Genomic DNA, 50,823 nt, shown 5'->3' on the forward strand with positions numbered 1-50,823 from the left:
CGCGACAGGGTCGACGCGCTACGGCCAAGCAGCCGGGCTATGGAACGAATACTTACGCCGTCGGCGATTTCAAGCTGCAACACGGCTCGCTCTTCCGAGCTCAGATGACTGTAATGCTTTCCCATGCCTGCACCCTACGCGATTGTCGAGTGTTGCACTTGGAAGTTGAGTCTAAGCAGGTGGCGCGGTAGCCGGAAAGATCACGGGATACACGAAGCATGGCTTGAATCAGGCGATCTCCCGCGATGGGGGGAGGGGAGTCTCTGCAAAGGCAATACTTTCGGCGGTGAGAGAGCCCGTGAAGGTTGCCGAACAGGCCGGAGGCAAGACTGCGTATACCGGAAATAATGCAAAAGTAGTACTAAACAGCGAAGGGAAGGTCATAACAGTCATTCCAAGGAACAACGAGGGGTTGAGAAACCCAAAGGTGAAATGAAATGAAAGGCCCCACCTCATCCCGCCTGCATCCGCTCTTGGCGGAGATAGCAACAAAGCACGGCTTTCGGCTGCCTGAAGATGGCTTCAAATATCTTGCAGAGCAAGACTGTGAATCGCTGATCGATGCATTGCTGCAAGAGCTTTCGGAGACTGGCCTGGACTCTGACGATGAGCCCAATCAACGGGGCATGGAGATCGAGGCGATCATCGATCTCGTACGGTCGACTGCAGAACAACTTCGCGCGTCCGTGGATCACAAGTCCACTGAGTGGAAACAATGAATAAGGTGAAAAGGGGACAGAGGGAGTTAAACCGCGCACAAGGCATCGAACACAATGTTCGACACGGTGGCCACGCTGCCCGGCCGCACCGCAGTACCCGAGCGTGAATGTTGGCGCAGCAGTAGATCGCGCATCTTGCGGACTGACGCCCGAGGCCCACCTTGCCCGGCGTGCCTTCGCTGCGGTGCAACCCGATTAGGAATTGTCCGAAAACGGGCAGTTCGTGCCGCAGTTCAACGCAGTGACGTTTTCACCCATCTACGGTAAGGGCTCATCCCCACCCGAGGCACCGTTGATGGCCTGGCACACGAGCACTTCCGTCCTGACGGTCGTCGACCCCAGCAACAGTTGGTGGACGGCGATCTACGAACCCGGTGCCACAGCACCGGTCTGCGGCATCTACCGTTGCCAGGGCTGCAAGTGCGAGATCACCCGCAACCAGGGCGAGACCTTCCCACCGCACTCGCACCACCCGCACCTGCCGGGGCAAAGCCGCATCTGCTGGATACTGAACGTGCGTACCAACGCCCCGGTCACCTGATACAAAAAAAGGGGACGGAGGGGATTAAGTCGTTTGTGCACAGACGACTTAATCCCCTCCGTCCCCTTTTATTGTCAGCGGCGGCTGATGGTGAAGGCGGTGCCGTCCACGCCCAGGTCCCAGCCCTTGCCGGTGCCGGACAGGGCCAGCGAGACGTCACCCTTGGTCATCACCTGTGCGTTGCTGGACTTCACCGCACCTGCGTGTGCGCCCACCGAGGCATAGGTGCCCAGCAGCTCGTTGATGCCCACCGCGCCGGTGAAGCTGCCGCGGCCATTGGTGATCTTCGACTTGCCCACGGTCAGGCCGCCGCCTTTCAGTTCGATACGCACCGGCATGCTGGCGCCGTTGCTGCACTGGAGGGTGCCGCTGCCCGAGGCGGTCTTGTAGATCAGCGACCAGCCAGACAGGTTGTAGCGAAGATGGCAGTCAAGGTTGCCACCGGCATGCGCGGCCGGGGCCAGGGAGGCTGCGGCCAGTGCCAGCAGCAGGGCGAGGGGCTTGTTCATCGGCAGGACTTCCACTTCAGGTCGGACTGGCGGCGAATCTAGCAGCGCGCGCGTGCACGGTGGATGCAGGCGCGCGCGGGGGTGTGGCAAGCGTTCAGCCGCCACACCCGGCCCGATGTCAGCCCTGGTCGTGCAGGTGGAAGGCATCGGCATCGAGCATCGCCGGGAAGCGCGCACGGTGCGTCGCCAGCGCCTCGGCCGAAATGGTGGTGGTGACCACCTGTTCGCGCTCGCGGATCTCCACCTGCGGCTGGCCGAGGAAATCGATCACCGCGCTGTCGCCGGCATAGTGCAGCTGGTTTCCATCCACGCCGATACGGTTGACCGCCGCCACGAAGCACAGGTTCTCGATGGCCCGTGCGCGCAGCAGGGTCTTCCACGCGTAGGCGCGCGCCGAGGGCCAGTTGGCCACGAAGATCTGCAGGTCGAAATCCATCTGCCCTGCCCGCTCGACGTCGTAGCGGTTACGGCAGAACACCGGAAAACGCAGGTCGTAGCAGACCTGCGGATTGATCCGCCAGCCCTCCCATTCCACGCTCAGGCGGTCGCGGCCAGCGGCATAGCGCTCGTGCTCGCCGCCATACCGGAACAGGTGGCGCTTGTCGTAGTACTGCAGCGCGCCGTCCGGCGTGGCAAACAGCAGGCGGTTGTAGACGCCCTCGCCATCGCGCAGCTGCACGCTGCCGATCACCGCCGCGTCCAATGCCTTCGCCTGTTCGCGCACCCACGCGACGGTCGGCCCGTCCATGCCTTCGGCCTGGGCGATGGCATCGTTGGAAAAGCCGCTGGTGAAGGTCTCCGGCAGGATCACCAGGTCGGTGCTGCCGGCCAGCGGCGCCAGCAGCGCGCCGTAGTAATCACGGTTGCCGGCCGGGTCGTGCCAGCGAGTGTCGCCCTGGACGAGGGAAATACGCAGGTCCTGCATGGTCGTCATGTCCTCAGAGCAGCCGCAGGCGTTCGATCGCCGCGTCCAGGGTAGCTTCGTTCTTGGCGAAGCACAGCCGCACCAGACGCTGGCCGACCGGCGCGGTTTCGTAGAACGGCGACAGCGGGATGGCGGTGACGCCCTTCTCGAGGGTCAGCCACTTCACGAATTCATGGTCGGGTAGATCGCTGATGGCCGAGTAGTCAACCAGCTGGAAGTAACCACCGGGCACCGGCAGCGGCTTCAGGCGGGTGCCGGCCAGCTGTTCGCGGAAGCGGTCGCGCTTGGCCTGGTAGAACGCGCCCAGCTCCAGGTGGTGCTCCGGCTCGTCGCGGATCATCGCGGCGAACCCGTACTGCGCCGGGCCAAAGCTGGTGAAGGTGTTGTACTGGTGCACCTTGCGGAACTCGGCGGTCAGCAGCGGCGGCGCCACCGCGTAGCCGATCTTCCAGCCGGTGCAGTGGTAGGTCTTGCCGAAGCTGGAAATGACGAAGGTGCGCTCGCGCAGTTCCGGGTAGCGCAGCGCCGATTCGTGGCGGCGGCCGTCGTAGATGATGTGCTCGTACACTTCATCGGAAATCAGGTAGATCTGCGTGCCACGCAGCAGGTCGGCCAGCGCCTGCATGTCGGCCTCGTCCAGCATCGCACCGGACGGGTTGTGCGGCGTGTTGACCATCAGCATGCGGGTGCGCGGGGTGACCGCCGCACGCACGCGGTCCCAGTCCACGGCAAAGGTCTGCGGGTCCAGCGGCACGTGCACGGCAACGGCGCCGGCCAGCTCGATGGCCGGTTCATAGCAGTCATAAGCCGGGTCCAGCACGATCACTTCCTCGCCGGCACGTACCACGGCGTGGATGGCGTTGAAGATGGCCTCGGTGGCACCGCTGGTGACGGTGATCTCGGTGTCCGGGTCGATGGTCGCGCCGTACAGGTCCAGCGACTTCTGTGCGATGGCCTGGCGCAGCGGTGCCACACCGGTCATCGGCGGGTACTGGTTCAGGCCGGCGGCCATCGCCCTGGTGGTTTCGTCGATCAGGCGCTGCGGCGCGGAGAAATCCGGGAAACCCTGCCCCAGGTTGACCGCGCCGTGTTCGGCGGCGAGCTGGGACATCACGGTGAAGATCGTGGTACCGACCTTGGGCAGCTTGGTGGTGGGGTGCATCGGCCTGGGGAATGGGGAGACAGACCCGTGAGTTTACGCAATCCCTGCTGCGGTAGTGCCGGCCGCTGGCCGGCAGCCTCGGCCATACAACTGCCGCCGGGGGAAATGCCGGCCAGCGACCGGCGCTACCAGGGGCATTCATCGCTACAATTGCTGCCGCACTCCGGCACGAAGACCCTCGCCCCTTGAACACCCCAGCATTGCTGGCCGCCAGCGGCCTGAGCTTCTCCCGCAATGACGAGCCCGTGTTCGGCCCGCTGGACTTCCACCTGGACGCCGGCGAGGCACTGCTGGTGCAGGGCGGCAACGGAGCCGGCAAGACCACCCTGCTGCGCGTACTGGCGGGGCTGGCCCGGCCGGGTACCGGCCAGGTGCGGATCGATGGCAAGCAGGCCAGCAACGCCGAACGCACGCGCTACGTCGCCTACCTCAGCCACCTGCCGGCGCTGAAGCCGGACCTGGATACGCTGGAGAACCTGCATTTCCTGTGCGGGCTGCATGGCCGCCGGGCCAAGCAGATGCCCGGCAGCGCGCTGGCCATCGTCGGCCTGGCCGGTTACGAGGACACCTTGGTGCGGCACCTGTCAGCCGGACAGAAAAGGCGCCTGGCGCTGGCCCGCATCTGGCTGTCACCGGCACCGCTGTGGCTGCTCGACGAACCCTATGCCAACCTCGACCTGGATGGCATCACTCTGGTCAACCGGATGATTTCAGCCCACCTGCGCGGCGGTGGCGCCGCCCTGGTCACCACCCACGGCGCCTACGCCGCACCGCCGGTACGTACGCGCCTGCTGGAACTGCGTGCGCCCGGGCAGCAGCCCACCGCCACGCCGGGAGGTGCGGCATGATCGCGCCGGGTACCGAACCGGGCCTGTGGCAGACCGCGCGCGCGCTGCTCTCGCGCGACCTGCGCCTGCTCTGGCGCCGACGTGGCGATGCGCTGCAGCCGGTGCTGTTCGCCCTGCTGGTGGTGGTGCTGTTCGCGCTGGCCCAGGGCCGTGACCCGCAGCCGCTGGCCGCCACCGCCGGCGCCGTGCTGTGGCTGGCGGTCCTGCTGGCCGGACAGCTGGCGCTGGATTCGCTGTTCCGTTCCGATGCCGAGGATGGATCGCTGGAACAATGGCTGCTGGCCCCGGTGCCGCTGGCCTGGCTGGTGCTGGTGCGCGTGCTGCTGCACTGGGCCACCACCGCGCTGCCACTGATCGTGGTCAGCCCGCTGCTGGCCGAAATGCTGCATCTGCCGCATGACCAACGACCGATGTTGCTGGCATCGTTGCTGCTGGGAACACCGGTGCTGAGCCTGATCGGTGGCGTGGTCGCCGCGCTGACCGTGGGCATCCGGCGCTCTGGTATTCTCGTGGCGTTGCTGTCGTTGCCGCTGTACGTACCGGTGCTGGTGTTCGGTGCGGGCAGCCTGGCGGCGGCCAGCCGCGGGCAGGATCCGGTCGCTGCGCTGCTGATGCTGGGCGCGGGACTGGTGGTCGCCTTGCTGCTGGCTCCGCTGGCGACCGCTGCGGCCATCCGTATTTCCCTGAGTTGAACGGGCAGAGAGCCAATCCACCCCTGCTGGATAGCCGTCACGCATGAATCCGATCGTCCGCTGGTTCCATCAACTCGGTTCGCCGCCCACGTTCGATCGTTTCGCTGCCCGCTGGTCGCGTGTGTTCTACATCGCCGCACTTCCGGTGCTGCTGGTAGGCCTGTGGCAGGCGCTGCTGGTGGTGCCGCCCGAAGCACGCCAGTTGGACAGCTTCCGCATCCTCTACATCCACGTGCCCAGTGCCTGGATGAGCCTGTTCGTGTTCGCGCTGATGGCCCTGTACGCCGCCATCGCACTGATCTGGCGCATCAAGATCTGCGAGATCCTGGCCATGGCCTGCGCGCCGATGGGCGCCGGCTTCACGCTCATCACCCTGCTCACCGGCAGCATCTGGGGCAAAGGCACCTGGGGCACCTGGTGGGACTGGGACCCGCGCATGACCAGTGAACTGGTCCTGCTGTTCCTGTACCTGGGGGTCATCGGCCTGTACCACGCCATCGAGGACCGCCGCAGCGCCGCGCGCGCCGCCGGCCTGCTGGCCATCGTCGGCGTCAGCCTGCTGCCGGTCATCCGCTATTCGGTGGACTGGTGGGGCGGCCTGCACCAGCGCCAGTCGATCAGCGTGTTCGGTGAATCGGCGATCAGCAGCGCGATGATCGCGCCGCTGTGGTGGATGGTGATCGGCACCAAGTTCTGGTTCGCCGGTTCGGTGCTGGCCAAGGCACGCGCCGACAACCTCGACCGCGAGGCCGGCAAGGCCTGGGTCGGCCAGCGCGTGGAGGACACACCGCAATGACCCACCTGCCATTCGTGATCGGCGCCTATGCCGTGTTCGTGCTGGTGCTGCTGGCCGATGCCATCGGTTCGTGGCTGCGCCTGCGCACCGCGCGCCGCCAGGCACAGTCGCGCCAGCAACGGCAGCACGTCCGGCATACCGCGCAGCAGGCCGCCGCGCCGCTGTCGGCGGAGCTGGAACGATGACCCCCGTGCAGCGCCGCCGCATGGTCTGGGTGCTGCTGGCGCTGCTGGCCTCGGGCCTTGCCACCGCGCTGGTGGCGATGGCACTGGAACGCAACATCGCCTACCTCTACACGCCATCGGAAGTGCTGCGCGGCGACGTCGATGCGCAGACCCGCTTCCGCCTCGGCGGCATGGTGGTCAAGGGCTCGTTCAACCGCCCGATCGGCTCACTCGATGCGCGCTTCGAGGTCACCGACGGCGATGCGCAGCTGGCCGTGCTGACCTCGCGCATCCTGCCGGACATGTTCGCCGAAGGCACCGCCGTGGTTGCCAGCGGCCGCCTGCAGGACGGCGTGTTCGTGGCCGATGAAGTGCTGGCCAAGCACGATGAGAAATACGTGCCCAAGGAAGTGGCCGACAAGATGGGCGATGCCCATCGCAGGCACGACGTGCCGGTCCCGGCCACCGAGGTGCGCTGAGTGCTCCCAGGCGCGTTGCCAGAGCTGGGCCAGATCCTGCTGCTGTGTGCGTTGCTGGCGGCGCTGCTGCAGGCCGGACTGCCGCTGGCCGGCGCGCAGCGCGGCAATGTGGCGTGGATGGCGGTGGCCCGACCGGCCGCCTTCGCCCAGCTGCTGCTGGTAGCCGGCGCGTTCGCGGTGCTGACCGCCGCCTTCGTGCAGCAGGACTTTTCGGTGCGCTACGTGGCCGAGAACTCCAATTCACTGCTGCCGATGATCTACCGCTATTCGGCGGTCTGGGGCGCGCACGAAGGCTCGCTGCTGATGTGGGCGCTGGTGCTGGCGCTGTGGACCGGCGCGGTGGCGCTGTTCTCGCGGCACCTGCCGGCACCCGTGCAGGCGCGCGTGCTGGCGGTGATGGGCGTGGTCAGCGTCGGCTTCCTGGCCTTCCTCATCTTCACCTCCAACCCGTTCCTGCGCCTGAACCCGGCGCCGCTGGAAGGCCGCGATCTCAACCCGCTGCTGCAGGACCCTGGCCTCATCATCCACCCGCCGATGCTGTACCTGGGCTACGTGGGTTTTGCGGTGCCATTCGCCTTCGCCGTGGCCGCGCTGCTGGAGGGCCGCGTGGACGCGCGCTGGCTGCGCTGGACACGGCCGTGGACCAACGTGGCCTGGGGCTTTCTGACCCTGGGCATCGCGCTGGGCAGCTGGTGGGCCTATTACGAGCTGGGCTGGGGCGGCTGGTGGTTCTGGGACCCGGTGGAAAATGCCAGCTTCATGCCGTGGCTGGTCGGCGCGGCGCTCATCCATTCGCAGGCCGTCACTGAAAAACGCGGCACCTTCGGCAGCTGGACCCTGCTGCTGGCCATCGCCGCCTTCGCGCTGTCCCTGCTGGGTACCTTCCTGGTGCGCTCGGGCGTGCTGACCAGCGTGCATTCGTTCGCCGCCGATCCTTCGCGCGGCCTGTTCATCCTGGTGTTCCTGTCGCTGCTGGTGGGCGGCAGCCTGCTGCTGTACGTGCTGCGCGCCAGCGGCCTGAGCGTGGATGCAGACGATCCGCGCCGCGGCTTCACCGCCACCTCACGCGAAACGCTGCTGCTGGCCAACAACCTGCTGCTGGCCACCGCCTGCGCGATGGTGCTGCTGGGCACCCTGTATCCGCTGCTGGCCGACGCCCTGTCGCTGGGCAAGATATCAGTCGGGCCGCCCTACTTCGGCAGCCTGTTCCTGCTGCTGATGGCACCCATGGTGCTGCTGCTGCCGTTCGGCCCGTTGGTGAAATGGCAGCGCGACCAGCCCTCGCGGGCCTTCGCGCTGCTGGTGCCCTGGCTGGGACTGGCCGTGCTGCTCGGTGCGCTGGCCTGGTGGCAGGCCCCGCAGAACGGCTGGAAGGCCGGCCTCGGCGTGGCTGCAGCGGCCTGGGTCGGGCTGGGCACCGCGCGCTTTGTCTGGCAGCGGCTGCGTGGCAATGGCCGTTTCACTGCCGAGATGCTGGGCATGATCGTTGCCCACACCGGCATTGCCGTGTTCCTGGCAGGTGCATTGCTGGTGGAAGCGCTGAACGTGCAGCGCGAAGTGGCGCTGGCACCGGGCCAGCAGGTGGTGGTCGGCCGTCACCAAGTGCGCTTTGAAGGCGTGGACCACCGCGAAGGCCCCAACTTCACCGCTGATCGCGGCCATCTGCGGGTGTTCCGCAACGGCCGCGAACTGGCCCTGCTGCATCCGGAAAAGCGCCAGTACGCCAGCGGTGGCCAGGTGATGACCGAAGCCGGCATCGATGCACGCCTCAGTGGCGATGTCTACGTGGCATTGGGCGAGCCACTGGGCAACAATGCGTGGGCGGTACGGGTGCACATCAAGCCCTTCGTGCGCTGGATCTGGCTGGGTGCGCTGCTGATGGCCCTGGGCGGATTCATCACCGCCGCTGATCGCCGTTTCCGTCGTCCGTAGGAGTTTGCATGTCCGAGTCCCCCGCCCCGCGCCCGTCCCGCCCGCTGCCGCCGGTAGCCATCGTGATCGGCGTGCTGTTCTTCTTCGGCCTGCTTGGGCTGATGGTCTACGGGGTGATGAAATCGGGCGACCCGCAGCGCGATGTGCTGCCCTCGGCCCTGATCGACAAGCCGGCACCGGCCTTCGCCCTGCCGGTACTGCATGACCCCGGCATGACCGTGCGCAGCGAAGAGCTGCGCGGTGCGCCGTACCTGTTGAATGTCTGGGGCAGCTGGTGCGCGGCCTGCCGCGAGGAACACCCGGTGCTGACCCGCTTCGCCGAAAGCAAGCGCGTGCGCGTGATCGGCTACAACTGGAAGGACGAGCCGACCGACGCGCTGCACTGGCTGGAAACGCTGGGCAACCCGTTCATGGTGGTGCTGAGCGATGTCGAGGGCCGCACGGCCATCGACTGGGGCGTGACCGCTGCGCCGGAAACCTTCCTGGTCGACGGTAGCGGCATCGTGCGCTGGAAGTACAGCGGTGCGATGACCCAGAAGGTGATCGACGAGAAATTGATTCCCGCGTTGCAGAAGATCGAGAAGGCCCAGGGCAATGCCGATACCGGCCTGCACGGCAATCCGTAAGCCGCTGCACTGGCTGCTGCTGGCCCTGCTGCTGGCGGCGGCACTGCCGTCGCCTGCCCAGCAGCCGCTGCACGACCCGCGTCCGCTCGCCTTCCGCGACGCGGCCGAAGAAGCACGCTTCCACGACCTGGCCGCGCAGCTGCGCTGCGTGCAGTGCCAGAACCAATCGCTTGCCGATTCCAACGCGCAGATCGCCCAGGACCTGCGCCGCGAGGTGCTGCAGCTGATGCAGCAGGGCCTTGATGATGCGCAGATCAAGCAGTTCCTGGTCGCCCGCTATGGCGAATTCGTGCTCTACCAGCCACCGCTGCAGCCGGGCACCTGGCTGCTGTGGGGCGGCCCGCTGCTGCTGCTCGGCGCCGGTGGGGTGGTGGTGCTGGCGGTTGTGCGCCGCCGTGGCCGCAACGTCGCGCCTGCACGTGCCGGCAGCACCGACGAAGGAGATGGCTGGTGAGCAGCATTCTGCCCGTGCTGGCCGGTCTGGTCGCCGCACTGATGGCGGCACTGGTGCTGTGGCCGCTGCGCCGGCAGGGCCCGCGCGGCTTCGTGCTGGGCGTGCTGGCACTGGGCGTGGTCGGTGTATGCCTGTACCTGCTGGTGGGCGACCCGCGCGCGGCACAGGTGCAACCCACGCCGTCGGTCGCCACCCTGCGTGATGGGGTGAAAGCGTTGCAGCAGGCATTGCAGCGTGATCCGCAGCGCGCCGATGGCTGGGCGCTGCTGGGCCGCTCGCAGGCCGAACTGGGCGATGCACGCGCCGCCGCCGATGCCTTCGCCCGCGCTGCCGCGCTGGCGCCGGAGGATGCTGGCGTGCTGGTGGAAGCCGCACAGGCGCGTGCGCAGGCCGATGCCAGCAAACAGTTCGATGACACCGCGATGGACTGGCTGCAGCAGGCCCGCCGCCTGGCACCGGAGGCAGAACGGGCCAGCTGGCTGTTGGGCATCGCCCTGCGCCAGCGCGGCCGCAATGCAGAAGCCGCCGACGTCTGGAGCGCCCTGTTGCCGCGTCTGGAACCCGGTGCGGCGCAGGCGCTGCAGGCGCAGATCGCCATCGCCCGCGAGGCAGCTGGCCAGGCGGCAGACGCACCGGCAGCGGAAGCGCCCGCCCTGCTGCAGGTCCGCGTGCAGCTGCCCGACGCGGTGAAGCACGGCGACTGGCCGGCGACCACCCAGGTTTTTGTACTGGCCCGTGCCGTGGGCGGCCCACCGATGCCGGTGGCCGCACGCAGACTGCCACTGGCCGGTTTCCCGGCCACCGTCGGTCTGGGCGACGGCGACAGCCCGATGCCAACCGCACCGCTGTCAGCGCACACGGAGGTGGAGGTGCTGGCGCGCATTTCGCGCAGTGGCAGCGCCAACCGCAGCGAAGGCGATCTGCAGAGCGAGGTGGTGCGGGTGACCCTGCCGCACGACGGCGTGGTGAAACTGCGGTTCCCGTAACCTGCACCCGGTAGTGCCGGCCCCGCTAGAATGCCCGCATGACTGAATTCATCCCGCCCGGCACCCGCTTCCATGCCCTGCCCTCGCCGTTTCCGTTCAAGCGCGGTGGCGCCCTGCACGGTGCGCGCGTGGCGTATGAGACCTGGGGGACATTGGCCGCCGATGGCCGCAATGCCATCCTGATCGTCACCGGCCTGTCGCCGGACGCACACGCTGCTGCCAACGCCGGCAACCCTGCCGCCGGCTGGTGGGAAGCGATGGTCGGCGCAGGCAAACCCATCGACACCGATCGCTGGTTCGTCGTCTGCGTCAATTCACTGGGCAGCTGCAAGGGCTCCACCGGCCCGGCGTCGCTGAACCCGACCACGGGCGAACCGTATCGGCTCGACTTCCCGGAGCTGTCAGTGGAGGACGGCGCACGCGCCGCCATCGACGTGGTGCATGCCCTGGGCATCGAGCAACTGGCGTGCGTGATCGGCAATTCGATGGGCGGCATGACCGCGCTGGCGGTGCTGATGCTGCAGCCAGGCATCGCCCGCAGCCATATCAACATCTCCGGCAGCGCGCAGGCATTGCCGTTCTCCATCGCCATCCGCTCACTGCAGCGCGAAGCCATCCGCCTGGACCCGCAATGGAATGGCGGCCGCTACAGCGAAACCGCGTACCCGGAATCGGGCATGCGCATGGCGCGCAAGCTGGGCGTGATCACCTACCGCTCCGCACTGGAATGGGATGGCCGTTTCGGCCGCGTGCGGCTGGATTCGGACCAGACCGACGATGATCCGTTCGGCCTGGAATTCCAGGTGGAGAGCTATCTTGAAGGCCATGCACGCCGCTTCGTGCGCTTCTTCGATCCGAACTGCTATCTGTACCTGAGCCGTTCGATGGACTGGTTCGACCTGGCCGAGTATGCCGACGGCGACGTGCTGGCCGGGCTGGCGAAAATCCGCATCGAAAAGGCGCTGGCCATCGGTGCCAACACCGATATCCTGTTCCCGGTGCAGCAGCAGCAACAGGTGGCCGACGGGCTGCGTGCCGGCGGTGCCGATGCACAGTTCATCGGCCTGGATTCGCCGCAGGGCCACGACGCGTTTCTCGTCGATTTCGAGCGCTTCGGCCCGGCCGTGCGCGGCTTCCTCGACGCGCTGTAGGTGGCCTGGCGGCACAACCTGGCGCTGGCCACGTGTGGCGCGCTCATCGCGTTGACGATCAGTGCCGTGCTGCCGCTGTGGCTGGGGGCCTGGTGCCTGCTGGCCAGCGCGGTGTCATTCGGGCTGTACGGGCATGACAAGCGCGCGGCACAGCGCAAGCAGTGGCGCATTCCCGAACGCACGCTGCAGCTGCTGGCCTTCGCCGGTGGCTGGCCGGGCGCGCTGCTGGGCCAGGCGCTGTTCCGGCACAAGCACCGCAAAGCGGAATTCCAGTGGGTGTTCTGGTTGTGCGTGGTGGCCAATGTGGCGTCGATCGCGGTGATGCTGCGCGAGTTTTCGCGCTAACCGTTCGAACGACGCGGATGCGTGATTGCCGGCCAGCGGCCGGCACTACCACGGCGATCACGCAAACGGCCGCCGGGCATGGCCCGACGCTACCGCTCAGGCGCGTCACACCGGTGCATGGACAGTAGATCCACGCCATGCCTGGATGGGCCAGGCCACGGCCGACACCACCGCGACTACGTTTCCCGGACCAATACCCCATCGCGCAGGCGGTACCGGACATCCACCACGCCCTCCGGCAGCGTGTCGTGGGTAATCATCAACAGACTGCGCCCGTCCAGCAGACCGGCCAGGTCCTGCAGCAACGCGTGTGCGGTATCCACATCCAGGCCTTCGGTCGGCTCGTCCAGCAGCAGGATCGGCGCATTGCGCAGCAGCGCGCGGGCCAGCGCCAGGCGTCGTGCCTGCCCGGCAGACATCGTCGCGCCGTTCTCCCCTACCCAGGCCTGCAGGCCGCCGTTGCGCTCGGCCCACTCGCCCAGGCGCACGCGCCGCAGTACCGCCCACAGGGCGTCATCACCCGCTTCAGGATCACCCAGCCGCAGGTTGTCGGCCACCGTGCCGGCAAACACCGGCGCATTCTGCGGCAGCCATGCCAGCTGCTGATGCCACTCTGCCTGGGCGAAGTCGCGCAGGTCGCGACCACCGTAGCTCACGCGGCCCTGCTGCGGGTCCCACAGGCGCAGCAGCAGACTCGACAAAGTGGTCTTGCCGCTGCCGCTGTCACCGCCGATGGCGATGCGCTCGCCCGGCGCCAGGCGCAGCTGCAGACCCCCCAGCAGCGGCCGCGCCGCGCCCGGCCAACGGAAATGCACGTCTTCCCACGCCACCGTTGCAACCGACGGCACCGGCTGAGGCTGCACCGGGTCCTGCACCGTCGGCGCCTGCTCCACGATGGCCTGCAGTCGATCGGCAGCAATGCGGCCGGACTGCAACGACTGCCAAGCCAGGCCCATGCCCGCCCACAGTTCGATCATCGCCACGGTGAGGAACACCAGGCCGGCGGCCATTTCCGCAGGAATGCGCTGCTGCTCGGCCGCGTGCAGGGCCAGCGCCAGCATCGCCACCAGGCCCAGCCCGGCCACCAGGCCATGCAGGGTCGAGGCCGCGATCAACCGCCAGCGCCGGCGCCGATCCCGCGAAGCAAGCTGCTTGGCCGCCACCCGCACCTTCAATTGCCAGGCGGCATCGGCATGCAGCGCCGCCAAATCGCCCGCGCCCTCCAGGCCTTCAAACGCGGCGGTGCGCAGCCCGGCGCGATGTGCGGCGCGGTCGGCCTCTTCATCGTCATGCCCGCGCACGCCCAGCCACGGCACGCCAAAGCCGATCAACAGCGCCAGCACGGCCAGCAGCACCGCTGCCGAGGGCAGGATCAGCGCCGCCGACCCTACCGCCACCAGCGACAACGCGCCCAGCGCCAGCAGCGGCCCGATGGCGCGCACCAGCAGGCCATCGACCTCGCCGATATCGCCCAGCAGGCGGGCCAGCAGCTCACCGGTGCGCGTGGCCCCCAGCCGCGCCGGGGCCAGCGGCAGCGCACGGCGGAAGAACCACACGCGCAGGTCACGGGCGATGCGCAGCGTGGCGTCGTGGCCGATCAGCTTTTCGAAGTAGCGCGACACGATGCGCGCCATGGTCAGCCCACGGATGCCGGCCGAGGGCGAGAAGAAATTGAAGCCCTGCGCCAGCCCGGCGGCACCGGCCAGCGCCGCGGCGGTCAGGAAGCCGCCGGACAGGCCAAGCAGCGCGGTACCGGCCAGCATCGTGACCCACAGCAGCAGCACGGTCAGCAGCAGGCGCGGACGGTGGCGAACGAACACCGCGCGCAACGAATCGGGCGAACGGCTCATGCGCCCACCGCCTGTGCCGTATCCACCAGCCGCCCTTCGGGCAGCAGCAGGCAGCGGTCGGCCCAGGCGATCACCGCCGGGCTGTGGGTGGCCACCACCACGCTGCGGCCGCGCGCATACGCGGCCAGGCTGCGCAGCAGCGCCGCTTCGGTATCGGCATCGAGGAAAGCGGTGGGCTCGTCCAGCAGCAGTATCTGCGGGTCACGCAGCAGCAGCCGGGCCAGGCCGATGCGCCGGGCTTCACCGCCGGACAGACCAAAACCGCGCTCGCCGATCATCGTATCGAGCCCTTCCGGCAGGCGCTGGGCGAACTGCAGTACCTGCGCCGCCTCGGCCACCGCGCGCAGGCGCGCATCGCTGGCAGCAGGGTCGGCCAGCCGCAGGTTGTCGGCAATCGAGCCATGGAACAGGTACGGACGCTGGCTGGCATAAGCCACGTCCAGCCCGGGGCGCAGCTGCACACGCCCGGCACGCGGCGGCAGCCAGCCCGCCAACGCTTCCAGCAGCGTGCTCTTGCCCGAACCGCTGGGGCCCACCAGGGCCAGCCGCTGGCCTGGCTCCAGCTGCACATCCACGCCCTGCAGCACGTCGTGCACGGCACCCATCGGGCGCAGCACCAGACCGTGCGCCTGCAGCGGCGGCAACGCGACCTCGGCCGGCTCCACCGCCAGCGCTGCCACCGGTGCGTCCACCATCGCCGGTTCCTCCGGCAGCGCCAGCAGCAGGCGCTCCACTTCGGCCGCCGCGGCCAGCGCATTGGCGCGGTCGTGGTAATGCGCAGCCAGCCGCCGCAGCGGAGCGTAGAACTCCGGGGCAAGCAGCAGGCAGAACAACCCCGCCCCCAGCGTCGGCACCGTCGCATGCAGCGACATCAGGCCCAGGTAGCTCAGCCCCAGGTACAGCGCGACCATAGCTACGCTCACCGAGGCGAAGAATTCCAGCACGGTGGACGACAGGAACGCGATGCGCAGCACTTTCATCGTACGCACGCGCACGCCTTCGGCGGCCGCTTCAATGCCGGCCAGTTCGGCCTCGCCGCGCCCGTACAGCCGCAGCAGGCCCAGGCCCTTGATGCGGTCGGCGAAATGCCCGCTCATGCGCGCCAGTTCCCCCAGCTGCGCGCGCCCGGCCGCTTCGGCACCCCAGCCCACCAGCATCATGAAGAACGGCACCAGCGGCGCGGTGAACAGCAGGATCAACGCCACCACCCAGTCGACCCAGGCCACCGCGGCCAGGATCAGCAGCGGCACCACCACCACTTCGGTACGCACCGGCAGGAAGCCGCTGTAATAGCTCTCGATCGCATCCCCGTGATGCAACATCAGCTCGCCCAGTTCACCGGTGCGGCGCTGCCGCAGCCACAGCGGGCCGTGGCCCAGCAGGCGGGCGAACACGCGCTCGCGCAGGGCCAGCCGCGCGGCATCGGCCACATCGCCTGCAGCAGCCTGGGTGGCGCTGCCCAGCAGCGTGCGCAGTACCAGCACCACCGCCAGCGCGGCCAGCACCGGCAGGCCGCTGGCCAGGGATGCACGCTCCACCAGCACCGTCTGTACCAGCCACGCGATGGCCGCCGCCTGCCCGATCAGCAGGGCCCCGGACATGCTGATGCACAGCGCCGCCAGGCGCTGCCGGCCCCGCGCTGAATGGGCCAGGCCGGCCAGCCACGCGGTGCGGGCGCGCCGCTGCAGGTTCGATTCTTCCTCCGCGGTACGCGGTCCGGCAGCAGTCGGTTCGGCAGGGCTCAAAGTCTTCACAGGCAGCGGAGGATGCTGGGCATTGTAGGCGCAGGCACGAGCGCCCCGCGGCCAACGGTCGCATGGGTCACGAGGATGGCATACGATCCTCTTTGGTTCCCATTCATACATTGATCTGGATCAAGGCTGTTTGAAGCAGTCGGTCACATCATTCACCCATAGACCACCCTTCCCGCCACCCGCAACGGCACTATCCACACGAGGTAGCCAGGCCATGATTGATCAGACAGTCGTAGAACTGTCGCGGCTGCAATTCGCTCTGACCGCGATGTACCACTTCCTATTCGTCCCACTCACGCTCGGCCTGTCCTTCCTGGTGGCCATCATGGAGAGCGTGTACGTCATGACCCGCAAACAGGTCTGGCGGCAGATGACCCTGTTCTGGGGCGCGCTGTTCGGCATCAACTTCGCCCTCGGCGTGGCCACCGGTCTGGTGATGGAATTCCAGTTCGGCATGAACTGGTCGTACTACAGCCACTACGTGGGCGATATCTTCGGTGCGCCGCTGGCCATCGAGGGCCTGATGGCCTTCTTCCTTGAAGCGACCTTCATCGGCCTGTTCTTCTTCGGCTGGAAGCGCCTGAGCCCGGTCAAGCACCTCACCGTCACGTGGCTGATGGCGCTGGGCACCAACCTGTCGGCGGTGTGGATCCTGATCGCCAACGGCTGGATGCAGAACCCGACCGGTGCGGTGTTCAACCCGGACACGATGCGCATGGAGGTGGTTGACTTCGCCGCCGTGCTGCTGAACCCGGTGGCGCAGGCCAAGTTCGTGCACACCGTCAGTGCCGGCTACGTGACCGGTGCCATCTTCGTGATGTCCATCAGCGCCCTGTACCTGCTGCGCAACAAGCACCGGGACATAGCCCGCCGCTCGTTCGCGGTGGCCGCGGCTTTCGGCCTGCTGTCCTCGCTGTCGGTGGTGGTGCTGGGTGACGAGAGCGGTTACGCCGCCAGCGAGCACCAGAAGATGAAGCTGGCTGCGATCGAAGCGATGTGGGAAACCGAGCGTGCACCGGCTGACTTCACCGCCTTCGGCATTCCCAACCAGAACACCCAGCAGAACGACTACTCGATCAAGATCCCGTACCTGATGGGCCTGATTGCCACCCGTTCGCTCAACCAGCCCATTCCGGGCATCCTGGAGCTGGTGGAGCGCGCCGAGCATCGCATCCGTGGCGGCCAGATCGCCTATGGCGCGCTGGAGCGCATCAAGAAGGACAAGACCGATCTGCAGGCGCGCGAGATGTTCGACCGCCACTGGCAGGATCTGGGCCATGGCCTGTTGCTCAAGCGCTACCGCGAGGACATCCTCAACGCCACCCCGGAAGAAATCTCCAAGGCGGCCATGGATACCGTGCCGCGCGTGGCACCGCTGTTCTGGACCTTCCGCGTCATGGCCGGCCTGGGCTTCTACCTGATCGCTTTCTTCGCCCTGGCGTTCTATTTCTCCTGCCGCAACAACTTCCAGGACAAGCGCTGGTTCCTGAAGCTGGCGGTGTGGAGCCTGCCGGTGCCGTGGATCGCGATCGAATGCGGCTGGTTCGTCGCCGAGTACGGCCGCCAGCCGTGGGCGGTGGATGGCGTGCTGCCCACCTTCTACGCGGCATCGGGCCTGGCCCTGCATGAAATCCTGACCACGCTGGCCATCTTCACCGCAACGTACACGGTGCTGCTGGTCATCGAGATCAAGCTGATGCTGAAGGCCGTGCGCACCGGACCGGATGACATCCTGCCCACGCTGCAGGCCGACATCCGCCCCGTTTCCCCCACTGCAGCCGCTGCCGGCCAGGCCTGAGGCAGGAGAATCCAGATGGAATTCATTGCACTTGATTACACCACGCTCCGCGTGATCTGGTGGCTGCTGCTCGGCATCCTGCTGGTCGGCTGGGCGGTGATGGACGGCTTCGACCTGGGCGTCGGCACCCTGCTGCCGTTCGTGGCGAAGACCGATGAGGAACGCCGGCTGGTGATCAACACCGTCGGCCCGGTCTGGGAAGGCAACCAGGTCTGGCTGGTGCTGGGTGGCGGCGCGATCTTCGCCGCGTGGCCGCCGCTGTATGCGGTCAGTTTCTCCGGCTTCTACCTGGCCGTGTTTGCGATGCTGTTCGGCCTGATCCTGCGCCCGGTCGGCTTCAAGTACCGCAGCAAGATGCCGTCCAAGCGCTGGCGCGACACCTGGGACATCGTGCTGTTCGTGGGCGGCCTGCTGCCGGGCCTGATCGCCGGCGTGGCGGTGGGCAACGTGCTGCTCGGCGTACCGTTCCACTTCGATGACACCCTGCGCGTGGCCTACACCGGCTCGTTCTTCGGCCTGCTCACCCCGTTCGCACTGGTGGCCGGCCTCATCAGCGTGGCCATGCTGGTTGCGCACGGTGCGGCCATGCTGGTCATCAAGACCGAAGGCCCGGTGGCCGAACGTGCGGCACGCTATGGCAGCATCGCTTCGCTGATCTGCTTCGTGCTGTTCGCAGTGGCGGGCGCCTGGGTGGCCTTCGGCCTGCCCGGCTACCAGATCACCTCGCAGGTGGTGACCGACGGCCCGACCAACCCGCTGTTGAAGACGGCTGAAATCGGCACCGCTGCCGGTGGCTGGCTGCGCAACTACAGCAGCATGCCGGCCACGATCGTGTTCCCGGTGCTGGGCCTGCTGGGCGCACTGGCCAGTGCGGTGCTGCTGCGTGCACGCCGTGGCGGCCTGGCCTTCATCGCCTCTGGCACGTCCATCGCCGGCATCATCCTTACCGTGGGCTTTGCCATCTTCCCCTTCCTGCTGCCGTCCTCCAGCCAGCCCACCTCCAGCCTGACCGTCTGGGACAGTTCGTCCAGCCACCTCACGCTGTGGATCATGCTGCTGGCCACGGCCATCTTCCTGCCCATCGTGCTGGCCTACACCACCTGGGTGTACCGCGTGCTGAAGGGCAAGACCACGGTCGAGGAGATGGGCGACAACCCGAACGCTTATTGAGTCAAAGGTATGCCGACCAACGGTCGGCACCCACCGCAAGTAAAGTGTGCCGGCGAACGGTCGGCACTCCCCCGAATGCAAGGAGAATGAACATGTGGTACTTCGCCTGGATCCTCGGCACCGGCCTGGCCTCCACCGTGGCCATCCTCAACGGCATGTGGTTCGAATCGCGCGAGCGGAACCGCCTCGAGAAAGAAAACAGTCGCTGAGCTGTAAAAAAACCTTGCCGCCTTGGCCTTCACACGGTATCTTAGGCGGCTCCTTCGGGGTGTAGCTCAGTCTGGTAGAGCGCTACGTTCGGGACGTAGAGGTCGCAGGTTCGAATCCTGTCTCCCCGACCACTTCGGTGGTCGCATTGAAGCCTGGTGAAGTCTTCCAGGCTTTTTTGTTCCCTGAGGAATTCCATTGCTTCGGCAGTGTGAAGAAACACCATTCACCCCTTGCCGCCATTGGGGTGAATGGATAGAATAGGCGGCTCCCTTCGGGGTGTAGCTCAGTCTGGTAGAGCGCTACGTTCGGGACGTAGAGGTCGCAGGTTCGAATCCTGTCTCCCCGACCACTTCAGTGGTCACCAAGAAGCCTGGAAGACGACAGTCCTCCGGGTTTTTTTGTGCCTGTCATCCGCGGCACGGCGCGGACAGCGTCCAGCGTGGTGCGGCACGTACAATGGCCGCCATTCCGTTCACCACCGCATCGGCACATGGCCCGGTGCTGGCGCTGCACGCCCACGATGCGGCGTGCGCCACCTGCAAGGACCCCCGCATGACGTCCCCGACTTCGCTCTCACCATCGCTGCTGCACGGCCGCCTGCTGGCCTTTGTTGCCATCCTGCTGGCGGCGGTCAACCTGCGTACGGCGGTCACTTCCATCACACCGCTGCTGGACGTGCTGGGCCAGCAGTACGGCTTCGGCACCACCATGACCGGGGTGCTGGGCATGCTGCCCACGGCCTCGTTCGCGTTGTTCGGCGTGGCGACCCCGGCCGCGGCCCGGCACCTGGGCCTGGAGCGCACCACCCTGCTGGCGATGACCCTGGCCATGGCCGGCCTGCTGCTGCGCTCCAGTGCCGGCAACGTCGGCACCCTGCTGCTGGGTTCGGTGATCGCGCTGGCCGGCATGGGCATCGGCAACGTGGTGGTGCCGCCGCTGGTGAAGCGTTATTTCGCCAACAAGGTGGGCACGATGAGCACGCTGTACATCAGCGTGCTGCAGCTGGGCACGATGACCCCGGCGCTGCTGGCGGTGCCGGTGGCCAGTGCCGCAGGCTGGCGCGTGTCGCTGGGCATGTGGGCACTGCTGGCGCTGGCCGCAGCCCTGCCCTGGCTGCTGCTGGCCAAGCGCGCACCCAGGCCGGTGCAGGACGGCAACGACCCCGGCGCACAGCCGCACGGCAAGGTCTGGCGCACGTCGCTGGGCTGGGGCATGACGCTGATGTTCGGCATGACCTCGCTGATGACCTATTCGATGTTCACCTGGCTGCCGCGCATCGTGGTCGAAGCCGGTGCCACGCCGGCGTTCGGCGGGGTGATGGTGGCGGTATTCTCGGCGCTGGGTCTGTTGCCCTCGCTGGTGATTCCCTCGCTGGCGGTGCGCCTGCCGAACCCGTTCCCTCTGGTGCTGATCGGTTTCTTCGCCTTCGTCATCGCCTTCACCGGCCTGCTGCTGGCGCCGCTGAAGGCGCCCCTGCTGTGGGCGGCGCTGCTGGGCGTGGGACCGTCCACGTTCCCGTTGGCACTGACCCTGATCAACCTGCGCACACGTACGCCCACCGGATCGGCGGCGCTGTCGGGCTTCATGCAGGGCGTGGGCTACAGCCTGAGCTGCCTGGGTCCGTTCCTGGTGGGCTGGCTGCATACGGCCAGCAAGGGATGGGGGCTGCCGTTCGGCTTCCTGTTCGGCTGCGCCACCCTGATGCTGTGCGCCTCGTGGGTGGCGTGCAAGCCGCGCAAGCTGGAAGACCTCTGGTAAGCCACCGCCGGGCTGGGGCCGAGCGTGCTCGACCTTTCCAGCAGAGCGCAGTCGAGCACACTCGACTCTACACATGGCTTCGGCATCTACTGACGCAGGGTGTCCAACCATGACGCGGAGGGGCTGCCGTCATCGACGGAGCCCTGCCCGGGATCAAGGCACTTGGGCGCCGGGGGGAGACCTCGATACTGTGCTGAGAGACTTGAGAAAGTAATTCGTTTTCAAGGAATTGCGATGCACTCGGCCACGTTTTCAAGACATTTGCATTAGCACGTGAGGGCGGACTGTGGCTCCAAGGCGCGTATTGAGTCATAGTTGGCATGTGATGTGCGTCACACTTTCCAGATAGTTTGGGTAGGGATGCCAAGGGGGGTTCATGATCGTCCACCGTCCGCTGGCGCTCGGCGTCGGCCTGGCCTGCGCCACCATCGGATTCGCAGCCTGCGCCGCGCCGCCGTCGCCCAGCGCCAGCCACGCAGACCGCTTGGCCGAGATCGGCCATTACCGTGACCAGGCCCGCTGGGTGGATGCGCTGGCCGCCATCGAGCGCTTGCAGCTGCGGGAACCCACTGATCCGCTGCTGTACAAGCTGCAGGTCCTCACCTTGGGCGACATCGGCAATGCCGACCGTGCCTGGCGCCTGTACCAGGCACGGCCGGAGCTGTTCGATGCTGACCAGAAGTCACGCCTGGAGGCCAACTACATTGCCAAGCGGGTGAACTGGAGCCTGGCGTACGGCCAGACCGAAGACACCCGCTTGGACGAAGCAGAGGCATCACTGGCGGAAATGGAGCAGTATGTGCAGCGCGACGGCACCGCGCTGGCGCAGGCACCGCTGCGCATCCGCCTGGACCGCCTGATCCTGCTCAATCGTCTGTCGCGGCACGCCCAGGTGCGCGACGAGGCGCGCGCCCTGCAGCAGGAAGGCCATGCGCTGCCCGACTACGTCCTGCCAGCCGTCGGTGATTCGATGATGGCCACCCAGCATCCGGATGAAGCCATTCCGCTGCTGGAAGCTGCCGTCAAAAACGATCCCTCACGGTTCCAGTCACGGTCCGAACTGAGCTACGCCTACCTCGAAACCGAGCACGCCGAGAAGGCGATTGCCTACCTGGAAGCGTGGCAGAAGGACGAACCCGCCTGGCGCTGGGGCGGTGGCAAGAGCCCGTACGCCAACTGGGCACGCTATGAGGCCGACCTCAACCTGTCGATGATCCGCGCCTACAGCGGCGACCTGCCCACTGCCCAGCGCGAGCTGGAAGCCAGGGTGGATGTCGGGCCCGGCAATGGCGGCCTGCAGACCGCACTGGGCAGCGTCTACCAGATGCGCGGCTGGCCGCGGCGGGCGCTGGAGCGCCACCAGATGGCCTATACGCTCGACCCGCGCGATGTCTCCCCGCGTATTGGCATGTACGAATCCTACGTGCAGCTGCAGCGCGACGACCTCGCCCGACCGCTGCATGACGATCTGCTCGAACGCTACCCCAACCAGGCCTCCGTGCAGCGCATGGACCGGGACTGGCGTGCACATCGAGGCTGGCAGCTGCAGGCCATGGTGCAAGGCGGCCGCAGTTCCGGTGGCGGCGGCAGTTCGCCTCTGGGCAATGACGACCTGCATTACGGCACCGAAGTGGCATCGCCGATCCTCGATGACCGCTGGCGCCTGTTCGCATTCGCCGACCGGCGCTCGGTGACCTTCCAGGACCAGAAGATCAACCCCCTGTGGATGGGCGCGGGTGCACGCTACCGCTTCGGCCGCGTCGATGCCGAGGCCGCCGTGCTGCGACCCAACGACAGCATCGGCGACACTGGCCTGCGCGGCGGCTTCGGCTGGCAGTTCAACGACCAGTGGCACGCTGGCGTGACCGCCGCGCGCAACGATCCGGAAGCCTCGATGCAGGCGCGCGTGTCGGGCATCACCGCCGACAGCGTGGCGGTGGCGGTTGATTACACCCGCAACGAGCGCACGCACTGGAGCCTGGGTGGCAGCCAGTTCCGCTACGACGACGGCAACCGCCGCGACACCCTGAACACCGCCATCGAACAGCGCCTGCTGACCCGCCCACGCGTGGTTGTCGACGGCCTTGGCAGCCTCTACACCAGCCGCGGCTCGCTCGACGACGCGCCCTACTTCAATCCCTCGCGTGACCGCTCGGTTGAATTCGGCCTGCGCATCGACCAGCAGCTGTGGCGCCACTACGAGCGCCACTTCCGCCACCGCCTGACGGTGTCGCTGGGCGACTACTGGCAGGAAGGGTTCGGCAGCTCGCTCATTCCCACCGTGTCCTACCGCCACGAGTGGCAGTTCGGCCAGGGCAGGATCCTGGAGTACGGCGTGAGCTGGTCGCGGCCGGTCTACGACGGCCAACGTGAACGTCATATCGGCTTCGATGCCGCGCTGCGCTGGGGGGAGTGAGATGGAACGGATGCTTCGGAACCTGATGACCGTGCTGCTGCTGGGGCTGGTGCTGCTGGCCCTGCCGGCCGCTGCCCAGGAGCGCGACCTGGATTCGGCCGACAACGGCCTGCTGGTGCTGAGCTACCACGACATCCGCGACGATGTGCGTGAGAAGGGTGATGCCGATGCCTACGCGGTCAGCACGCAGAACTTTGCTGCGCACCTGGACTGGCTCAGCGCCCACGGCTACCACCCGATCTCGCTGTCACAGCTGATCAAGGCCTCGCGCGGCGAAGCCCAGCTGCCGCCGCGGCCGGTGCTGCTGACCTTCGATGATGGCCTGCGCAGCGTCTACAGCCGCGTCTACCCGCTGCTGCGCGCCTACAACTACCCCGCGCTGGTGGCGGTGATCACCGACTACGTGGACATGGCCCCGGGCCGCACCATCGACTACGGCTACCGTCCGTTCGGCCACGATGATTTCCTCACCTGGGACCAGCTGCGGGAAATGCAGGCCAGCGGCCTGATCGAACTGGCCAGCCACACCGACAACCAGCACCACGGCGTGCAGTCCAACCCACAGGGCAACCAGACGCCGGCGGTGATCACCCGTATCTACGACCCGAAGACGCAGCGCTACGAGACCGCACAGCAGTACCAAACGCGCCTGCGCGACGATCTCTCGCTCAGCGTCAAGCGCATCCAGGACGAACTGGGGGTCACCCCGAAGGCGATCGTGTGGCCATACGCCGCCTACAACACGCTGAGCAACGCCATTGCCGAAGAACTGGGCATGCCGGTGTCGTTCGACCTGGAAGGCCGCAGCACACCGATCACCTCCGACCTGCACGGCCTGGCGCGCCTGCTGGTGACCAACAACCCCAACGTCAGCTCACTGGCCTTCGAACTACGCCGCAATGTCAGCCTGGATGGTACCCGCGCTCTGCAGATCGACCTGGACGCGGTCTACGACGCCGACCCGGCGCAGCTGGCACGCAATCTCGACACGCTGATCGACCGCGTCAAGAAGATCGGCCCGACCCACGTCTACCTGCAGGCCTTCGCCGACCCCGACGGCAACAATACGGCCAACGCGCTGTACTTCCCCAACCGGCACATGCCGATGCGCGCGGACCTGTTCAACCGCGTGGCCTGGCAGCTGAAGACCCGTGCCGGGGTAAAGGTCTACGCCTGGCTGCCGGTGCTCGGCTATGAGCTGCCGGATGCGGCGCAACGCACCGCGCTGGGCATCGCCAGCCCGGAACGCGACGGCATGTACCGGCTGGACTTCACCAAGCCGCAGGCGCGGCAGATCATCAAGGACATCTACGAAGACCTGGCGATCAACTCGTACTTCGAAGGACTGCTGTTCCATGACGATGCCTACGTGCGCGACACCGAACTGGCACAGTTGCCACAGGAAGGCAGCGAAGGCGGGCGCACCCAGGCACTGATCGACTTCACCCTGGAGCTGCGTGACGTGGCCCAGCGCTGGCGGCCGAAGCTTGGCACCGTGCGCAACCTGTACGCGCAGCCGGTACTCGAACCGCAGAGCGCCAGCTGGTTCGCCCAGCGCCTGGATCTGTTCAACCACGCCTACGACCGCACCGCGCTGATGGCGATGCCGTGGATGGAAGGCAGCAAGCACCCCGAACGCTGGCTGGACCGCCTGGTCATGGCCGTGCGCGCGCACGATCCTGAGCTGAAGCACACGATGTTCGAGCTGCAGACCGTGGACTGGCGCACGCAGACGCCGATCAGCGGCCAGCGCCTGCGCGCCCAGATCCGCCGGTTGCAGGCACAGGGCGTGCGCCATTTTGCATGGTACCCAGACGACTTCATCGGCGACAAGCCGTCGACCACAGACGCGCGCGCCGCGATGTCGGCGCGCAACTTCCCGTACGCGGAGAAGTGACATGGACATGAGTCCCTGGCTGTACGCCCTGTTCCAGTTCGCCTTCTTCTACCCGATGGTGATGGCCTTCTTCTGGATGTCAGGTGGCCTGTACTACTTCTTCCGCCGCGAGCGGAAGTCGCGACCGCGCAACGATCCACCGCCGATGGCCAGCTACCCGTTCGCCACGCTGCTGATTCCATGCCACAACGAATCGGACAACCTGGACGATACCCTCGGCGCAGCGCTGGCACAGCGCTATCCGGATTTCGAAGTGATCGCCATCAACGATGGCAGCGGCGACGATACCGGCGCCCGTCTGGATGCATTGGCCGCCCTGCACCCACGCCTGAGGGTGGTGCACCTGGACCGCAACCTGGGCAAGGCCAATGCACTGCGCATGGGTGCGCTGGCCTCGCGCTCGGAGTACCTGGTGTGCATCGATGGCGATGCGATGCTGGAAGAGCACGCGATGCACTGGATGGTCTGGCACCTCACCAGTGGCCCGCGCGTGGGTGCGGTGACCGGCAACCCGCGCATCCGCAATCGCTCCACCCTGCTGGGCCGCCTGCAGGTGGCCGAGTTCTCCTCGATCATCGGCATGATCAAGCGCGCCCAGCGCGTGTACGGGCGCATCTTCACCGTGTCCGGGGTCATTGCCGCGTTCCGTCGTACGGCCCTGCACCGCATCGGCTACTGGGCCGACGACATGGTGACCGAGGACATCGACATCAGCTGGCGCCTGCAGCTGGACCACTGGGACATCCGCTACGAGCCCAACGCGCTGTGCTTCATCCTGATGCCGGAAACCCTGAAGGGCCTGTGGCGGCAGCGCCTGCGCTGGGCGCAGGGCGGCGTGGAAGTGCTGCTTCGGCACGGCACGTCGTTGTTCAGCTGGCGCAAGCGACGCATGTGGGGTGTGCTGCTGGAGTACATCCTCAGCGTGTTGTGGGCGTACACCATGCTGCTGATCGTGGTGCTGTGGGCCCTGGGCAAGTTCGTCCCACTGCCGGCCCCTCTGTACATCGACACGCTGCTGCCACAATGGCACGGCGTGATCCTGGCCCTGGTCTGCCTGCTGCAGTTCGCCAGCAGCCTGATCATCGATCGTCGTTACGAAACACACATTGGACGCAACTACTTCTGGGTCATCTGGTACCCGATGGCGTACTGGTTGATCAGCCTGTTCACCACCCTGGTGGCGCTGCCGAAGACGTTGCTGCGGCGACGTGGAAAGCGCGCCACCTGGGTCAGCCCTGACCGGGGGATCCGATGAACGCTGTGCGCGGCACCACCGAGCGAACGTCATCCAACCGCTTCGATTCGCGGTTGATCCAGAAGTCGCGCCAGCAGCCGCGCCTGCAGCGCACGGCCTGGGGCTTCGTGACCCTGGCGTTCTGGGGTTTCTACTTCTACCTGTGGGCACCGCTGGTGACCCTGGTGTCATGGCTTCTGGGTGGACACCTGGCCTACGTGCAGTTGTACCAGCGCAAGCAGCATGTGGACCCGTTCGTGGTGATCGCGCTGCCGGTCATCCTGGTGGCCTGCGCGCTGCTGTTGATCGCATGGGCCGAGTACAACCGCTTCCGGTTCGCTGGCAAGGAGCGGCGTGAACCGCGCGAGGATTCCAGCCGCCACGACATCGCCCATGCCCTGGGTGCCAGCGATGCGCTGGCCGAGCAGCTGATGTATGCGAAGGCCGTGACGCTGCACATGGACGACAACGCGCGGCCGCTGGGGCTGACGCGGCAGCCGCTGCTGTGACGGGTGGGTGTTTTTTGCAGGGCTGCAGGCCCTGCCAGACACACCCTACCGCGTCTGCCCTTCGCCACGCACCACGAAACGCTCCACCGTCAGCGCTTCCAGGCCCATCGGGCCATACGCATGCAGGCGCGTGGTGGAAATGCCGATTTCGCTGCCCAGTCCCAGCTGCCCACCATCGGAGAAGCGCGAGGAAGCATTGACCATCACCACGGCCGAGCGCAGTGCGTTGACGAAGCGGTCAGCATTGCCGGAATCTTCGGTGGCGATCACTTCGGTGTGGTCGGAGGTATAGGTACGGATATGCGCGATGGCAGCCTCAAGGTCATCGACCACGCGCACCGCCAGCACCAGGTCGAGGAACTCGGCCGCGTAGTCTTCGTCCGTCGCCTCCCTGCTGCCCGGCAGCAGCGGCTGCGCACGCGCATCGGCGCGCAGTTGCACGCCACGCTCGCCCAGCGCCTGTGCGGCGCGTGGCAGGAAGGCGCCGGCCACGTCCTGGTGCACCAGCAGCGTTTCCAGCGAATTGCAGGCCGCCGGGCGGCTGCACTTGCCATCCACCAGCAGGGCCACGGCCTTGTCCAGGTCGGCGCTGGCATCGACGAACAGATGGCAGACGCCCTTGTAGTGCTTGATGACCGGCACGCGTGCGTGCTCGGCGACGAAACGGATCAGCCCTTCGCCACCGCGCGGAATGGCCAGGTCGATCAACGCATGCAGCTGCAGCAGCTCCAGCATCGCCTCGCGGCGCAGGTCGGTCAGCACCGTCACCGCAGGCGGCGGCACGCCGTTGGCCTTCATTGCGGACGCCAACGCCTGGGCGATGGCAGTGTTGGAATGGATCGCCTCCGAGCCACCGCGCAGGATCACGCCATTGCCGGCCTTCAGGCACAGCGCGGCGGCTTCGGCGGTGACGTTCGGGCGCGCTTCGTAGATCATCGCGATCACGCCCAGCGGCACGCGTACCTTCTGCACGCGGATGCCATTGGGGCGCACGTCGTCGCGGGTCACCTGCCCTACCGGGTCCGGCAGTGCGGCCACCTCGCGCACGGCCTCGGCCATCGCGAACAGGCGCGCCGGGTCCAGCGCCAGACGGTCGAGCATGGCGCTGCCGACGCCCTTCCCGCGCGCGGCGGCCAGATCACGGGCGTTGCCAGCCAGAATCAGCCCGGCGTTGCTTTCCAATGCCTGGGCCATGGCCAGCAGCAGTCTGCTGCGTGCACCGGTGTCCAGGCCAGCGACTACCTGGGCCGCGTCACGGCAGGCACGCGCCTGCGCTTCGATCTCGTTCATGGGGGTGTCCTGCAGTCCGGTCATGGCAGCACCAGATCATCACGATGGACGACGGTGCCACCGTAGTTGTAGCCGAGCACGCCCTGGATGTCGCGCGAATGGCGGCCGGCAATGCGGCGCACGTCACCGGCAGCGTACTGGCTGACCCCACGCGCGACGCAGATGCGTCCGTGCGGGGCGTTCCAGCAGACCTGCACCATGTCGCCCCGGCGGAAATCGCCTTCGGCGCCGCTGATGCCACCGGGCAGCAGCGAAGCCCCCTTCTCGCGCATCGCCTGTGCTGCGCCGGCATCAACCAGGATCGCACCGTCGGCCAAGGGCGCATGCCGCAGCCAGTGCTTGCGTGCGGCTTCGCGGCTGCGCGCGGCGTGGATGCGGGTGCCGAACAGGCGGTCCTGTGCCAGCGCGCGCGCGACGTCGCCGCTGCGGCCATTGAACAGGTAGGTTTCGATGCCCAGCCGGCCGGCCTTCGCCGCCGCTTCCAGCTTGGTGCGCATGCCACCGGTACCGGCGCGCGAACCGGCACCGCCGGCCATCGCCAGCACCGCATCATCCAGCTCACGCACCTCGTGCAGCGGGTGCGCGTCGGCCACGGTGCGTGGATCGGCGCTGTACAGGCCATCGATATCGGTAGCGATGAACAGTGCATCGGCATCGACCAGCGCGGCCACGGTGGCGGCCAGGTTGTCGTTGTCGCCAAGCTTGAGCTCGTCCACCGACACGGTGTCGTTCTCGTTGACCACCGGCAATGCCCCCAGGCGCAGCAGCTCGGTCAGTGTCGCGCGCGCGTTGAGGTAGCGGCGACGGTTGCGCAGGTCGTCGTGGGTCAGCAGCACCTGCGCCACCGGGCGTTCGAAAAAGCGTTGCCAGAGTCCGATCAGCTGCGCCTGGCCGAGCGCGGCCAAGGCCTGCCGTGCCGCCATCGCGGCCCCCGGCTCATCGTCACGCGGCAGGATGGCGCGGCCCGCAGCGACCGCGCCGGACGAGACGATGACCACCTCGCGCCCGGCCAGCACGTTGGCCGAGACGAACTGGGCCAGGCCCAGTGCATGGCGCGGCGACAGGCCTCCGCCATCGGCGGCCAACAGGCTGCTGCCGACCTTGAGCACGGCACGCCGCCACGGCGGCAGCGCTTGTTCGGGGAACGGCGAGGCGACGTGGGGGGCGTGCAGTGTCATCAGGTGCGCCTCAGCGGGTGTTCCATTCGTGCACGGTGAGGTGCGAGGCCTGCATGGTCACCAGCGGATCGGTGGCGACGATGGCCTGTGCTTCGGCCAGGCCGCCCACATTGCACAGCACATAGGCGCCGCCGGTGCCATCGCTGAACCCACCGGTCAGCTGCAGGTGGCCCTGCGCGCGCAGCGCATCGAGAAAGTCCAGGTGCGGCTGCACGGCGGCGGCGTTGAAGTCCGGCCGACGCATCGCCAGCACCAGGTAGACGGTGCCGGCCATCAGGACAGCGCCTGCCAGCGCGTGCGCAGTTCGTCCAGGCGCAGGTCGGCGGCCGAACCGGGCGATACGCGCGCGGCCAGGCTGCCTTCTGGCGTGCGGCCCTGCCCTGCACTGTCGGCACCGGCGGCCGCGGCCTTGTAGGCCTCGCGGAACGGCACGCCGGCGACGGCGGCTTCCACCGCCACGTCGGTCGCATACATGCCCGAATCGATGGCCGCGCGCAGCTTGTCATCGCGCCATTCCAGGTTGGCCAGCAGCGCCGGCAGCAGCTCCAGCGCGGCCAGGCCACGACCGAAGCCGTGGAAGATGGCGCCTTTCGACGATTGCAGATCGCGGTGGTAGCCCGAGGGCAGCGACAGCAGCTGTTCGATCTCGGTACGCGCCGCGGCCACGCTGGCATGGGTGGCGCGCATCAGCTCGATCACGTCCGGGTTGCGCTTGTTGGGCATGATCGAGCTGCCGGTGGTGTACTGCGCCGGCAGCGCGACGAAACCGAACTCGGCGCTGGTGAACAGCGAAAGGTCCCAGGCGATGCGCCGCAGGTCCAGGGTGGCGCCACCGAGTGCTTCCAGTGCGGCCAGCTCGAACTTGCCGCGCGACAGCTGGGCGTAGATGGGCGAAACCTGCATGCGCGCAAAGCCCAGCGCGGCGGTGGTGTGTTCGCGGTCCAGCGGCAGGTTCACGCCGTAGCCGGCGGCGGTGCCCAGCGGGTTGGCATCGACCAGCGCGTGGGTGTCGCGCGCGCGCACGGCATTGTCGATGAAAGCCTCGGCCCAACCAGCCCACCACATGCCCGCCGAGGACACCACGGCACGCTGGATGTGGGTGTAGCCGGGAATCGGCAGATCCTTCTCGGCCTGCGCGCGGTCCAGCGCGACCTTGGCCACTTCGGCACTGAGCTGGGCCACGCGCTGCAGCTTTTCCTTAAGCCACAGGCGGGTGGCCACCAGGATCTGGTCGTTGCGGCTGCGGCCGGTGTGGATCTTGCGGCCGGCATCGCCCAGGCGCTCGGTCAGGCGCGCCTCGATGGCCGAGTGGCCATCTTCGTACTGCGTATCGAGCACGAAACGGCCTTCGCGGAAGTCCTGCGCCAGCACCTCCAGTTCGCGCAGCAGGCCCTCCAGCTCGTCGGCGCTGAGGATGCCGATGTGCTGCAGGCCCTGCGCGTGCGCTGCGCTGGCGGCAATGTCGTGCAGGAAGAATTCGCGATCGAGGATCACGTCATCGCCGGCGAGGAAGGTCTGGATCTGGGCGTCGACGGCGACGCCGGGCTTCTGCCAAAGAAGGTCTGCCATGGGGGCTCCGGGAATGCGATATCAGGTATCAGTGCGGGATCGACGTCAGTTCGTCGATGCCCAGCGCGAGGTTGAGGTTCTGCATGGCCTGGGTGGCCGCACCCTTGAGCAGGTTGTCCAGGGTCGCCACCACCACCACCCGCTTGTTGCCCGGGGCCAGGGTGAAGCCACCGACCTGCGCGCCATGGCGGCCGGCGATCTGGCTGACCCACGGCGCTTCATCGACGATCTCCACCAACGGCTCGCCGGCATAGGCCTGCTGGAAGCGTTCGACGATCTGCTCGCGGGTCTGCGCGCGGTTCAGCCACAGGTTGGCGGTGAGGGTGATGCCACGGAAATGCGGGGCGACGTGCGGCATGAACTCCACCGGCACGCCGAGCTGCGCGGACACTTCGCGCTCGTGCATATGGTTGGTCAGCGAATACGGCATGAGGTTGTCGGCCAGCAGCTCGGGGTTGTTCTTGTCCGAGGGCGAGGTACCCGCACCGGAGTAACCGGACACGCCGAAGCACTGCGGCGGGCCGGCCAGCAGGTCCAGCAGCGGGTGGATGGCCAGCTGCATGGCGGTGGCATAGCAGCCCGGGTTGCTGATGTGCTTCTGGCCCTGGTAACGGCCGCGGGTCAGCTCCGGCAGGCCGTAGTACCACTGGTTGTCGAAGCGGTAGTCGGCCGACAGGTCGACGATGACCGTGTCCGGCTTTGCCGCCTGCAGGGCCGCCACGAACGGGGCGGCCAGACCGTTGGGCAGGGCCAGGATGACGGCGTCCACCCCCTTGGCGGCCACCGCGTCGGCATCCAGGTTTTCGTAGTACAGCTCACCCTGCACTTCCGGGTGGTGATCGCCCAGGCGCTTGCCGGCCAGTTCGCGCGAGGACACAAAGGCCAGCTGCAGGCGCGGGTGCGCGGCCACCAGCTTGATCAGCTCGGCACCGGTGTGGCCGCGGGCACCGACGATGCCCAGGGTGAAAGTCGATTCGTTCATGCGTGATGGTCCAGGCGGTGCTGCAGGTGGCGCTTCACGCCCTGCCATTCCGCGTCGATGATGGAAAAGATGACGGTGTCGCGCGGCGTGCCGTCGGCATGCCGGGTGTAATTGCGCAGCACGCCGTCCTGCTTGGCGCCCAGGCGGGCGATGGCGGCGCGCGAGGCATGGTTGAACCAGCTGGTTTCCAGCACCACGCTGATGCAGCCCAGGGTTTCGAAGGCGTGCTGCAGCAGCAACAGCTTGGCCTCGGTGTTGACCCCGGTGCGCTGCACGCGCGGGGCGTACCAGGTGTAGCCGAGGCTGAGCCGGGGCACGCCAGGTTCCAGTGCATAGAAGCGGGTGCTGCCGACGATGTCGCCGGCCGCATCGCGGACCGCGAACGGCAGCACCTTGCCTTCGGCCTGCGCGTCCAGCGCGGCCTGCACATAGTGCCCTGCCCGCTCCGGCGACGGCACCTGGGTGTACCAGAGCTGGTCCAGGCCACTGCCCTGCAGCGCCGCGGCCAGCCCCGGCACATGTTCACGCTGCAGCGGTTCCAGCATCACGTGCTGGCCGCGCAGGGTGGGGACGGTGGTCCAGGCGCCGGCGTTGCGCATGCCTCAGCCCTTCAGACTCGGCGTACGCGCCGCGCAGTGGTCGACGTAGGTCTTGATGCGGTCGATGCCATCGGCGCCGAACCAGAACACCTTCCACTGGTCCTGCTTGTAGCAGCCATCGGACTCGGCGTAGTAGAAGTGGTTGATCGGATTGCCGTGGCGCGAGCGCCAGAACAGCTGCGGCGTTTCTTCCAGCATCACGTTCCAGACCGCGCGGCCCAGGCCTTCGCCCTGTGCATCGTCCAGCACGGCGAACTTGTCCAGGTACACGCCTTCGGCTTCGTCGGTGAGGATGACCGCCGTGCGGTAGTTCTCGCTGACGTAGGCGCGCAGCAGCTTCGTTTTTTCGAAATAGTCCGGCACCAGGGTCCGGCCGAAGCTGGATTCGATCAGGCCCTTCAGGCGCGGCAGGTCCAGTTCATCCCAGCCGGTGGCGCGCAGCACCTTTTCGCCCTTGCGCACCAGCGTGCCCGAGCCCTTGTGGGTGAACAGTTCCTTGGCCAGGTCGGCCGGGCGGGTGATCGACACCGACGATTCCAGCGGCAGGCGGTCCAGCAGATCCTTGATCTGCTCGATCTTCACCTTCATGCCGCCATGGATCCACGGCTGCGCGATCAGATGATCGTACTCGGTGGACAGGTTGATCGAATCGATCACGCTGCCCGCCTCGTCCAGCAGGCCGCCGGTGCCGGTGAGGAAGATGATCTTGTACGGCTGCAGTTCCTGCACCAGTTCGTTGGCGGCGAAATCAGCGTTCACGTTGAGGATCTGCCCGCCGGCGGTCTCGCCCAGGCTGGTGATGACCGGGATCGAACCGGCACGCAGGCTGGCCTCGATGGGCGCCAGATTCACCTTCTTCACTTCGCCCACCAGACCGTAGGTGTCCAGGTCCAGGTACTCAGCCTCGAACACGCCGCCGGTGATGGAGGTCGCGCGCGCGCCGTTCTGCTGCAGGGCCTCGACCAGGCGCAGGTTGGACTGCTGGAATACCCGGCGCACGATGGCCAGTGCTTGCGGCGAGGTCACCCGCAGGCCGTTGACGGTCTGTTTCTCGATGCCGGCGGCCGACAGTTCGGCATCCAGCTGTGGGCCGGCACCGTGCAGCACGATGGGCGTCAGGCCGACTTCCTGCAGGAACGACAGCGAGGAGGTCAGCGCTTCAAGATCGTCGCGCAGCACCGCGCCGCCGACCTTGACCACGGCGAAGCGCTTGGCATCCAGCTGCGAAAAGCGCTTGAGGTACTGGCTGATCTCCTTCGCGCTGGCCATGCTGGAAAGCAGGCGCACGATGGTCTGGCGGGTCTGGCGGTGGGGCTGGAGGGCAGGAGACATTTCGGTTTCGTCAAAAAGGGAAGAATCAGGCGCCGGCGGCGATGATGCGGTGCACGGCGTCGGTGTAGCGCTGCAGCTGGTCCAGGGTCACGAACTCATCGGCGGTATGGGCCTGGGCGATATCGCCCGGGCCGAACACCAGCGTGGTGTAACCGGCGGCGGAGAACAGCGAGGCCTCGGTCCAGAAATCCACCGCGTTGCCGATCGGCAGGTCCAGCGCGTCGGCCACATCGCGCGCCAGCAGACGGCGGTTCTCGGCGTCGGCGATGTCGCCGGCCGGCAGGCTGGGGCCACGGAAGGTTTCGGTGAATACCGCTGCTTCCGGCTCGGCGAAACCGGCAAACGTCGCCAGCAGCGCGTCGATGTCCATCGACGGCAGCGGGCGGAAGCCGAAGCGCACTTCGGCCGCAGGCGCGATCATGTTGGCCTTGATGCCGCCTTCGACGCGACCGATGTTGAAGCGCAGGCCGGTGAGGCCGCCGAAGCGCGTCGAGGCCAGCGACTCCACATGGTCCAGCGCGCGGTTGCCCCAGCGCATGGCCTGGTGCAGCGCGCTGGCGGCCGCATCCTGCTTGCCCGAGGCATGGCCGGCACGACCGGCGAACTGCATCAGCACCGAGCTGATGCCACGATGCGCCAGCACGGCTTCGCTCATGGTCGGTTCGGCCACCAGCACCGCCTCGTACGGCAGGCCACGGGCCAGGAACGCGGCGATGCAGCGCGGGTCATTGGCCTCCTCGTCGCTGGAGAACAGGAACGCGGCGTCGCCATCACTGGCATTGGCCGCGACCACCAGCGCAGCGGCCGCGCCCTTGATGTCACACACGCCCAGGCCGACCACGCGGTCGTCCAGGCGGCGCATCACGTGCGGGTCGGCACTCCAGTGCGGCGAATCCGGCACGGTGTCCAGATGCACGTTGAACAGGTACTTCGGCGTACCACGCACGGCGTACAGGCTGACCGCACCGGCGCCGTGGTCGATCACTTCGACGTTGAACCCGGGCAGGTTCGCGCGCAGGTAATCGAAGATGCCGCCAGTGGTGATCGCACGCGGCGGGTTGCGGGTGTCGAAAGACACCAGGGCCTGGAGGTGCTGCAGGGTGGAAGCAAGCAGGTCGGTCATGGGGTCAACTGGGTGTTCAAACGGCCGAGGCCGGGGCGTAAGGGTTCAGGTGTACGATTTCCATCAGCAGCTCCGGTCGTGCCGGTGCGCTGAAGCCGAAGCCGGCGTACAGCCCATGTGCATCGCTGGTGGCCAGCATGAAGCGGCGCAGGCCCTGCAGCTGCGGGTGCGCCATGATGGCTTGCACCAGCTGCTTGCTGTAGCCCTGGCCGCGGTGCTGCGGCAACACGAACACATCGGCCAGATAGGCAAACGTGGCACCGTCGGTGATGACGCGCGCGAACGCCACCTGGCCGAACGCCTCCAGGTAAGCTCCAAAACACAACGAACCGCTGATCGCCCGTTCCACCACGTCGCGCCCGATGCCCGGGCTCCAATACGCCTGGGTGGACAGGAAATGATGGATCAGGGCAACGTCCAGGTCCTGCGGATCGGTGCTGATACGTAACGCGCTCATCGTTTCATCCGTTTGCCATGTGCCTTGGCCCGCACGGGGCCAGGGCAATGCGGTCTCAGCGGTTCACCTGCGCATACAGCGTCGAGCTCATGCCGAACAGCTTGATGAAGCCTTCGGCTTCTTCCACGCCCCAGTCGGCCGACTGCGCGTAGGTGGCGCCCTTGGTGTTGAGCAGGTGCGGCGACTTCACCGCCACCGCGTCAACACGGCCGCCACGTGTTTCCAGCACCACTTCGCCGTTCACCTTGGCCTGCGAGGACTTCAGGAACGCTTCGATGTCGGTCTTCAACGGGTCGTGGTAGAAGCCTTCGTACACCAGCTCCACCCACTTGCGCGCCACGTCCGGCTTGAAGCGGTTCTGCTGCTTGGTCAGCACCGCATCTTCCAGCGCGCGGTGCGCGGCCAGCAGCGAAACCAGGCCCGGGGCTTCGAACACGATGCGGCCCTTCAGGCCGATGACGGTGTCACCGGTGTAAACGCCGCGGCCGACGCCGTACGGGGCGAACAGCTTGTTCAGCTGGGCCAGGATCTGGTCGCCCGGCAGGGCCTTGCCGTTCAGTTCGACGGCTTCGCCTTCCACGAACTTCAGGGTGACCGTCAGCGCCTGTTCCGGCCACTCGCTGCGCGGCGAGCACCAGCCGCGAGCGCCTTCGCCCGGTGCTTCCCAACGGTCGATCTCGCCGCCGGACATCGTCACGCCCAGCAGGTTTTCGTTGATGGTGTAAGCCTGCTGCTTGGCGCGCACGCCGAAGCCGCGCTCTTCCAGGTACTTCTGCTCGTAGGCGCGGGTCTGGGTGTGTTCCTTCTGGATCTCGCGGATCGGCGCGATGATCTGGTAATCACCCAGGGCCTTCACGGCCAGGTCGAAGCGGACCTGGTCGTTGCCCATGCCAGTGCAGCCGTGGGCGATGATGTGGGTGCCCAGTTCGGCGGCACGCTTCAGCGCGGCATCGACGATGAGGTAACGGTCCGAGACCAGCAGCGGGTACTGGCCCTGGTAGCCTTCGCCGGCCCACACGAACGGCTTGACGAAGCCTTCCCAGATGGCCGGGCCACCGTTGACGGTGACGTGGCTGGTGACGCCCAGCTCGGCGGCACGCTTTTCGATGAAATCGCGCTCTTCATCATCCACGCCGCCGGTATCGGCGAACACGGTGTGCACGTTGTAGCCGCGCTCCTGCAGGTAAGGCACGCAGAAGCTGGTATCCAGGCCGCCGGAGAAGGCGAGAACGACGTCTTTGTTGCTCATGGGGATCAGGTCCACTTGGGGGATGGGAATTCGGTAGAGCCGACCGTTGGTCGGCTGGAATGGTGGATGCGCCGCTGCGGGAACAGCCGACCAACGGTCGGCTCTACCCTCGTGTTTGACTCAACGCCCGGCAACGGCGGCCATGATCGCCTTCTGCACGTGCAGTCGGTTCTCGGCTTCGTTGATGGCGATGCACTGCGGCGAATCCATCACCGCGTCGGTGGCCTTGACGTTGCGGCGCAGCGGCAGGCAGTGGCTGAACACACCGTTGTTGGTCAGCGCCATCTTGCGTTCGTCGACGATGAAGTGCTTGAACTGGTCGCGGATCGGCTTTTCCGGTTCCCAGTTGCCGAAGAACGGCAGCGCGCCCCAGCTCTTGGCATAGACCACGTCGGCGCCGGCGTAGGCGCTGTCGACATCATGGCTGATCTTCAGCGAACCACCGCTCTCGGCCACGTTCTGCTCGGCCCAGCCCATGTAGCGCTCGTCGAGGATGTAATCGGCGGTCGGGCACAGCAGGGTCACGTCCATGCCCATGCGGGTGGCGATGTCAGTGCCGAGTTGGCCACGGCGGTGTTCAGCGGCTTGGGGTGGTAGGTCCAGGTCAGCACGTACTTCTTGCCGCGCAGGTCCTGGGTACCGAAGTGCTCCTGCAGGGCCATCACGTGGGCCAGTTCCTGGCACGGGTGGGTGATGGTCTCCATGTTGATGACCGGCACCGGCGAATACCTGGCAAAGCTGTTGAGGACGATGTCCTGGCGGTCGTAGGCCCAGTCCTGGAACTTGGGAAACGCACGCACGGCGATGATGTCGCAGTAGCGGCCCAGCACCTTGGCCACTTCGGCGATGTGCTCTTCCGTATCACCGTCCATCACCGTGCCGAGGTTGAACTCGATCGGCCACGCATCCTTGCCCGGCTGCAGCACCACCGCGTGGGCGCCGAGCTGGAACGCGCCCAGCTCGAAACTGGTGCGGGTGCGCATGGACGGGTTGAAGAACACCAGCGCGATCGACTTGCCCTTGAGCTGGTCGCCGAGCTTGTTGCGCTTGAACAGCGCGGCCTGGGTCAGCAGCGTATCCAGATCGCTGCGGCTCCAGTCCTGGGTGTTCAGGAAATGCTTGGGGGACATCATCTTTCCTTGCGTGGCGGCGCCGGCGGTACGGCGCGGTGGAAGGGAAAACAGGGTGGAACGAAAAAGTTGCAGATGAAGCTTTTGGATCGCGGAAACGAAAAAACCCAGCCGGGGGGCTGGGTTTTCATCGGACGAACAGCAGAAAGCTCCGGTTACCCAGCGAGGATGTGGGGTTCCGGTCGACGGGCACGCGACGTCATGCCAGTGGCCTGGCGGGCGGCGCTGCTGTCGTGCTGGAAGTCAGTGAGCTTCATGGTCGATCATCTTTGCATGGGTGCGGGGTCGGCGCAAGACCCAGCGACCAGACAGGTCAGGGGCTACCGGCGGAAGCCTGTTCCTGGCCCACCCAGGGGGTGATCGAAACCCGTATCTTCAGGCGGTTGCCAGGGTCTTCGGGCAGCCGCGAGCGGTACTTGGTGCCCTTGTACACATAGTCCACGTCGTAGGCGATGGGCCGGCGGAATTCGCGCCCGACCGGCACGATCCTGCAGTCGCGGGTCAGCATGGGGCCGTTGTTGGCCGGGGCCGGAGTCGGGTTCTCGGCGGCCACCTCCTGGGCGGCCTCCTCATCGCCGCGCTTGAACATCGAGCGGACCGAGTCCCAGAAGCGGCCGATCCGGCCCTTGTCCTCCACCGGCTCTTCGCCGGTCACATTGACCGGGGCCAGGGTGCGGGTGGAGACAGGCTCACAGTGCTCTTCGGTGCGGGTCGCACGCAGGGTCTGGAACACCGGCTCGACATTCAGCACCTGGGCGTAGTCGAACTTCACGTTCTCCACGATCACCACCCGGTTGCGCGGCTCGGCCTCCTGGGCCTGGACCACGACCGGCGCCGCCGACAGGCAGGCCAGGGTCAGCAACACGGTGGATTTCATTGGCGATGGAAGGCAGGGCACAGCGATAGTGTAGGCAGTGACGACCGCAAGGGGCTGAACATTACCCGTCCGTGCTGCTCCTGCCCAGCCCACTCCCGCGCCCTGCCCCGCCCGGCAGCCGTGGGCGGGCGCCCCATTGGGGCCCGACACGTTCTAAAATCACAGGCTTGTCCCCCAGCCACAGCCCCATGACCCTGCGCCTGCACAACAACCTGACACGCCAGCTCGAACCGTTCACCCCGCTCGACCCGGCCTGTCCGACCCTGTATGTGTGCGGCCCGACGGTCTATAACTACGTGCACATCGGCAATGCCCGTGGCCCGGTGGTGTTCGGGGTGCTGGCCGACCTGCTGCGTCGCCGCTTCGGGGCCCTGCGCTACGCGCGCAACATCACCGACGTGGACGACAAGATCAACACCGCCGCGCGTGAGCAGGGCGTGCCGATCAGCACCATCACCGACAGGTTCGCCGCGGCCTACCGCGAGGACATGGCCGCGCTGGGCGTGGTGCCGCCGGACATCGAACCGGAGGTGACCGCGCACATGCCGCAGATCATCACGATGATCGAGCAGCTGATCGGCAACGGTCATGCCTACGCCGCCGAGGGCCACGTGCTGTTCGCGGTGGCCAGCTTCGACGGCTACGGCAAGCTCTCGCGCCGCGATCCGGAAGAAATGCTGGCCGGCGCCCGCGTCGAGGTGGCGCCATACAAGCGCGATGCCGGCGATTTCGTGCTGTGGAAGCCCTCCAGCGACGACCTTCCCGGCTGGGAATCGCCGTGGGGTCGCGGCCGCCCGGGCTGGCACATCGAGTGCTCGGCGATGGCCGCCGCGCACCTGGGCGAAACCATCGACATCCATGCCGGTGGCGTTGACCTGCAGTTCCCGCACCACGAAAACGAGATCGCGCAGAGCGAATGCGCCCATGGTGGCCGGATCTTCGCCCGCTTCTGGCTGCACAACGGCATGCTCAACTTCGGCGGAGCCAAAATGAGCAAGTCGCTGGGCAACATCGAGCGCGTGCACGACCTGGTGCGCCAGCATCCACCGGAAGCGCTGCGCCTGGCGCTGCTGTCGGCACACTACCGGCAGCCGCTGGACTGGTCCGATGCGCTGATCGAGCAATCCGCGCGCACGCTGGACCGCCTGTACGGCACCCTGCGCGACCTGGCCGACGTGACCGCGGCGGCAGACATCCCCACGAGCGTCGAGGCAACCCTGGACGACGACCTGAACACCCCGCAGGCGCTGGCCGAAGTGGCCCGCATTGCCGGTGAGGCACGCCGCGCCACCGACCCGGCCGAGCGCGCGCGCCTGAAGGGCGAACTGCTTGGTGCCGGCCTGGCGCTGGGCCTGCTGCAGGCCGATCCGGCGCAATGGTTCGGCACTGCCACCAGCGAAGGCGACGACGATGCCCGCATCCAGGCGCTCATCGATGAACGTGCCGCCGCCAAACAGGCCCGCGACTTCGCCCGCTCCGATGCCATCCGCGACCAGCTGGCTGCGGAAGGCATCGTGCTGGAAGACACCCCGCAGGGCGTTCGCTGGGTGCGCAAGCGCGCCTGACCCGCCCTGCCCCGTGGCCGGTGCGCCCGGCCACGCCCCCACTGTAGAGACCGTTGTGACCGACTCCCCGTTCCCGCTTGAACCCACTGCCGCCGAGGCCCAGGCCGCCATCGCCGAGGAGTTCGCCTTCTTCGGAGACTGGTCCGAGCGTTACCAGTACCTGATCGACCTGGGCCGCAAGCTGCCCACGTTCCCGGACGAGTGGAAGACCGAGGAACACCGCCTGCTGGGGTGCCAATCGATGGTATGGATCGTGCCCGAGGGCAACACGCAGTCGCTGCGCTTCCACGCCATCAGTGATTCGGCCATTGTCTCCGGCCTGATCTTCCTGGCCCTGCGCGTCTACTCCGGGCGTTCGGCGCAGGAGATCCTGGACACCGAACCGAGCTACATCCAGGACATCGGCCTGGCCCGCCACCTGTCGCCCACCCGCAGCAACGGCGTGGCAGCGATGCTGGCCTTCATCCGCGAGACCGCGCAGGCCCAGCTGCAGCGCGAGCAGCCGTGACCGCCGCCGAGGACGAAGGCGCGCTGGCCCTGCTACGCCGGCCGGGCTTTGCCAAGCTGCTGGCGTACCGCATCTTCGCGATGCTGTCCTACCAGGTGGTGGCCGTCACCGTCGGCTGGCACATCTACGAAGTCACCCGCAATCCGTTCTCGCTGGGCCTGGTCGGCCTGGCCGAGGTACTGCCGTTCTTCTGCGTGGCGCCGTTTGCCGGCTATCTGGTGGACCACCTGCCGCGGCGTCGGCTGGGCATGGTCGCCTGCGCCGGCCTGGTCGCCACCGCCGTGGTGCTGACCGGCGTGGCCACCGGCTGGCTGCCGTTCCAGGGTGTATGGCCGATCTATGCGGCCATCGCGCTGACCGGCATGGTCCGCGCCTTCCTGTCGCCGATCTACAACGCGCTGTTCGCGCGCGTACTGGCCCGCGATCAGTTCGCGCGCGGTGCCGGACTCGGCGCGGTGGTGTTCCAGGCCGGCATGGTCGCCGGCCCGGCGCTGGGCGGCATCCTGGTCGGCTGGGGCGGCAAGGGCCTGTCCTATGCGGTGGCGACCGCGTTCGCGCTGGTGGCGATGGCCTGCCTGGCCACGCTGAAGGTGAGCGAGCCGGTACACGACGGCCCAGCCGCACCGATCTTCAAGAGCATCGCCGAGGGCGCGCGCTTCGTGGTCGGCAACCGCATCATGGTCGGTGCAATGGCGCTGGATATGTTCTCGGTATTGCTGGGCGGCGTGGTGGCGATGCTGCCGGCCTTTCTGCAGGAGATCCTGCACCACGGCCCGGAGGGCCTGGGCATCCTGCGCGCGATGCCGGCGCTGGGCTCGGTCTGCGTGGGCCTGTGGCTGGCGCGCCACCCGCTGCACCGCAATGCCGGCCGCGTGCTGCTGTTCGCGGTGGCCGGGTTCGGCCTGTGCGTGATCGGCTTCGGGCTGTCGCAGCACTTCTGGCTGTCGGCGCTGATCCTGCTGTTCTACGGGGCGTTCGACGGCGTGTCGGTGGTGATCCGCTCGACCATCCTGCAGCTGGCCACGCCGGAGGAAATGCGCGGGCGGGTGTCGTCGATCAACGGCATCTTCATCAGTTCGTCGAACGAGCTGGGCGCGTTCTATGCCGGCACCATGGCCCGGCTGCTCGGCCTGGTGCCGGCCGTGGTGCTGGGCGGGTGCGCCGTGCTGGGCGTGGCCGGCATCACCGCGTGGAAGAACCCGACCCTGCGGAAATTGAATCTGCGCGACCTGCAGTGAGGCTGCGAACAGCGGATTCGGCGGCGCCGGGCGTTTGCCTGGGGCCGTTGCTCTCCCTCGATGATTGGGCTTGTCATTTTCTTTTCGCGAAAAGAAAGTAACCAAAGAAACGCTCCGCCATCCGCGAGCCGGCGCTGCGTGCCGGTGCTCTGTACTCCTCGGTGAATCAGGGGATGGCGCCGAACTCGCTGCGCTCAAACAGCGGCGCCTCTTCGCCCCTGATTCGCCTGCGGTGCTCGGCTCGCTACAAGGCGCACCCAACAGCCGCGAGCGCACGCACGACCGCTCCTGGTAGAGCCAAGCCATGCTTGGCTGCTTTTGCTTTTGCTCTTCCTTGCCCTCCGGCTTCGGCCCGAGCCGAGCATGGGCTCGGCTCTACAGCGGCCGCGCGCGCAGGAAAGCATCGAGAGCCTGCAGGTGGGTCCGGGCAGGACCGTCCTCGGCATGGATGCCGCGGCCGAGCTTACAGGGATGTACTTGCAGCGTGTCCTGCCCGGCCCCACCCGCGGGCTCATCCCGATAACCGGAAGGCGCTGCTCTTCGCAGCCAACCCGAACCCAACAAAAAAACCCGGCCGAAGCCGGGTTTTTCGCATGACCAGACAACGATCAGGAATCAGTCGCCCTGCTGCTTCTGCAGGTGCTCCCAACGCTCCTGGGCGTCGATGGTGCGCTCGGCGGTCAGGCGCGCTTCAAGGCGCTCCAGGCCGATTTCCTCACCCGTGTCGACGCAGTAACCGTAGTCACCGGCTTCCAGGCGCTTGAGGGTGCTGTCGATCTTGCCGATCAGCTTGCGGTAACGGTCGCGGGTACGCAGTTCCAGCGAGTTCTCGGTTTCGCGGGTCGCGCGCTCGGCTTCGTCGCCGATGTCACGCACTTCCTCACGCAGGTTTTCGATGGTCTGCTTGGATTCTTCCACCAGGTCAGCGCGCCAGTTCTGCAGGCGCTGGCGGAAGTACTCCTGCTGCAGCGGGCTCATGTACTCCTCTTCCGAGCCGGGCTTGTAGCCGGCCGGCAGGATCGGGCGGCCGGTGGCCTCGTCGGTCTTGTATTCGACGACCTTGTACTTGCTGCGCGGGGCCGGCGCCGCCGAACGGGCGGTCACAGCCACGGCGACCTTGCCCACAGGGCGCGAGACGGTCTTCGGAGCGGGATCTGTTTTCACAGCAGATTTCACGGCGGTCTTGGCAGGCGATTTCGAAACGGGCACGGGATTCTTGGATTGCGGGGCGGTCGATGCTGCAGGGGTGGCGGCCGGGGCCGGCCTGGGGGCCGGTTGGGCTGCTGCCACTGCCGCGGTCTTGGCCGGGACAGACTTGGCCGGAGCTGCCTTGGCGGCGGGCTTCGGTGCGGTTTTCACTACCGGGGCCGGGGCCGGCTTGGCAGCCGGCTTGGCGACATTCTTGGTGGCTTTCTTTACAGCGGCAGGCGTGACGGCAGGTTCAGCGGCAGCCCCCTTCTTCGCCGCCGGCTTGGCGACCGGCTTGGGTGCTGCCTTTTTGACCACCGGCTTCGGCGCAGGCTTGGCCGCGGCCTTCTTCGGCGCCGGCTTGGCAACAGGCTTCTTGGCCGGTGCCGCCTTGCTGGCAGCCTTGTTCACCACCGGCGCCTTCTTGCTGGCTGCCGCTGGCTTGGCCTTGGCCGCCGCAGCGGCCTTCTTCGCCGCTGGCTTGCTGGCCTTGGCCGGCGATCTGGTTGCGGTGGCCTTCCTGGCCGCCGGTTGTGAGGATGCTGCCTTGGTGGCCGCCTTGCCGGCCGGCTTCTTGGCAACAGGCTTGGCCGCCAACTTCTTCACAACAGGCTTGGCGGTTTTCTTGGCGGCCTCGACGGCCTTCTTTGCAGTTTTTTTAGCAGCCACGAAACGCTCTTCCTTGGATTCCCCGGGGCCCGGGAAAGCGGGCCTTTATAGCCTACCCGACCGGCAGCAGCAACCTCGGGGCCCTGCTCCATTCAGTCCTGGAGCCTGCGGTCCAAAGCGGCGGTCCGACGAACATGGACCGCCTTGCGCGGTGCGGAACCTGGCCGGCACCCCACGGTGCCGGTACCGGTCGCAGGCCATGGGCGACATGCGACCAACAGCCCATCCTGCACAAATGCGGCCTTCATGCCAACTGGCATAAGATGACTGGGTGATCTCGCGCCTGCTCATCGCCCTGCTGCGCTTCTACAAGCGCTTCATCAGCCCCCTGCTGGGGCCGCGCTGCCGTTTCGTGCCGAGCTGTTCTGAATACGCGATGGAGGCCATCTCGCTGCATGGTCCGCTGCGTGGCAGCTGGCTGGCCACCCGCCGCCTCGGCCGCTGCCACCCGTTCCATCCCGGCGGCTTCGATCCGGTGCCCGATTCCCCCAACGCCCCCGCTTGCTCTTGCCGTTGCACAGGAAAACACTGACATGTCCTCCACCCTCATCACCAATGCCCGCCTGGTCAACGAAGGCCGCACCTTCGACGGCGACCTGCGCATCGAGAACGGCCGCATCGCGCAGATCGGCAGTGGCCTGGCCCCGCGCGACGGCGAAGAGGTCGTGGACGCGGCCGGGCGCTGGCTGCTGCCCGGCATGATCGATGACCAGGTGCACTTCCGCGAACCGGGCCTGACCCACAAAGGCGACATCGCCAGTGAATCGGCGGCCGCAGTGGCCGGTGGCCTGACCAGTTTCATGGACATGCCCAACACCAACCCACCGACCCTGGATTCAACCATCCTGGAAGCCAAGTACGAACTGGCCAAGGGCCGCGCCTGGGCCAACTACGGCTTCTACCACGGCGCCAGCAATGACAATCTGGAAGCGATCCGTGCGCTGGACCCCAGGAAGGCACCGGGTGTGAAGGTGTTCATGGGCGCCTCCACCGGCAACATGCTGGTGGACAACCCGGAGACGCTGGACGCCATCTTCCGCGAATGCCCGACGCCGATCATCACGCACTGCGAAGACACGCCGATGATCGATGCCAACCTCAAGGCATTCCAGGAAAAGTATGGCGACGCGCTGACCCCGGACATGCACCCGGACATCCGCTCGCGCGAGGCCTGCATCAAGTCCACCCGCCTTGCGATGTCGCTGGCACGCAGGCACGGCACCCGCCTGCACGTGCTGCACATCTCCACCGCCGATGAACTGGCGCTGTTCGAGAAGGGCCCGCTGATCCGCGCCGATGGCAGCCGCAAGCAGATCACCGCTGAAACCTGCGTGCACTTCCTGCACTTCGCGCGCCCGGATTATGCGACCAAGGGCAACCTGATCAAGTGCAACCCGGCGATCAAGGAAGTCTCCGACCGCGAAGCGATCACCGCCGCGCTGGCCGATGACGTGCTGGACGTGCTGGCTACCGACCACGCCCCGCACACCTGGGAAGAGAAGCAGAAGCCCTACGCTCAGGCGCCGTCCGGCCTGCCGCTGGTGCAGTACGCACTGGTGGCCGCGCTGGAACGCGTGCACGAAGGAAAGCTGACCCGCGAGCAGGTCGTGCAGAAGTTCGCCCATGCCCCGGCACAGCTGTTCGACGTGGAAGAACGCGGCTTCCTGCGCGAAGGTTACTTCGCCGACCTGGTGCTGGTGGAAGACGTGCCGTTCACCGTCAAGCGCGAGGACGTGCTGTCCAAGTGCGGCTGGTCGCCGTTCGAAGGCACCACGTTCCGCTCGCGTGTGGCCTCCACCTGGGTCAACGGGCAGCGGGTGTGGGATGGCAGCAAGCTGGTGGGCGAACCCGCCGGCCAGCGCATGACCTACGACCGCTGATGCGCGCGGCTCTCCTGACCGGGGCGCTGCTGGTGGCGCCCCTGCTCTGTACACCGTCGGCTCACGCGCAGGATGCCATCGGCAGCCTGGTCGACAGCCGCGTGGTGTTTCCAGCCAGCGCCTCGCAGGGCGCGTTGGTGATCGGCAAGGTGCCTGCCGGCAGCCGCGTGCAGTACGCCGGCCGCCAGCTGCGGGTGAGCAGCTACGGCAGCGTGGTGTTCGGCATCGGCCGCGACGAAAAGGGCCCGCTGCAGGTACAGGTGCAGCGACCCGAGGGCGGCAGCGAAACGGCCACCATCCGCGTGACCCCGCGCGATTGGCCGACCGAGCGCGTCAATGGCGTGCCGCCGAAGACGGTCAATCCACCGCCGGCGATTGCCGAGCGGATCAAGCGCGAACAGGCGCAGGTGACCGCCGCGCGTGCCCGCGATGACGACCGCACTGATTTCACCCAGACCTTCATCTGGCCGGTGCAGGGCCGCATCAGCGGCCGCTTCGGCAATGCACGCGTGTACAACGGCCAGCCCGGCGCCGGTCATTCCGGCATGGACATCGCTGTGCCCACCGGCACCCCGGTGAAAGCGCCCGCCGCCGGTGTGGTGACTTTCGTCGGCCCGGACCTGTACCTGACCGGCGGCACGCTGCTGATCGACCACGGTTACGGCGTCAGCTCGAATTTCCTGCACCTGTCGCGCATCGACGTGAAGGTGGGTGACCGGGTCACCCAGGGCCAGGTCATCGCCGCCGTCGGCGCGACCGGCCGCGCCACCGGCCCCCACCTGCACTGGGGCATGAACTGGTTCGATACCCGCATCGACCCGTTGCTGGTGCTGGAACGGTAGATCGCCCGGCGGCAGCGGCTGCAAAGACCCCTCCTTCCTTCGGCCGGCTGAACACGATCACGCCGCGCCGCACAGGTGAGCGATTCCTGGAGGCGCCTCCAGCCCTTCCAGCGGGACACTGCCTCCCGCGTTGAACGCCAAGGCGGCCTCGCCGTGGCGGCGCCCTCCCTCTGCGGCCCCGTACAGCCCGGTTCCCCGCCGCGCAGCCGCCCTGCCGTGCCCGGAATACGCGCGGCCGTTGCATCCGGCATGTGCCCGCGACCGACGCCCCCCTTGTCGGCCCGGTGCCGGACGCCCTTCGCAGGCGTAGAGGCGAGGCGGAACGCATGCCCCTCTCATCCATGGACCCCCGACATGATTGGTGTTTTGAACCCCGCGGCGATGCGTGCTGCAACGGCGCTCCTCACCCGCGCTCCGAAAGCCCTCACGGCGAACAAGGCACCTGCCCAGGTGACCAATCGATCCCTACCGGACCTGCCTCGCCCCCTCCCTTCTGTGCTCTCCCAGCGGCATGGCACGCCAGGGTTCGGCAGGCAGGACACGATGACCAGGATCAACAACCGCACCGGTCTGGCGGCCACATCGGCCCCACGCACCGGTCCTGCATGCAACGCCGAGCCCCTCCTTCACGACGCCGCGCCCGCATCGCCCGCAGCGGAGCTGTTGCACACGGCACGCGCACTCTACGCTGAAGTCGTCCTGGCCTACGAGGCCGGCAAGAAATCAGGAAACAAGTCCGCTGGAACAGCGGATGAGGCACGCCGTTACGATGCCCTGCAGCAGCTTGCCAACATGCAGGCGCAGGCCCGCGAACAGGGACCTTCGATGTGGGTGTATCTCTCGGAAGCGATCCCTGCCGGAAACTGCGATGAACTGGCAAAATCGGTCGTCGTGCGCGCACTTCAGCAGGGAGTGGACAGTGGACTGCTGTACCTCGGAGACAGGCGCGGTGAGCAGACAGTGTTCGATCACGTCGCAGCGCTTGTCGCCCCGGACCACGTCACGCTCGAACAGCTGCCGGCAACGCTGACGTTCGACGAATCCGCGTGGCAGAACGTCTTGATCGTGGATCCCTGGGCGGAACTGGTATGCGCGCCTTCGGAGTACATTACCCGGTACGCGGACACGATGGACGCATGGGATGCCCAGGGAATGCAGCTGATGAACCTGCGCGGCGACCTTGTACGCCCCACCGATCCTTCCGTGAACATCGGCAACCATGAGAAGACCTTCGACCGAGCGGGAACCGCAGAACTCAAGGCTGCCGTGAAGGATCACCGGAACGGCTGGCGATCCCGCTTCATCGAGAAACAGTGGAAAATCGGCAGCTGACAGCCGCCGATACCCTGGCCGGCAGGCTCAGCCGCGCGCGGCCCACCACGCGCGCAGCAGGGTCCGCACCGGCGTCGCTTCAATCGGTTTGCCCGCGGCCTGCGCGGCCACGCGGGCACGGGCAAGGCTGGACCAGACGCGACGCGCGCGCGGGCCGGGCACGCGGGTTGCCCAGCCCTTCAGCAGGTGCTGCGCCCAGCGCTGCGTGGCGCTGCTGGCATCCTCGTCCAGCAGGCTGCGCGGCACACCGGCCACGCCAGCATCCTGCAGGCGCTGGGCCAGCGTCTGCAGCTGCACCGCCCGGCCCCCGCCCTTGCGCGGCGCGTCGTTGAACAGCACCGCTTCCACCGCCGCCACCGCCTCGGCGTAGTTGGCCAGCGCGCGCTCGGCGCTGGCGGCATCCGGTGCCACTGTGCGTGCCTCGATCAGGTCCGGCAGGGTTTCGGCCAGCTGCGCCCACGGCGCACGCATCGGTTCCAGCAGGCGGCCCAGCGGATGGCGCGAACGCTGCCCGGCCCAGCTGCGCAGTTCCTCGCCCCACCACGCCAGCTTGGCGTCGGCCGGCAGCGGGTCGCCGCTGGTGTTGAGCATGTCGTCGAATTCCTGCAGCAGCGCGAACCACGCCACGGCAAGCTCGCGTTGCGATTCGGCCACGAACGGGGCGGCCACCGACCATTCCGGCCAGCGGCGGCGCCACTTGTCGAGGAAACTATCCAGCGCGGTACTGCTCACTGCGTCATTCCTTACGGCTGGGCCGGGGCTGCCGGCCGGGTCGGCCAGAGGCTGGCCAGTTGCAGAAGTTCGGCGTTTTCCACCAGCACGTCGGCCTGCCAGGCCAGCGGATCATCGCTGTGCAGGCGGTAGCCCCATAGCGCCGCCACCGACGGCATGGCGGCAGCACGTGCGGCGATGATGTCGCGCTCGTCGTCACCCACATACACGCAGTCTTCGGCGGCCACGCCAATGGCCTGCGCGGCGTGCAGCAACGGCAGCGGATGCGGCTTGCGCTCGGCCAGGGTGTCACCGCCCACCAGCACCGCGCAGCGCTGCTGCCAGCCCTGCTGCGGCAGGATCAGGCGCGCCAGGTACTCCGGCTTGTTGGTGACGATGCCCCACACGGTGCCGGCGGCGTCCAGCGCGCAGAGCATCCCGGCCACGCCGTCGAACAGCACCGCGTGCTGGCCGATCAGCGCTTCATAGCGCTGCAGGAATTCGGGAATCAGCGCGTCGCGCGCGGCAGCGTCCAGATCCGGGAAGGCGCACGTCAACATCGCACGCGAGCCTTTGGACACCACCGGGCGCAGCTGCGCCGGGTCGATAGGTGCGCGGCCGCGCTCGGCCAGCATGCCATTGCAGGTGGCGACGAAATCCGGCGCACTGTCCAGCAGGGTACCGTCCAGGTCGAACAGCACGGCCCGCGGAAAGCAGGCCGTGGTCATGCCGGCTTGACCGCGTAGGCCAGGTAGTTGATGTCGGTACGGCTGCTCAGGCGGGCGTAGTTGCGCCAGGGCTCGTAAGCCATGCCGCTCACGTCCACCAGCTGCACGCCGGCCTCGCGCAGCCAGCGCGCCAGCTCGGCCGGCTTGATGAATTCCTGGTAGTGGTGGGTGCCCTTGGGCAGCAGCCGGGCCACGTATTCGGCGCCGACAATCGCCACCGCGAACGCCGCGGCGGTGCGGTTGATGGTCGACAGGAACAGATGGCCTCCGGGCTTCAGCAGGCGCTTGCAGGCCTCGATGATCGCGCCCGGATCGGGCACGTGCTCGAGCATTTCCATGCAGGTGACCACATCGAAGCTGCCCGGCTGTTCGGCGGCCAGATCCTCGGCGGCCTGCACGCGGTAGTCGACCTTGGCGCCGCTTTCCAGCGCATGCAGGCGCGCGACCTTGACCAGTTCCGGGGCAAGATCAATCGCGGTGACGTCGGCGCCGGCCTGGGCCAGGGCTTCGCTCAGCAGGCCGCCACCGCAGCCGATGTCGAGCACGCGCGCACCGCGCAGCAGCACGCGGTCGGCCACGTACTTCAGGCGCACCGGGTTGAGGGCATGCAGCGGCTTCTGCGGGCCGTCAGCGTCCCACCAGCGGTTGGCCAGCGCGGCGAACTTGTCCAGTTCGGCCTGATCGAAATTGGAGGAAGCGTGGGGGGCAGTCATGGTGGTGTCCTTGCAGCGCGGAGGGTCAGGCGCGGATGTGACGGATGCGCTCGCGCCACTGGCGCGCGTTGGCGATGATGCCCGGCAGGTCCATGCCGACCAGCTCGCGCTGGACCAGCTTCGGCTTGCCGGCAATCCAGACATCGCTGACCTGCTGGCGACCGCTGGCATACACCAGCTGCGACAGCACGTTGTGCAGCGGCTGGGTTTCCAGCGCCGACAGATCAACGCAGACCAGGTCGGCCTGCTTGCCGACTTCGATAGAACCGATGCGGTCACCGAAGCCCAGCGCGCGGGCGCCGCCCAGGGTTGAGGCACGCAGCGTGGTGGCTGCATCCAGCGCGGTGGCGTCGTCGGCCACCGCCTTGGCCAGGATCGCCGCGGTGCGGTTCTCGCTGAACATGTCCAGATCGTTGTTGCTGGCGCAGCCATCGGTGCCGATGGCCAGGTTCACCCCGGCACGCTGCAGGGCGCAGGCCGGGCAGAAACCGGAGGCCAGCTTCAGATTCGATTCCGGGCAGTGCACCACGCTGACGCCACGCTCGGCGCACAGGTGGATTTCCGCATCGGTCAGCTGGGTCATGTGCACCGCGATCAGGCGGTCGTTGACCAGGCCGAGGCGATCCAGCCGCGCCAGCGGGCGCTGGCCGTGCAGCTTGATCGAATCGGTGATTTCCTGCGCGGCCGCCTGCCTTCATCACGTCCAGCGCGACCTGGGTGGCCAGCGGCTGCGAGGTG

General features: G+C 67.3%; 50 protein-coding genes, 2 tRNA genes and 2 pseudogenes. 31 read left to right on the top strand and 23 right to left on the bottom strand.

What is annotated here, in order from left to right; all coding sequences use genetic code 11:
- The coding region (locus ACQKDV_RS03050; RefSeq protein WP_427782364.1) for a helix-turn-helix domain-containing protein at nt 1–125 on the bottom strand (125 nt) is incomplete at its 3' end.
- A gap of 98 nt (nt 126–223) precedes the next feature.
- Here ACQKDV_RS03050 and ACQKDV_RS03055 point away from each other — a divergent pair.
- From ACQKDV_RS03055 to ACQKDV_RS03065, 3 genes are all read left to right on the top strand, one after another.
- Nucleotides 224–436, top strand: a complete 213-nt coding sequence (locus ACQKDV_RS03055; RefSeq protein WP_427782322.1) for a hypothetical protein — start codon at nt 224–226, stop codon at nt 434–436.
- Between the two features lies 1 nt (nt 437).
- Complete coding sequence (locus tag ACQKDV_RS03060; RefSeq protein ID WP_427782323.1) at nt 438–719, top strand: hypothetical protein; 282 nt, start codon at nt 438–440, stop codon at nt 717–719.
- A 295-nt stretch (nt 720–1,014) separates the two neighbouring features.
- Nucleotides 1,015–1,260, top strand: coding sequence for a protein L (locus tag ACQKDV_RS03065; RefSeq protein ID WP_427782324.1), 246 nt, complete (start codon nt 1,015–1,017; stop codon nt 1,258–1,260).
- A gap of 74 nt (nt 1,261–1,334) precedes the next feature.
- On the opposite strand, the gene ACQKDV_RS03070 is transcribed toward ACQKDV_RS03065, so the two are convergent.
- From ACQKDV_RS03070 to ACQKDV_RS03080, 3 genes are all read right to left on the bottom strand, one after another.
- Nucleotides 1,335–1,769 (bottom strand): hypothetical protein, encoded by a 435-nt coding sequence (locus ACQKDV_RS03070; protein ID WP_427782325.1) that lies wholly within the window; start codon nt 1,767–1,769, stop codon nt 1,335–1,337.
- A gap of 118 nt (nt 1,770–1,887) precedes the next feature.
- Nucleotides 1,888–2,694, bottom strand: a complete 807-nt coding sequence (locus tag ACQKDV_RS03075) for an amidohydrolase (protein ID WP_427782365.1) — start codon at nt 2,692–2,694, stop codon at nt 1,888–1,890.
- A gap of 13 nt (nt 2,695–2,707) precedes the next feature.
- The gene (locus ACQKDV_RS03080) at nt 2,708–3,856 is read right to left on the bottom strand and encodes a pyridoxal phosphate-dependent aminotransferase (RefSeq protein ID WP_427782326.1); all 1,149 of its coding nucleotides are present in this window, start codon (nt 3,854–3,856) and stop codon (nt 2,708–2,710) included.
- 200 nt (nt 3,857–4,056) lie between these two features.
- Between ACQKDV_RS03080 and ccmA the strand changes: the two genes are divergently transcribed.
- Genes ccmA through ACQKDV_RS03135 form a run of 11 tightly spaced genes read left to right on the top strand, consistent with a single transcriptional unit; the run spans nt 4,057 to nt 12,329 of the window.
- Nucleotides 4,057–4,704, top strand: coding sequence for a heme ABC exporter ATP-binding protein CcmA (gene ccmA / locus ACQKDV_RS03085; protein ID WP_427782366.1), 648 nt, complete (start codon nt 4,057–4,059; stop codon nt 4,702–4,704).
- The gene (gene ccmB, locus ACQKDV_RS03090) at nt 4,701–5,396 is read left to right on the top strand and encodes a heme exporter protein CcmB (RefSeq protein ID WP_427782327.1); all 696 of its coding nucleotides are present in this window, start codon (nt 4,701–4,703) and stop codon (nt 5,394–5,396) included. Before ccmA ends, ccmB begins: the two co-directional genes overlap by 4 nt.
- A gap of 43 nt (nt 5,397–5,439) precedes the next feature.
- Entirely contained in the window at nt 5,440–6,192 is a 753-nt protein-coding gene (gene ccmC, locus ACQKDV_RS03095; protein ID WP_427782328.1) for a heme ABC transporter permease CcmC, read from the top strand.
- Complete coding sequence (gene ccmD, locus ACQKDV_RS03100) at nt 6,189–6,377, top strand: heme exporter protein CcmD (RefSeq protein WP_427782329.1); 189 nt, start codon at nt 6,189–6,191, stop codon at nt 6,375–6,377. Before ccmC ends, ccmD begins: the two co-directional genes overlap by 4 nt.
- Nucleotides 6,374–6,835 (top strand): cytochrome c maturation protein CcmE, encoded by a 462-nt coding sequence (ccmE, locus tag ACQKDV_RS03105; protein WP_427782330.1) that lies wholly within the window; start codon nt 6,374–6,376, stop codon nt 6,833–6,835. Before ccmD ends, ccmE begins: the two co-directional genes overlap by 4 nt.
- Nucleotides 6,836–8,767 carry a heme lyase CcmF/NrfE family subunit gene (locus ACQKDV_RS03110; protein WP_427782331.1) on the top strand — a complete coding sequence of 644 codons (1,932 nt, stop codon included), beginning with the start codon at nt 6,836–6,838 and terminating at the stop codon, nt 8,765–8,767.
- A gap of 8 nt (nt 8,768–8,775) precedes the next feature.
- Nucleotides 8,776–9,393, top strand: coding sequence for a DsbE family thiol:disulfide interchange protein (locus tag ACQKDV_RS03115; RefSeq protein ID WP_427782332.1), 618 nt, complete (start codon nt 8,776–8,778; stop codon nt 9,391–9,393).
- A gap of 4 nt (nt 9,394–9,397) precedes the next feature.
- Nucleotides 9,398–9,847, top strand: coding sequence for a cytochrome c-type biogenesis protein (locus ACQKDV_RS03120; RefSeq protein ID WP_427782367.1), 450 nt, complete (start codon nt 9,398–9,400; stop codon nt 9,845–9,847).
- Nucleotides 9,841–10,833: a tetratricopeptide repeat protein gene (locus tag ACQKDV_RS03125; RefSeq protein ID WP_427782368.1), complete on the top strand. Its 993-nt coding sequence runs from the start codon at nt 9,841–9,843 to the stop codon at nt 10,831–10,833. The genes ACQKDV_RS03120 and ACQKDV_RS03125 overlap by 7 nt, the downstream gene beginning before the upstream one ends.
- A gap of 38 nt (nt 10,834–10,871) precedes the next feature.
- The gene (gene metX / locus ACQKDV_RS03130) at nt 10,872–11,984 is read left to right on the top strand and encodes a homoserine O-acetyltransferase MetX (RefSeq protein WP_427782333.1); all 1,113 of its coding nucleotides are present in this window, start codon (nt 10,872–10,874) and stop codon (nt 11,982–11,984) included.
- The gene (locus tag ACQKDV_RS03135) at nt 11,985–12,329 is read left to right on the top strand and encodes a DUF1294 domain-containing protein (RefSeq protein WP_427782334.1); all 345 of its coding nucleotides are present in this window, start codon (nt 11,985–11,987) and stop codon (nt 12,327–12,329) included.
- A gap of 176 nt (nt 12,330–12,505) precedes the next feature.
- Here the strand turns inward: ACQKDV_RS03135 and cydC are convergent, their stop codons facing one another.
- A complete protein-coding gene (cydC, locus tag ACQKDV_RS03140; protein ID WP_427782335.1) occupies nt 12,506–14,179 on the bottom strand; it encodes a thiol reductant ABC exporter subunit CydC in 1,674 nt (557 codons plus the stop codon).
- Nucleotides 14,176–15,924 (bottom strand): thiol reductant ABC exporter subunit CydD, encoded by a 1,749-nt coding sequence (gene cydD / locus ACQKDV_RS03145; RefSeq protein ID WP_427782369.1) that lies wholly within the window; start codon nt 15,922–15,924, stop codon nt 14,176–14,178. Before cydD ends, cydC begins: the two co-directional genes overlap by 4 nt.
- 223 nt (nt 15,925–16,147) lie before the next feature.
- Between cydD and ACQKDV_RS03150 the strand changes: the two genes are divergently transcribed.
- From ACQKDV_RS03150 to pgaD, 10 genes are all read left to right on the top strand, one after another.
- Nucleotides 16,148–17,731: a cytochrome ubiquinol oxidase subunit I gene (locus ACQKDV_RS03150; protein WP_427782336.1), complete on the top strand. Its 1,584-nt coding sequence runs from the start codon at nt 16,148–16,150 to the stop codon at nt 17,729–17,731.
- Between the two features lie 15 nt (nt 17,732–17,746).
- Complete coding sequence (cydB, locus tag ACQKDV_RS03155; RefSeq protein ID WP_427782337.1) at nt 17,747–18,901, top strand: cytochrome d ubiquinol oxidase subunit II; 1,155 nt, start codon at nt 17,747–17,749, stop codon at nt 18,899–18,901.
- A gap of 92 nt (nt 18,902–18,993) precedes the next feature.
- Nucleotides 18,994–19,110: a cytochrome bd-I oxidase subunit CydX gene (cydX, locus tag ACQKDV_RS03160; RefSeq protein WP_079222503.1), complete on the top strand. Its 117-nt coding sequence runs from the start codon at nt 18,994–18,996 to the stop codon at nt 19,108–19,110.
- Nucleotides 19,111–19,165: 55 nt separating this feature from the next.
- A tRNA-Pro gene (locus tag ACQKDV_RS03165) sits at nt 19,166–19,242 on the top strand.
- Nucleotides 19,243–19,383: 141 nt separating this feature from the next.
- A tRNA-Pro gene (locus ACQKDV_RS03170) sits at nt 19,384–19,460 on the top strand.
- Nucleotides 19,461–19,663: 203 nt separating this feature from the next.
- On the top strand, nt 19,664–20,869 hold the full coding sequence (locus ACQKDV_RS03175; RefSeq protein ID WP_427782338.1) for an MFS transporter: 1,206 nt from the start codon (nt 19,664–19,666) through the stop codon (nt 20,867–20,869).
- 376 nt (nt 20,870–21,245) lie between these two features.
- The gene (pgaA, locus tag ACQKDV_RS03180; protein WP_427782339.1) at nt 21,246–23,285 is read left to right on the top strand and encodes a poly-beta-1,6 N-acetyl-D-glucosamine export porin PgaA; all 2,040 of its coding nucleotides are present in this window, start codon (nt 21,246–21,248) and stop codon (nt 23,283–23,285) included.
- A gap of 10 nt (nt 23,286–23,295) precedes the next feature.
- A complete protein-coding gene (gene pgaB / locus ACQKDV_RS03185; protein ID WP_427782340.1) occupies nt 23,296–25,182 on the top strand; it encodes a poly-beta-1,6-N-acetyl-D-glucosamine N-deacetylase PgaB in 1,887 nt (628 codons plus the stop codon).
- A 1-nt stretch (nt 25,183) separates the two neighbouring features.
- Nucleotides 25,184–26,437 (top strand): poly-beta-1,6-N-acetyl-D-glucosamine synthase, encoded by a 1,254-nt coding sequence (gene pgaC, locus ACQKDV_RS03190; protein WP_427782341.1) that lies wholly within the window; start codon nt 25,184–25,186, stop codon nt 26,435–26,437.
- A complete protein-coding gene (gene pgaD / locus ACQKDV_RS03195; protein ID WP_427782342.1) occupies nt 26,434–26,925 on the top strand; it encodes a poly-beta-1,6-N-acetyl-D-glucosamine biosynthesis protein PgaD in 492 nt (163 codons plus the stop codon). The genes pgaC and pgaD overlap by 4 nt, the downstream gene beginning before the upstream one ends.
- A gap of 45 nt (nt 26,926–26,970) precedes the next feature.
- Here pgaD and ACQKDV_RS03200 read toward each other — a convergent pair whose 3' ends face one another.
- The 12 genes and pseudogenes from ACQKDV_RS03200 to ACQKDV_RS03255 all read right to left on the bottom strand — a co-directional run bounded on the left by ACQKDV_RS03200 (nt 26,971) and on the right by ACQKDV_RS03255 (nt 38,711).
- Nucleotides 26,971–28,239 carry a glutamate-5-semialdehyde dehydrogenase gene (locus tag ACQKDV_RS03200; RefSeq protein ID WP_427782343.1) on the bottom strand — a complete coding sequence of 423 codons (1,269 nt, stop codon included), beginning with the start codon at nt 28,237–28,239 and terminating at the stop codon, nt 26,971–26,973.
- A complete protein-coding gene (gene proB / locus ACQKDV_RS03205) occupies nt 28,236–29,393 on the bottom strand; it encodes a glutamate 5-kinase (protein ID WP_427782345.1) in 1,158 nt (385 codons plus the stop codon). Before proB ends, ACQKDV_RS03200 begins: the two co-directional genes overlap by 4 nt.
- A 10-nt stretch (nt 29,394–29,403) precedes the next feature.
- Nucleotides 29,404–29,667 (bottom strand): YciI family protein, encoded by a 264-nt coding sequence (locus ACQKDV_RS03210; protein ID WP_427782346.1) that lies wholly within the window; start codon nt 29,665–29,667, stop codon nt 29,404–29,406.
- Nucleotides 29,667–30,962 (bottom strand): argininosuccinate lyase, encoded by a 1,296-nt coding sequence (argH, locus tag ACQKDV_RS03215; RefSeq protein ID WP_427782347.1) that lies wholly within the window; start codon nt 30,960–30,962, stop codon nt 29,667–29,669. The genes ACQKDV_RS03210 and argH overlap by 1 nt, the downstream gene beginning before the upstream one ends.
- Before the next feature lie 28 nt (nt 30,963–30,990).
- Nucleotides 30,991–31,944: an N-acetyl-gamma-glutamyl-phosphate reductase gene (gene argC / locus ACQKDV_RS03220; protein ID WP_427782348.1), complete on the bottom strand. Its 954-nt coding sequence runs from the start codon at nt 31,942–31,944 to the stop codon at nt 30,991–30,993.
- On the bottom strand, nt 31,941–32,543 hold the full coding sequence (locus tag ACQKDV_RS03225) for a GNAT family N-acetyltransferase (protein ID WP_427782349.1): 603 nt from the start codon (nt 32,541–32,543) through the stop codon (nt 31,941–31,943). The genes argC and ACQKDV_RS03225 overlap by 4 nt, the downstream gene beginning before the upstream one ends.
- Nucleotides 32,544–32,546: 3 nt before the next feature.
- On the bottom strand, nt 32,547–33,875 hold the full coding sequence (locus ACQKDV_RS03230) for an acetylglutamate kinase (RefSeq protein ID WP_427782350.1): 1,329 nt from the start codon (nt 33,873–33,875) through the stop codon (nt 32,547–32,549).
- Nucleotides 33,876–33,900: 25 nt separating this feature from the next.
- Nucleotides 33,901–34,998 carry an acetylornithine deacetylase gene (locus ACQKDV_RS03235; RefSeq protein ID WP_427782351.1) on the bottom strand — a complete coding sequence of 366 codons (1,098 nt, stop codon included), beginning with the start codon at nt 34,996–34,998 and terminating at the stop codon, nt 33,901–33,903.
- 16 nt (nt 34,999–35,014) lie between these two features.
- Entirely contained in the window at nt 35,015–35,455 is a 441-nt protein-coding gene (locus ACQKDV_RS03240) for a GNAT family N-acetyltransferase (protein WP_427782352.1), read from the bottom strand.
- A gap of 55 nt (nt 35,456–35,510) precedes the next feature.
- Nucleotides 35,511–36,704: an argininosuccinate synthase gene (locus ACQKDV_RS03245; RefSeq protein ID WP_134972046.1), complete on the bottom strand. Its 1,194-nt coding sequence runs from the start codon at nt 36,702–36,704 to the stop codon at nt 35,511–35,513.
- Between the two features lie 120 nt (nt 36,705–36,824).
- A pseudogene (locus ACQKDV_RS03250) lies at nt 36,825–37,834 on the bottom strand (N-acetylornithine carbamoyltransferase).
- A gap of 313 nt (nt 37,835–38,147) precedes the next feature.
- Nucleotides 38,148–38,711 carry a hypothetical protein gene (locus tag ACQKDV_RS03255; protein ID WP_427782353.1) on the bottom strand — a complete coding sequence of 188 codons (564 nt, stop codon included), beginning with the start codon at nt 38,709–38,711 and terminating at the stop codon, nt 38,148–38,150.
- A gap of 188 nt (nt 38,712–38,899) precedes the next feature.
- On the opposite strand from ACQKDV_RS03255, the gene cysS reads away from it, so the two are divergent.
- Genes cysS through ACQKDV_RS03270 form a run of 3 tightly spaced genes read left to right on the top strand, consistent with a single transcriptional unit; the run spans nt 38,900 to nt 42,022 of the window.
- A complete protein-coding gene (gene cysS, locus ACQKDV_RS03260) occupies nt 38,900–40,276 on the top strand; it encodes a cysteine--tRNA ligase (protein WP_427782354.1) in 1,377 nt (458 codons plus the stop codon).
- 55 nt (nt 40,277–40,331) lie between these two features.
- A complete protein-coding gene (locus ACQKDV_RS03265) occupies nt 40,332–40,784 on the top strand; it encodes a SufE family protein (protein ID WP_324805168.1) in 453 nt (150 codons plus the stop codon).
- Nucleotides 40,781–42,022: an MFS transporter gene (locus ACQKDV_RS03270; RefSeq protein ID WP_427782355.1), complete on the top strand. Its 1,242-nt coding sequence runs from the start codon at nt 40,781–40,783 to the stop codon at nt 42,020–42,022. Before ACQKDV_RS03265 ends, ACQKDV_RS03270 begins: the two co-directional genes overlap by 4 nt.
- 615 nt (nt 42,023–42,637) lie before the next feature.
- Here the strand turns inward: ACQKDV_RS03270 and dksA are convergent.
- Nucleotides 42,638–43,879, bottom strand: a complete 1,242-nt coding sequence (gene dksA / locus ACQKDV_RS03275) for an RNA polymerase-binding protein DksA (protein WP_427782356.1) — start codon at nt 43,877–43,879, stop codon at nt 42,638–42,640.
- A gap of 271 nt (nt 43,880–44,150) precedes the next feature.
- Here dksA and yidD point away from each other — a divergent pair, with 271 nt between their 5' ends.
- The 4 genes from yidD (at nt 44,151) to ACQKDV_RS03295 (ending at nt 47,933) form a co-directional block, all read left to right on the top strand.
- Entirely contained in the window at nt 44,151–44,411 is a 261-nt protein-coding gene (yidD, locus tag ACQKDV_RS03280; RefSeq protein ID WP_427782357.1) for a membrane protein insertion efficiency factor YidD, read from the top strand.
- Between the two features lies 1 nt (nt 44,412).
- Entirely contained in the window at nt 44,413–45,759 is a 1,347-nt protein-coding gene (locus ACQKDV_RS03285; RefSeq protein WP_427782358.1) for a dihydroorotase, read from the top strand.
- Nucleotides 45,759–46,601: a M23 family metallopeptidase gene (locus tag ACQKDV_RS03290; RefSeq protein ID WP_427782359.1), complete on the top strand. Its 843-nt coding sequence runs from the start codon at nt 45,759–45,761 to the stop codon at nt 46,599–46,601. The genes ACQKDV_RS03285 and ACQKDV_RS03290 overlap by 1 nt, the downstream gene beginning before the upstream one ends.
- 354 nt (nt 46,602–46,955) lie before the next feature.
- Entirely contained in the window at nt 46,956–47,933 is a 978-nt protein-coding gene (locus tag ACQKDV_RS03295) for a hypothetical protein (protein ID WP_427782360.1), read from the top strand.
- Nucleotides 47,934–47,960: 27 nt separating this feature from the next.
- On the opposite strand, the gene ACQKDV_RS03300 is transcribed toward ACQKDV_RS03295, so the two are convergent.
- The 4 genes and pseudogenes from ACQKDV_RS03300 to ACQKDV_RS03315 all read right to left on the bottom strand — a co-directional run.
- On the bottom strand, nt 47,961–48,665 hold the full coding sequence (locus ACQKDV_RS03300; RefSeq protein WP_427782361.1) for a squalene/phytoene synthase family protein: 705 nt from the start codon (nt 48,663–48,665) through the stop codon (nt 47,961–47,963).
- 11 nt (nt 48,666–48,676) lie between these two features.
- Nucleotides 48,677–49,372 (bottom strand): phosphoglycolate phosphatase, encoded by a 696-nt coding sequence (locus tag ACQKDV_RS03305; RefSeq protein ID WP_427782362.1) that lies wholly within the window; start codon nt 49,370–49,372, stop codon nt 48,677–48,679.
- Nucleotides 49,369–50,085 (bottom strand): bifunctional 2-polyprenyl-6-hydroxyphenol methylase/3-demethylubiquinol 3-O-methyltransferase UbiG, encoded by a 717-nt coding sequence (gene ubiG, locus ACQKDV_RS03310; protein WP_427782363.1) that lies wholly within the window; start codon nt 50,083–50,085, stop codon nt 49,369–49,371. Before ubiG ends, ACQKDV_RS03305 begins: the two co-directional genes overlap by 4 nt.
- Nucleotides 50,086–50,110: 25 nt before the next feature.
- A pseudogene (locus ACQKDV_RS03315) lies at nt 50,111–50,767 on the bottom strand (amidohydrolase family protein); the annotation flags it as partial.
- Between the last annotated feature and the right edge of the window lie 56 nt (nt 50,768–50,823).

Source organism: Stenotrophomonas sp. NPDC077659, from assembly GCF_050268705.1.
In the GTDB taxonomy this organism is placed as follows: domain Bacteria; phylum Pseudomonadota; class Gammaproteobacteria; order Xanthomonadales; family Xanthomonadaceae; genus Stenotrophomonas.

Bases quoted from the DNA above. Each gene is read 5' to 3' on its own strand.
- ACQKDV_RS03060 (WP_427782323.1), top strand. From the start codon at position 438: ATGAAAGGCCCCACCTCATCCCGCCTGCATCCGCTCTTGGCGGAGATA.
- ACQKDV_RS03065 (WP_427782324.1), top strand. From the start codon at position 1,015: ATGGCCTGGCACACGAGCACTTCCGTCCTGACGGTCGTCGACCCCAGC.
- ACQKDV_RS03070 (WP_427782325.1), bottom strand. From the start codon at position 1,769: ATGAACAAGCCCCTCGCCCTGCTGCTGGCACTGGCCGCAGCCTCCCTG.
- ACQKDV_RS03075 (WP_427782365.1), bottom strand. From the start codon at position 2,694: ATGCAGGACCTGCGTATTTCCCTCGTCCAGGGCGACACTCGCTGGCAC.
- ACQKDV_RS03080 (WP_427782326.1), bottom strand. From the start codon at position 3,856: ATGCACCCCACCACCAAGCTGCCCAAGGTCGGTACCACGATCTTCACC.
- ccmB (WP_427782327.1), top strand. From the start codon at position 4,701: ATGATCGCGCCGGGTACCGAACCGGGCCTGTGGCAGACCGCGCGCGCG.
- ccmC (WP_427782328.1), top strand. From the start codon at position 5,440: ATGAATCCGATCGTCCGCTGGTTCCATCAACTCGGTTCGCCGCCCACG.
- ccmD (WP_427782329.1), top strand. From the start codon at position 6,189: ATGACCCACCTGCCATTCGTGATCGGCGCCTATGCCGTGTTCGTGCTG.
- ccmE (WP_427782330.1), top strand. From the start codon at position 6,374: ATGACCCCCGTGCAGCGCCGCCGCATGGTCTGGGTGCTGCTGGCGCTG.
- ACQKDV_RS03115 (WP_427782332.1), top strand. From the start codon at position 8,776: ATGTCCGAGTCCCCCGCCCCGCGCCCGTCCCGCCCGCTGCCGCCGGTA.
- metX (WP_427782333.1), top strand. From the start codon at position 10,872: ATGACTGAATTCATCCCGCCCGGCACCCGCTTCCATGCCCTGCCCTCG.
- cydC (WP_427782335.1), bottom strand. From the start codon at position 14,179: ATGAGCCGTTCGCCCGATTCGTTGCGCGCGGTGTTCGTTCGCCACCGT.
- ACQKDV_RS03150 (WP_427782336.1), top strand. From the start codon at position 16,148: ATGATTGATCAGACAGTCGTAGAACTGTCGCGGCTGCAATTCGCTCTG.
- cydB (WP_427782337.1), top strand. From the start codon at position 17,747: ATGGAATTCATTGCACTTGATTACACCACGCTCCGCGTGATCTGGTGG.
- cydX (WP_079222503.1), top strand. From the start codon at position 18,994: ATGTGGTACTTCGCCTGGATCCTCGGCACCGGCCTGGCCTCCACCGTG.
- ACQKDV_RS03175 (WP_427782338.1), top strand. From the start codon at position 19,664: ATGACGTCCCCGACTTCGCTCTCACCATCGCTGCTGCACGGCCGCCTG.
- pgaA (WP_427782339.1), top strand. From the start codon at position 21,246: ATGATCGTCCACCGTCCGCTGGCGCTCGGCGTCGGCCTGGCCTGCGCC.
- pgaB (WP_427782340.1), top strand. From the start codon at position 23,296: ATGCTTCGGAACCTGATGACCGTGCTGCTGCTGGGGCTGGTGCTGCTG.
- pgaC (WP_427782341.1), top strand. From the start codon at position 25,184: ATGGACATGAGTCCCTGGCTGTACGCCCTGTTCCAGTTCGCCTTCTTC.
- pgaD (WP_427782342.1), top strand. From the start codon at position 26,434: ATGAACGCTGTGCGCGGCACCACCGAGCGAACGTCATCCAACCGCTTC.
- ACQKDV_RS03200 (WP_427782343.1), bottom strand. From the start codon at position 28,239: ATGACCGGACTGCAGGACACCCCCATGAACGAGATCGAAGCGCAGGCG.
- proB (WP_427782345.1), bottom strand. From the start codon at position 29,393: ATGACACTGCACGCCCCCCACGTCGCCTCGCCGTTCCCCGAACAAGCG.
- ACQKDV_RS03210 (WP_427782346.1), bottom strand. From the start codon at position 29,667: ATGGCCGGCACCGTCTACCTGGTGCTGGCGATGCGTCGGCCGGACTTC.
- argH (WP_427782347.1), bottom strand. From the start codon at position 30,962: ATGGCAGACCTTCTTTGGCAGAAGCCCGGCGTCGCCGTCGACGCCCAG.
- argC (WP_427782348.1), bottom strand. From the start codon at position 31,944: ATGAACGAATCGACTTTCACCCTGGGCATCGTCGGTGCCCGCGGCCAC.
- ACQKDV_RS03225 (WP_427782349.1), bottom strand. From the start codon at position 32,543: ATGCGCAACGCCGGCGCCTGGACCACCGTCCCCACCCTGCGCGGCCAG.
- ACQKDV_RS03230 (WP_427782350.1), bottom strand. From the start codon at position 33,875: ATGTCTCCTGCCCTCCAGCCCCACCGCCAGACCCGCCAGACCATCGTG.
- ACQKDV_RS03235 (WP_427782351.1), bottom strand. From the start codon at position 34,998: ATGACCGACCTGCTTGCTTCCACCCTGCAGCACCTCCAGGCCCTGGTG.
- ACQKDV_RS03240 (WP_427782352.1), bottom strand. From the start codon at position 35,455: ATGAGCGCGTTACGTATCAGCACCGATCCGCAGGACCTGGACGTTGCC.
- ACQKDV_RS03245 (WP_134972046.1), bottom strand. From the start codon at position 36,704: ATGAGCAACAAAGACGTCGTTCTCGCCTTCTCCGGCGGCCTGGATACC.
- ACQKDV_RS03255 (WP_427782353.1), bottom strand. From the start codon at position 38,711: ATGAAATCCACCGTGTTGCTGACCCTGGCCTGCCTGTCGGCGGCGCCG.
- cysS (WP_427782354.1), top strand. From the start codon at position 38,900: ATGACCCTGCGCCTGCACAACAACCTGACACGCCAGCTCGAACCGTTC.
- ACQKDV_RS03285 (WP_427782358.1), top strand. From the start codon at position 44,413: ATGTCCTCCACCCTCATCACCAATGCCCGCCTGGTCAACGAAGGCCGC.
- ACQKDV_RS03290 (WP_427782359.1), top strand. From the start codon at position 45,759: ATGCGCGCGGCTCTCCTGACCGGGGCGCTGCTGGTGGCGCCCCTGCTC.
- ACQKDV_RS03295 (WP_427782360.1), top strand. From the start codon at position 46,956: ATGATTGGTGTTTTGAACCCCGCGGCGATGCGTGCTGCAACGGCGCTC.
- ACQKDV_RS03305 (WP_427782362.1), bottom strand. From the start codon at position 49,372: ATGACCACGGCCTGCTTTCCGCGGGCCGTGCTGTTCGACCTGGACGGT.
- ubiG (WP_427782363.1), bottom strand. From the start codon at position 50,085: ATGACTGCCCCCCACGCTTCCTCCAATTTCGATCAGGCCGAACTGGAC.